The 57,671-nt window shown below is 64.1% G+C and carries 39 protein-coding genes and 4 tRNA genes (2 of these 43 cut by a window edge); 12 read left to right on the top strand and 31 right to left on the bottom strand.

Annotated features, from left to right (window positions below; genetic code table 11):
• Together ACEN9F_RS20555 and ACEN9F_RS20550 are read left to right on the top strand one after the other, a co-directional pair.
• A protein-coding gene (locus ACEN9F_RS20555) for a DUF885 domain-containing protein (protein WP_413422817.1) crosses the window boundary here: on the top strand, window positions 1–847 show its end. 956 nt of this gene lie to the left of the window's left edge; 847 of the gene's 1,803 nt are visible here — the last part of the coding sequence; its start codon lies off the left edge, out of view; its stop codon occupies window positions 845–847.
• Between the two features lie 236 nt (window positions 848–1,083).
• Entirely contained in the window at window positions 1,084–2,499 is a 1,416-nt protein-coding gene (locus ACEN9F_RS20550) for an ATP-binding protein (RefSeq protein ID WP_413422815.1), read from the top strand.
• Here the strand turns inward: ACEN9F_RS20550 and ACEN9F_RS20545 are convergent, their stop codons facing one another.
• Window positions 2,500–3,114 carry an ArsR family transcriptional regulator gene (locus ACEN9F_RS20545; RefSeq protein ID WP_413422813.1) on the bottom strand — a complete coding sequence of 205 codons (615 nt, stop codon included), beginning with the start codon at window positions 3,112–3,114 and terminating at the stop codon, window positions 2,500–2,502.
• A gap of 199 nt (window positions 3,115–3,313) precedes the next feature.
• On the opposite strand from ACEN9F_RS20545, the gene ACEN9F_RS20540 reads away from it, so the two are divergent.
• On the top strand, window positions 3,314–3,745 hold the full coding sequence (locus ACEN9F_RS20540; RefSeq protein ID WP_413422812.1) for a hypothetical protein: 432 nt from the start codon (window positions 3,314–3,316) through the stop codon (window positions 3,743–3,745).
• Between the two features lie 61 nt (window positions 3,746–3,806).
• On the opposite strand, the gene rpoC is transcribed toward ACEN9F_RS20540, so the two are convergent.
• The 13 genes from rpoC to ACEN9F_RS20475 form a co-directional block, all read right to left on the bottom strand.
• Window positions 3,807–8,039, bottom strand: a complete 4,233-nt coding sequence (rpoC, locus tag ACEN9F_RS20535; RefSeq protein WP_413422810.1) for a DNA-directed RNA polymerase subunit beta' — start codon at window positions 8,037–8,039, stop codon at window positions 3,807–3,809.
• Between the two features lie 87 nt (window positions 8,040–8,126).
• The gene (rpoB, locus tag ACEN9F_RS20530) at window positions 8,127–12,233 is read right to left on the bottom strand and encodes a DNA-directed RNA polymerase subunit beta (RefSeq protein ID WP_413422808.1); all 4,107 of its coding nucleotides are present in this window, start codon (window positions 12,231–12,233) and stop codon (window positions 8,127–8,129) included.
• 277 nt (window positions 12,234–12,510) lie between these two features.
• Complete coding sequence (gene rplL / locus ACEN9F_RS20525) at window positions 12,511–12,882, bottom strand: 50S ribosomal protein L7/L12 (protein ID WP_413422806.1); 372 nt, start codon at window positions 12,880–12,882, stop codon at window positions 12,511–12,513.
• Between the two features lie 69 nt (window positions 12,883–12,951).
• Complete coding sequence (rplJ, locus tag ACEN9F_RS20520) at window positions 12,952–13,488, bottom strand: 50S ribosomal protein L10 (protein ID WP_413422804.1); 537 nt, start codon at window positions 13,486–13,488, stop codon at window positions 12,952–12,954.
• Between the two features lie 255 nt (window positions 13,489–13,743).
• The gene (rplA, locus tag ACEN9F_RS20515) at window positions 13,744–14,439 is read right to left on the bottom strand and encodes a 50S ribosomal protein L1 (protein ID WP_413422802.1); all 696 of its coding nucleotides are present in this window, start codon (window positions 14,437–14,439) and stop codon (window positions 13,744–13,746) included.
• Between the two features lie 2 nt (window positions 14,440–14,441).
• Window positions 14,442–14,873 (bottom strand): 50S ribosomal protein L11, encoded by a 432-nt coding sequence (gene rplK, locus ACEN9F_RS20510; RefSeq protein ID WP_413422800.1) that lies wholly within the window; start codon window positions 14,871–14,873, stop codon window positions 14,442–14,444.
• 124 nt (window positions 14,874–14,997) lie between these two features.
• Window positions 14,998–15,612 carry a transcription termination/antitermination protein NusG gene (gene nusG, locus ACEN9F_RS20505; protein ID WP_413422798.1) on the bottom strand — a complete coding sequence of 205 codons (615 nt, stop codon included), beginning with the start codon at window positions 15,610–15,612 and terminating at the stop codon, window positions 14,998–15,000.
• The gene (gene secE / locus ACEN9F_RS20500; RefSeq protein ID WP_413422796.1) at window positions 15,612–15,995 is read right to left on the bottom strand and encodes a preprotein translocase subunit SecE; all 384 of its coding nucleotides are present in this window, start codon (window positions 15,993–15,995) and stop codon (window positions 15,612–15,614) included. Before secE ends, nusG begins: the two co-directional genes overlap by 1 nt.
• A gap of 35 nt (window positions 15,996–16,030) precedes the next feature.
• Window positions 16,031–16,106 (bottom strand) — tRNA-Trp (locus ACEN9F_RS20495).
• 66 nt (window positions 16,107–16,172) lie between these two features.
• Window positions 16,173–17,363, bottom strand: coding sequence for an elongation factor Tu (gene tuf / locus ACEN9F_RS20490; protein WP_413421545.1), 1,191 nt, complete (start codon window positions 17,361–17,363; stop codon window positions 16,173–16,175).
• 108 nt (window positions 17,364–17,471) lie between these two features.
• Window positions 17,472–17,546: transfer RNA gene (locus ACEN9F_RS20485), tRNA-Thr, on the bottom strand.
• A gap of 50 nt (window positions 17,547–17,596) precedes the next feature.
• A tRNA-Gly gene (locus ACEN9F_RS20480) sits at window positions 17,597–17,670 on the bottom strand.
• A gap of 56 nt (window positions 17,671–17,726) precedes the next feature.
• A tRNA-Tyr gene (locus ACEN9F_RS20475) sits at window positions 17,727–17,811 on the bottom strand.
• Window positions 17,812–18,017: 206 nt separating this feature from the next.
• On the opposite strand from ACEN9F_RS20475, the gene ACEN9F_RS20470 reads away from it, so the two are divergent.
• Window positions 18,018–21,275, top strand: a complete 3,258-nt coding sequence (locus tag ACEN9F_RS20470; protein ID WP_413422794.1) for an EAL domain-containing protein — start codon at window positions 18,018–18,020, stop codon at window positions 21,273–21,275.
• Here ACEN9F_RS20470 and ACEN9F_RS20465 read toward each other — a convergent pair.
• From ACEN9F_RS20465 to ACEN9F_RS20450, 4 genes are all read right to left on the bottom strand, one after another.
• Window positions 21,262–22,797: an HDOD domain-containing protein gene (locus tag ACEN9F_RS20465; RefSeq protein WP_413422792.1), complete on the bottom strand. Its 1,536-nt coding sequence runs from the start codon at window positions 22,795–22,797 to the stop codon at window positions 21,262–21,264. The genes ACEN9F_RS20470 and ACEN9F_RS20465 overlap by 14 nt on opposite strands.
• A gap of 26 nt (window positions 22,798–22,823) precedes the next feature.
• Complete coding sequence (locus ACEN9F_RS20460; RefSeq protein ID WP_413422790.1) at window positions 22,824–24,407, bottom strand: DUF3369 domain-containing protein; 1,584 nt, start codon at window positions 24,405–24,407, stop codon at window positions 22,824–22,826.
• A gap of 131 nt (window positions 24,408–24,538) precedes the next feature.
• Window positions 24,539–25,549 carry a J domain-containing protein gene (locus ACEN9F_RS20455; protein ID WP_413422788.1) on the bottom strand — a complete coding sequence of 337 codons (1,011 nt, stop codon included), beginning with the start codon at window positions 25,547–25,549 and terminating at the stop codon, window positions 24,539–24,541.
• Window positions 25,550–25,698: 149 nt separating this feature from the next.
• Window positions 25,699–26,850, bottom strand: coding sequence for a class I SAM-dependent methyltransferase (locus ACEN9F_RS20450; RefSeq protein WP_413422786.1), 1,152 nt, complete (start codon window positions 26,848–26,850; stop codon window positions 25,699–25,701).
• A gap of 35 nt (window positions 26,851–26,885) precedes the next feature.
• On the opposite strand from ACEN9F_RS20450, the gene ACEN9F_RS20445 reads away from it, so the two are divergent.
• Genes ACEN9F_RS20445 through ACEN9F_RS20430 form a run of 4 tightly spaced genes read left to right on the top strand, consistent with a single transcriptional unit; the run spans window position 26,886 to window position 29,429 of the window.
• Window positions 26,886–27,671, top strand: coding sequence for an SDR family oxidoreductase (locus tag ACEN9F_RS20445; protein ID WP_413422784.1), 786 nt, complete (start codon window positions 26,886–26,888; stop codon window positions 27,669–27,671).
• 25 nt (window positions 27,672–27,696) lie between these two features.
• Entirely contained in the window at window positions 27,697–28,095 is a 399-nt protein-coding gene (locus tag ACEN9F_RS20440; RefSeq protein WP_413422782.1) for a dihydroneopterin aldolase, read from the top strand.
• A complete protein-coding gene (gene ttcA / locus ACEN9F_RS20435) occupies window positions 28,092–29,021 on the top strand; it encodes a tRNA 2-thiocytidine(32) synthetase TtcA (protein ID WP_413422780.1) in 930 nt (309 codons plus the stop codon). Before ACEN9F_RS20440 ends, ttcA begins: the two co-directional genes overlap by 4 nt.
• Before the next feature lie 60 nt (window positions 29,022–29,081).
• Window positions 29,082–29,429: a hypothetical protein gene (locus tag ACEN9F_RS20430; RefSeq protein WP_413422778.1), complete on the top strand. Its 348-nt coding sequence runs from the start codon at window positions 29,082–29,084 to the stop codon at window positions 29,427–29,429.
• Between the two features lie 34 nt (window positions 29,430–29,463).
• Here the strand turns inward: ACEN9F_RS20430 and ACEN9F_RS20425 are convergent, their stop codons facing one another.
• The 4 genes from ACEN9F_RS20425 to ACEN9F_RS20410 form a co-directional block, all read right to left on the bottom strand.
• A complete protein-coding gene (locus ACEN9F_RS20425; RefSeq protein ID WP_413422776.1) occupies window positions 29,464–30,789 on the bottom strand; it encodes an amidohydrolase in 1,326 nt (441 codons plus the stop codon).
• Window positions 30,790–30,855: 66 nt separating this feature from the next.
• Complete coding sequence (locus ACEN9F_RS20420) at window positions 30,856–32,625, bottom strand: M14 family metallopeptidase (RefSeq protein ID WP_413422774.1); 1,770 nt, start codon at window positions 32,623–32,625, stop codon at window positions 30,856–30,858.
• Between the two features lie 81 nt (window positions 32,626–32,706).
• Window positions 32,707–34,236 (bottom strand): S41 family peptidase, encoded by a 1,530-nt coding sequence (locus ACEN9F_RS20415; RefSeq protein WP_413422772.1) that lies wholly within the window; start codon window positions 34,234–34,236, stop codon window positions 32,707–32,709.
• Window positions 34,237–34,294: 58 nt separating this feature from the next.
• Complete coding sequence (locus ACEN9F_RS20410) at window positions 34,295–35,206, bottom strand: LysR family transcriptional regulator (RefSeq protein WP_413422770.1); 912 nt, start codon at window positions 35,204–35,206, stop codon at window positions 34,295–34,297.
• Between the two features lie 111 nt (window positions 35,207–35,317).
• On the opposite strand from ACEN9F_RS20410, the gene ACEN9F_RS20405 reads away from it, so the two are divergent.
• Window positions 35,318–36,529: an MFS transporter gene (locus ACEN9F_RS20405; protein ID WP_413422768.1), complete on the top strand. Its 1,212-nt coding sequence runs from the start codon at window positions 35,318–35,320 to the stop codon at window positions 36,527–36,529.
• 18 nt (window positions 36,530–36,547) lie between these two features.
• Here ACEN9F_RS20405 and ACEN9F_RS20400 read toward each other — a convergent pair whose 3' ends face one another.
• The 6 genes from ACEN9F_RS20400 to hppD all read right to left on the bottom strand — a co-directional run bounded on the left by ACEN9F_RS20400 (window position 36,548) and on the right by hppD (window position 49,402).
• Complete coding sequence (locus tag ACEN9F_RS20400) at window positions 36,548–39,250, bottom strand: TonB-dependent receptor domain-containing protein (protein WP_413422766.1); 2,703 nt, start codon at window positions 39,248–39,250, stop codon at window positions 36,548–36,550.
• Between the two features lie 114 nt (window positions 39,251–39,364).
• Entirely contained in the window at window positions 39,365–40,135 is a 771-nt protein-coding gene (locus tag ACEN9F_RS20395; protein WP_413422764.1) for an SDR family oxidoreductase, read from the bottom strand.
• Window positions 40,132–40,518, bottom strand: a complete 387-nt coding sequence (locus tag ACEN9F_RS20390) for a nuclear transport factor 2 family protein (protein WP_413422762.1) — start codon at window positions 40,516–40,518, stop codon at window positions 40,132–40,134. The genes ACEN9F_RS20395 and ACEN9F_RS20390 overlap by 4 nt, the downstream gene beginning before the upstream one ends.
• Before the next feature lie 147 nt (window positions 40,519–40,665).
• A complete protein-coding gene (locus tag ACEN9F_RS20385; RefSeq protein WP_413422760.1) occupies window positions 40,666–44,379 on the bottom strand; it encodes a M48 family metallopeptidase in 3,714 nt (1,237 codons plus the stop codon).
• A 226-nt stretch (window positions 44,380–44,605) separates the two neighbouring features.
• Window positions 44,606–48,166, bottom strand: coding sequence for an indolepyruvate ferredoxin oxidoreductase family protein (locus tag ACEN9F_RS20380; protein ID WP_413422758.1), 3,561 nt, complete (start codon window positions 48,164–48,166; stop codon window positions 44,606–44,608).
• Between the two features lie 117 nt (window positions 48,167–48,283).
• The gene (hppD, locus tag ACEN9F_RS20375) at window positions 48,284–49,402 is read right to left on the bottom strand and encodes a 4-hydroxyphenylpyruvate dioxygenase (protein WP_413422756.1); all 1,119 of its coding nucleotides are present in this window, start codon (window positions 49,400–49,402) and stop codon (window positions 48,284–48,286) included.
• A 125-nt stretch (window positions 49,403–49,527) separates the two neighbouring features.
• Here hppD and ACEN9F_RS20370 point away from each other — a divergent pair, with 125 nt between their 5' ends.
• The 3 genes from ACEN9F_RS20370 to ACEN9F_RS20360 all read left to right on the top strand — a co-directional run bounded on the left by ACEN9F_RS20370 (window position 49,528) and on the right by ACEN9F_RS20360 (window position 54,159).
• Window positions 49,528–50,049, top strand: a complete 522-nt coding sequence (locus ACEN9F_RS20370; protein ID WP_166107716.1) for an Lrp/AsnC family transcriptional regulator — start codon at window positions 49,528–49,530, stop codon at window positions 50,047–50,049.
• Between the two features lie 143 nt (window positions 50,050–50,192).
• Complete coding sequence (locus ACEN9F_RS20365) at window positions 50,193–52,694, top strand: TonB-dependent receptor (RefSeq protein WP_413422754.1); 2,502 nt, start codon at window positions 50,193–50,195, stop codon at window positions 52,692–52,694.
• Between the two features lie 7 nt (window positions 52,695–52,701).
• Window positions 52,702–54,159, top strand: coding sequence for a CehA/McbA family metallohydrolase (locus ACEN9F_RS20360; RefSeq protein ID WP_413422752.1), 1,458 nt, complete (start codon window positions 52,702–52,704; stop codon window positions 54,157–54,159).
• Here the strand turns inward: ACEN9F_RS20360 and dsbD are convergent.
• The 3 genes in view from dsbD to ACEN9F_RS20345 are tightly spaced (at most 1 nt apart) and all read right to left on the bottom strand, a layout consistent with a single transcriptional unit that may run on beyond the window.
• Complete coding sequence (gene dsbD, locus ACEN9F_RS20355; protein WP_413422750.1) at window positions 54,156–56,009, bottom strand: protein-disulfide reductase DsbD; 1,854 nt, start codon at window positions 56,007–56,009, stop codon at window positions 54,156–54,158. The genes ACEN9F_RS20360 and dsbD overlap by 4 nt on opposite strands.
• Before the next feature lies 1 nt (window position 56,010).
• A complete protein-coding gene (locus ACEN9F_RS20350; protein ID WP_413422748.1) occupies window positions 56,011–56,907 on the bottom strand; it encodes an FAD:protein FMN transferase in 897 nt (298 codons plus the stop codon).
• Window positions 56,901–57,671, bottom strand: the 3' portion of a protein-coding gene (locus tag ACEN9F_RS20345) for a DUF3570 domain-containing protein (RefSeq protein ID WP_413422746.1). Its footprint extends 363 nt past the window's final position; the window shows 771 of its 1,134 coding nt (coding positions 364–1,134); its start codon lies off the right edge, out of view; its stop codon occupies window positions 56,901–56,903. The genes ACEN9F_RS20350 and ACEN9F_RS20345 overlap by 7 nt, the downstream gene beginning before the upstream one ends.

Here is a 57,671-nt window from a genome sequence, read left to right as displayed (position 1 = left end):
AGTGCTGGGCCCGAAACTGGGCTACACCGGCCCTGCGGCCGGCCTGCCGGTATGGGTGGCGGCGCAGCCGAAGTTCTACCCGTTCAAGACCGAGGACGAAGTGCAAGCCGTGTATCACAAGCTGAACGACGTGCTGGACACCAAGCTGCCGCTGATGTTCACGCTGCTGCCTAAAGCCAAGCTGGACCTGCGCCTGGAGCCCGAACTGAGCCGAGCCACCGCCTCCGACCACTACACCGCGCCGGCCGGCGACGGTTCGCGTCCGGGCGTGTTCTGGTCGGTGGTCAACGATCCGGCCAAGTACGGCAGCACCGGCATGACCACGCTGTTCCTGCATGAAGGCAAGCCGGGCCACCATTTCCACATCGCCCTGATGCAGGAACTGAACCTGCCTAACTTCCGCAAGTTCGGCGGCAACAACGCCTTCACCGAAGGCTGGGCGCTGTATTCGGAAACGCTGGGCAAGGAAATGGGCTTGTTCGACGATCCGGCGCAGTACTTCGGCCACCTGAACGACGAGCTGCTGCGCGCTACCCGCCTGGTGGTGGACACCGGCATGCACGCCCAGGGCTGGACCCGCGAGCAAAGCATCCAGTACATGCGCGACACGCTGGGCTACGACGCCGTCGCCAAGAGCGAGACCGAGCGCTACATGGCGTGGCCGGGCCAGGCGCTGGGCTACAAGATCGGTTCGCTGAAGATCGTCGAACTGCGCGAGCGCGCGGCCAAGGCGCTGGGCGACAAGTTCAGCCTGCCGAAATTCCACGCGGTGGTGCTGGGCGACGGCACGCTGCCGCTGGCCCTGCTGGAAGAAAAGGTCGATCGCTGGATCGCCTCACAGAAATAATGCAATAAACAGGCGGGTCGGCCCCCCCGGCCCGCCTTTCCCCATCGCCAAGCAGGAACTTTCCCTTTGAAAGTGAGTGGATGCCTGAAAACCGCACACCTTCACCTGAGAGCGGGTTTGATCATGTTTGAATGACATCCATTTGATCTGGCGCAAAGGGTGGCTTGATATACAAGCGAACAGCCTCGACAAGCGCAATACTGCCGCTACCGTCCAAATCCCGTTGGAATCAGCGCATGCACTCCCTACTGCCCGCCGTGGTCTCCCTGCTCTTCCTGTGCTACGGCAGCTACGTGCTGCATTCGCGTGGAGTCACCCGCATCAGCCTGAGCTTTTTCTTGTTGTGCGCGACCACCTTTTCCTGGCAATTCACCTGGGCCGTGCTGTTCCAGATCAACAACGAGCACGAGGCGCAGGCCCTGGCCAAGCTGGGCTATCTGCTGATCCTGTTCCTGCCGACCACGCTGTACCACTTCGTTGCCGAGCTGACGTCCAAGCGCAGCGAATGCCGCTGGGTGCAGCTGTCGTATATCGTCGCCGGCCTGCTGGGCGTGATCCTGCTGAGCAGCGACTGGATGGTCGCCGGCGTGTATCCCTATTTCTTCGGCTTTTATCCCAAGGCCGGACCGCTGCACCCCTTGCACCTGGTGCAGACCGGCGTGGTGGTCGGACGCGCGCTATGGCTGTTGTACCAACGTCAGCGGCAAGCGGTCTCGACCGAGAGGACGCGGCTGCGCTACTGCCTGGCCAGCCTGCTGATTTACTTTTTCGCATCGGTCGATTACCTGTGCAACTACGGCGTGCAGTTCTATCCGCCCGGCGTGCTGTTCGTGGCGACCAGCCTCGGCCTGATCGCCCAGGCGATGGTGCACCACAACCTGCTGGCGGATCCGATGGAGGTGGCCGCGACCATCGCGCATGAAATGCGCACCCCGCTGGCGACGATACGCAACCAGTCGCGGGTGCTGGCCAAGTGCCTGCCCGAGCTGCTGGCCGGCTACCAGAGCGCGGTCGATCATCGCCACATCGAGGCGGCGTTGCCTGCGGCACAACTCGAATACCTGAGCAAGTTGACCCAGCACATCGAGGCCGAGATCAGCCGCTCCAATTTCATCGTCGACATGATGCTGGCGTCGGCGCGCGCCGGCAGCTTGAACCGTAGCGATTTTGCCAACCATTCAATCAAGAAATGCGTGGATGAAGCGCTGGCCAGTTATCCCTTTGAAAGTTCGATGCGCGACAAGGTGGTGGTCCGGGCGGCCGAGGACTTCACCTTCTTCGGCTCGGACATCCTGCTGGTCTATGTTTTGTACAATCTTTTCAAGAATGCACTGCATGCGATCCAGTCCGCCGGACAAGGGGAATTGGAGATCGCGTTCTTCACCAACGGCACGCAGAAGCAGCTGCTGGTGACCGACACCGGCTCCGGCATTCCAGACGATGTGCTGCCGCATGTATTCGAGCCGTTTTACAGCACGCACCACAACGGCGGCGGAACGGGAATGGGATTGGCGTTTTGCTGGCGCGTGGTTACCGCGTTTGGCGGACAGATCCGGTGCGAATCCAAGGCCGGAAGATATACCCGGTTTTCTTTATCGTTCCCGCATAAACCCATGGCGCCGGCATGGGCCGGCGTCCGGGTATTGGAATAATTATTCGATCAGCGGACTGAATTCATCGCCGCTGACTTTTTCCAGGTCCGTTTCATCGCCCAGCACGTATATTTTCTGTTCGCGTAATACCTGGAGAATAAAAGGCTGTTGCTCGCGCAGGCGGCGCTTAAAGTCTGGAATGGAATATAGATTGGGATTGATTTTACGGCGCAATAAACGTTCGGCGACCGGCAGCCGCGATAATAATTCACCGTAGCTGGTGTTATCGCCGATCAGCAGCAATTCAATCGCGGTATCCATGCCCTCCTGTTCCTTGGCGGTTGCGCCATAAACAAAGGCCACGTTTAAAACATGCTGCAATGGCGCCAGGGCGGAATTCAACACGCTGACCAGGCCGAAGGTTTTTTTCACCAGCCCGCTCAATTCGCCGAAGACGATGCAATCCCGGTTCGGCTTGAAGCGGCGCACGTTACCGATGCGCTCGGAAACGATCACTCCGGACTCATGCAGCCGTTTCAGCTCGCGCTGCGCGGACGCGCTGCCCAAACCGGTCAGGCGCATGATCTCATTCAAGTGGAAGCCTTGATTGACACGTACAAACAGCAAGCCCAGCAGTTTCTGCTGGGCAGGGGTGAAGAGGGCTTGAGCGATCATGAGCCAAATCTTAGCATGAACGAACTATTTTCTGGCGTGTAAAAACAGCCAATTTCCAGGTGCGCGACACCGGAATGCAGGTTTCTTCCCCCTCCTCGATTAGGACACGGCCCGTGGCCCTCGGGGCGGCGGCGTCTTGATGCTAATATGTGCGCAGGGCCAGTTGCCTCCAATAATAACTCTTACAGCAACCACCATAATGAATACATTCCACCGCCCTGTCCTGGCCGTCCTCGCTATAGCCTTGTCTATTCAATCCTGGACGGCACGTGCGCAGGACCAGACACCAAAGTCGATTATCGCGCTGGTCGGTGATACCGACAAGTTCAATATAGGCCAAAACGATTTTTGCGGAGATCGCAACGAAGTCGTATCTCCCAGCGGAAAGCAATTCCGTATCCCGTCGAATAAGCTATCCTTCTTTTATATTCGAACGAAATTCCGCGCGCCGGCCGCAAGTTATATCTGCGAAGGCGACTTTTCCTTTACCCCGTCACCTGGCCAGTTATATATTATCCGCTACACCATGACTGATCGGTGCAAGCTGGAAGTATTTCAAAGCGAGCCGGGCGGCGCTCCGATACCCGTGGCGGTGAATTGGGAAGAATCACGCAGCTGCCTGTTTAAATAAACCAGGCATAAAAAAACGGCACCCGAAGGTGCCGTTTTTATTTTGCGTAGTACTAACTCTATTACGCTTCGTCGCCGTGTGGAGCAACCGTTTCAGTGCTTTCCACATCGCCGCCGGACATCGAGGCTTTTTCGGCCAACAGCAGGGCTTGACGCTCTTCCACTTCCCACGCTTCTTTCTCTTTGCGTGCGCGGTGGAATGCCAGACCCGTACCGCCTGGAATCAGACGACCAACGATGACGTTTTCTTTCAGACCGCGCAGACCGTCGCGCTTGCCCATGATCGCGGCTTCCGTCAGAACGCGGGTAGTTTCCTGGAACGATGCGGCCGAGATGAACGAATCGGTCGACAGCGATGCCTTGGTAATACCCAGCAGAACGTTCTCGTAGGTTGCAGGAATCTTGTTCTCTGCAGTCACGCGATCGTTCTCGTCCAGCAGTTCCGAACGCTCAACCTGCTCGCCAACGATGTAGTTGGTGTCGCCGGCATTGACGATCTGAACACGGCGCAGCATCTGGCGTACGATGACTTCGATGTGCTTGTCGTTAATCTTCACGCCCTGCAGACGGTACACGTCTTGCACTTCGTCAACGATGTAACGCGCCAGCGCTTCGATACCCAGCAGACGCAGGATGTCTTGCGGATCGGCAGGACCGTCCACGATCATCTCGCCCTTGTTCACCACCTGGCCGTCGTGCACCAGCACTTGCTTGTCCTTGGTGATCAGGAACTCGTGCTTGTTGCCGTCCATGTCGGTGATTTCCAGACGCTGCTTACCCTTGGTTTCTTTACCAAATGCAACAGTACCCGTCACTTCCGCCAGCATACCCGCATCTTTCGGCGAACGCGCTTCGAACAGCTCGGCAACGCGCGGCAGACCACCGGTAATATCGCGCGTCTTCTGCGATTCGGTCGGGATACGCGCCAGCACTTCACCGACGGACACTGCCTGGCCATCTTTCACCATGATCAGCGCGCCGACCTGGAAGCCGATCGCCACGGCGTGTTCGGTGCCGGCGATCTTCACTTCATGGCCTTCTTCGTTCAGCAGCTTGACCTGTGGACGCAGGGTCTTGGTCAGCGAACCGCGACGCTTCGCATCGATCACCACCAGGGTCGACAGACCGGTGACTTCGTCGACCTGACGGGCAACGGTCACGCCTTCTTCGACGTTCTCGAAACGCACGGTACCGGCGTATTCGGTAATGATCGGACGGGTCAGCGGATCCCAGGTCGCCAGGGCCGTACCGGCCTTGATCACCAGACCGTCTTTGACGATCAGGGTCGCGCCGTACGGCACCTTGTGACGCTCGCGCTCACGGCCGTGGTCGTCGGTAATCAGCACTTCGCCCGAACGGGAAATGACGATTTGCGCGCCCTTGCCGTTGGTGACGTAACGCATGGTCGAGGTGAAGCGGATGGTACCGTTCGACTTCGCTTCCACCGACGAGGCAACCGCCGCACGCGACGCCGCACCACCGATGTGGAAGGTACGCATGGTCAGCTGGGTACCTGGTTCGCCGATCGACTGCGCAGCGACCACACCGACGGCTTCGCCGGCGTTGACCAGCATGCCGCGGCCCAGATCGCGACCGTAGCACTTGGCGCACAGGCCGAAGCGCGTGTCGCAAGTCAGCGGCGTACGCACCTTGACTTCGTCGATCGACAGACGCTCGATCTCTTCGACCATGTCTTCGTCCATCAGCGTGCCGGCTTCGTACAGCGTAGCCTGGGTCTCTGGATTGACGACGTCGTTGACCACCACGCGGCCGAGGATACGGTCGCGCAGCGCTTCGATCACTTCACCACCCTCGACCATCGCCTTCATCAGCGTGCCGTTGGTCGTGCCGCAATCATCTTCGATCACGACCAGATCCTGGGTCACGTCGACCAGACGACGGGTCAGGTAACCCGAGTTCGCGGTTTTCAGTGCCGTATCGGCCAGACCTTTACGAGCGCCGTGGGTCGAGATGAAGTACTGCAACACGTTCAGGCCTTCGCGGAAGTTCGCGGTAATCGGCGTTTCGATAATCGAACCGTCCGGTTTCGCCATCAGACCACGCATACCTGCCAGCTGGCGAATCTGCGCCGCGGAACCGCGGGCGCCCGAGTCGGCCATCATGTAAATCGCATTGAAGGATTCCTGGGTGGACTTGGTGCCGTCACGCTTGATGACGTCTTCCACTTTCAGCTGGTCCATCATGGCCTTGCCGACTTCATCCGAGGTCTTGCCCCAGATGTCGACCACCTTGTTGTAACGCTCGCCGGCGGTCACCAGACCCGAAGCGTACTGCTGCTCGATCTGCTTGACTTCGGACTCCGCGGCCGAAATCAGGGTGACTTTTTGAGGCGGTACCAGCATGTCGTCCACGCAGATCGAAATACCGGCGCGGGTCGCCAGGCGGAAGCCCGACTGCATCAGCTGGTCGGCAAACACCACCGTCGCGCGCAGGCCGCACTTACGGAACGAGGTGTTGATCAGCTTGGAAATCTCTTTCTTCTTCAGCGCGCGGTTCAGCACGGAGAATGGCAGGCCTTTCGGCAGGATTTCCGACAGGATGGCGCGGCCGACCGTGGTTTCGTAACGGGTCACGGTGCGCACGAATTCGCCCGTCGCTGCATCCTTAGGATTCTCAACGATACGTACGGTGATACGGGTGGTCAGTTCCACTTCCTTGTTGTCGTAGGCACGGATGACTTCCGACACGTCAGGGAACAGCATGCCTTCGTTTTTCGCGTTGATCGCTTCGCGGGTCGCGTAGTACAGACCCAGCACGATATCCTGCGAAGGAACGATCGACGGTTCGCCGTTCGACGGGAACAGGATGTTGTTCGAAGCCAGCATCAAGGTGCGGGCTTCCATCTGCGCTTCGATCGACAGTGGAACGTGGACCGCCATCTGGTCACCGTCGAAGTCGGCGTTGAATGCCGCGCAGACGAGTGGGTGCAGCTGGATGGCCTTGCCTTCGATCAGGACCGGCTCGAAAGCCTGGATGCCCAGACGGTGCAGCGTAGGCGCACGGTTCAGCATGATCGGATGTTCGCGGATCACGTCTTCCAGGATGTCCCAGACCACCGGTTCCTGGATCTCGACCAGCTTCTTGGCGGCCTTGATCGTGGTGGCCAGGCCCATCAGTTCCAGCTTGTTGAAGATGAAGGGCTTGAACAGTTCCAGCGCCATCAGCTTCGGCAGACCGCACTGGTGCAGTTTCAGCTGCGGACCCACCACGATGACCGAACGGCCCGAGTAGTCGACGCGCTTGCCCAGCAAGTTCTGACGGAAGCGGCCGCCCTTACCCTTGATCATCTCAGCCAGCGATTTCAGCGGACGCTTGTTGGCGCCGGTCATCGCTTTGCCGCGACGGCCGTTGTCCAGCAGCGAGTCGACCGCTTCTTGCAGCATGCGCTTTTCGTTGCGCGTGATGATCTCTGGAGCGCGCAGCTCCATCAGGCGTTTCAGGCGGTTGTTGCGGTTGATGACGCGGCGATACAGATCGTTCAGATCCGAGGTCGCGAAGCGGCCACCGTCCAGCGGCACCAGCGGACGCAGTTCCGGCGGCAGCACCGGCAGCACTTCCATGATCATCCACTCAGGCTTGATGCCCGAGCGCTGGAACGCTTCCAGCACTTTCAGGCGCTTGGCGTATTTCTTGATCTTGGCTTCGGACTTCGATTCCTTCAGTTCCACGCGCAGGGTCTCGGCATCGCGGTGGATGTCGATCGAGCGCAGCAGTTCGCGGATACCTTCGGCGCCCATGAAGGCGGTGAAGTCGTCGCCGTACTCTTCGTACTTGGCGGCGTAGTCGTCTTCCGACATGATCTGGCACTTCTTCAGCGGGGTCATGCCTGGATCGGTCACAACGTATGCTTCGAAGTACAGCACGCGTTCGATATCGCGCAGCGTCATGTCCAGGACCATGCCCAGGCGCGACGGCAGCGATTTCAGGAACCAGATGTGCGCGGTCGGCGACGCCAGTTCGATGTGGCCCATGCGCTCGCGGCGCACCTTGGCCAGCGTGACTTCAACGCCGCACTTTTCGCAGATGACGCCGCGGTGCTTGAGGCGCTTGTACTTGCCGCACAGGCATTCGTAGTCCTTGATCGGGCCAAAGATCTTGGCGCAGAACAGACCGTCGCGCTCAGGCTTGAAGGTACGGTAGTTGATGGTTTCCGGCTTTTTAACTTCGCCGTAGGACCACGAACGGATTTTTTCAGGCGAAGCGAGACCGATCTTGATCGCGTCAAAGGTCTCGTTCGTCTGTACTTGCTTGAATAGATCGAGCAGTGCTTTCATGTATCACTCCAGGTAGTGATGAATTCTTTAAACTGCCCCGCCGGCGAAGGCCGGCGGGGCGACGTGCGATGAATCGAAGCCTAAGCTTTAGTTGCGTTCCAGGTCGATATCGATACCCAGGGAACGGATCTCTTTCACCAGCACGTTGAACGATTCAGGCATACCGGCGTCGATCACGTGGTCGCCTTTGACCAGGTTTTCGTACACTTTGGTACGGCCGTTCACGTCATCCGACTTAACGGTCAACATTTCTTGCAGCACATACGATGCGCCGTATGCTTCCAGTGCCCACACCTCCATCTCACCGAAGCGCTGGCCGCCGAACTGGGCTTTACCACCCAGCGGCTGCTGCGTCACCAGCGAGTATGGACCGGTCGAACGCGCGTGCATCTTGTCGTCGACCAAGTGGTGCAGCTTCAGCATGTGCATCACGCCGACGGTGACCTTGCGCTCGAACGCTTCGCCGGTGCGGCCGTCGTACATGGTGACCTGATTCTTCGACGGGGTCATGCCCAGTTTCGAGGCGATCTCGTCCGGATACGCCAGGTCCAGCATGCGGCGGATTTCGGATTCGTGCGCGCCGTCGAACACCGGAGTCGCGAATGGAACACCCTTCTTCAGGTTGTTCGCCAGCTTCATGATCTCTTCGTCGTCGAACTGGTCCAGGTCTTCCGGACGGCCGTTTTCGTTGTAGATCACGGTCAGATACTTGCGCATCTCTTCGGCCTTGGTGTGCACCGCCAGCATTTCGCCGATGCGGATGCCCAGGCCCTTGGCTGCCCAACCCAGGTGGGTCTCGAGAATCTGACCCACGTTCATACGGGAAGGCACACCCAGCGGGTTCAGCACCACGTCGGCCGGCGTACCGTCGGCCATGTAGGGCATGTCTTCCACCGGCACGATACGGGAAACCACACCCTTGTTACCGTGGCGACCCGCCATCTTGTCGCCCGACTGCAGGCGGCGCTTGACGGCCAGGTACACTTTGACCATCTTCTGCACGCCAGGTTGCAGCTCGTCGCCCTGGGTCAGTTTCTTGCGCTTCTCTTCGAAGGCCAGGTCGAACTGGTGGCGCTTCTCGTTGATCGATTCCTTGATCGCTTCCAGCGCGGTAGCAGCGGCGTCGTCCGCAGGGCGGATGTCGAACCAGTGGTACTTGTCCAGATCGGCCAGGTATTCCTTGGTGATCTTGGCGCCTTTGGCCAGCTTCTTCGGACCGCCGTTGACGACCTGGTTGATCAGCATTTTTTCCAGACGCTGGAAGGCATCGCCTTCCACAATACGCATCTGGTCGTTCAAGTCCAGGCGGAAACGCTTCAGCTCATCGTCGATGATCTGTTGCGCGCGCTTGTCGCGAACGATGCCTTCGCGGGTGAAGACCTGGACGTCGATCACGGTGCCGATCATGCCCGATGGCACGCGCAGCGAGGTGTCTTTGACGTCCGATGCCTTCTCGCCGAAGATCGCGCGCAGCAGCTTCTCTTCCGGGGTCAGCTGGGTTTCGCCCTTAGGCGTCACTTTACCGACCAGGGTGTCGCCCGCTTGCACTTCCGCGCCGATGTAGACGATACCGGACTCATCCAGACGAGCCAGCTGGTTCTCAGCCAGGTTCGAGATGTCGCGGGTGATTTCTTCCGCGCCCAGCTTGGTATCGCGTGCCACGACGCTCAGCTCTTCGATGTGAATCGAGGTGTAGCGGTCGTCCTTGACGACGTTTTCCGAGATCAGGATCGAATCTTCGAAGTTCAGACCATTCCATGGCATGAAGGCCACGGTCATGTTCTGGCCCAGCGCCAATTCACCCAGGTCGGTCGATGCGCCGTCGGCGATCACGTCGCGCTTGGCCACGCGGTCGCCTACCTTGACGATAGGACGCTGGTTGATGTTGGTGTTCTGGTTCGAACGGGTGTACTTGATCAGGTTGTAGATGTCGACACCGACTTCGCCGGCGGTGGCTTCGTCATCGTTGACGCGGATCACGACACGGCCCGCATCGATGTAGTCGACGATACCGCCGCGCAGCGCCTGCACGGTGGTGCCCGAGTCGACTGCCACGGTGCGTTCGATGCCGGTACCGACCAGTGCTTTTTCAGGGCGCAGGCAAGGAACGGCCTGGCGCTGCATGTTGGCACCCATCAATGCGCGGTTCGCGTCATCGTGTTCGAGGAACGGAATCAGCGACGCCGCCACGGAAACGATCTGGCCCGGCGCCACGTCCATGTACTGGATGCGCTCCGGCGAGACCAGGATGGTTTCGCCGGCTTCGCGGGCCGACACCAGCTCATCGCTCAGCATGCCTGCTTCGCTGATGGTCGCATTCGCCTGGGCGATGATGTAGCGGCCTTCTTCGATGGCGGACAGGTAGTCGATCTGGTCGGTGATCTTGGAGCCCTCGACCTTGCGGTATGGGGTTTCCAGGAAGCCGTATTCGTTCAGGCGGGCGTACAGCGCCAGCGAGTTGATCAGGCCAATGTTCGGGCCTTCAGGCGTTTCGATCGGGCACACGCGGCCGTAGTGGGTCGGGTGCACGTCGCGCACCTCGAAGCCGGCGCGTTCGCGGGTCAGACCGCCAGGTCCCAGGGCGGAAACGCGGCGTTTGTGCGTGATTTCCGACAGCGGGTTGGTCTGGTCCATGAACTGCGACAGCTGGGACGAACCGAAGAACTCGCGGATCGCGGCCGAGATCGGCTTCGAGTTGATCAGGTCGTGCGGCATCAGGTTGTCCGCTTCGGCCTGGCCGAGGCGTTCCTTGACGGCGCGCTCGACGCGCACCAGGCCGGCGCGGAACTGGTTCTCTGCCAGTTCGCCGACGCAACGCACGCGGCGGTTGCCCAGGTGATCGATATCGTCGACTTCGCCGCGGCCATTGCGCAGTTCCACCAGGATCTTGATCACGGCCAGCACGTCTTCATTCGACAAGGTCATGGCGCCGGTCAGTTCGTCGCGGCCGATGCGGCGGTTGAACTTCATGCGGCCGACGGCGGACAGGTCGTAGCGGTCGGCGCTGTAGAACAGGCCGTTGAACAGCGCTTCGACGGAGTCTTCCGTTGGCGGTTCGCCAGGACGCATCATGCGGTAGATCGCGACGCGGGCGGCCATCTGGTCGGCGGTGTCGTCGATGCGCAGGGTTTGCGAAATGTAGGCGCCCTGGTCCAGGTCGTTGGTGTACAGGGTCTGGATTTCGGCGATGCTGGCTTCGCGCAGGCGGCCCAGCACGTCTTCGGTCAGCTCATCGTTGGCGGACGCGACGACTTCGCCGGTCTCTGGATCGACGATGTTCTTGGCCAGCACGCGGCCCAGCAGGTAGTCTTCCGGCACGGAGATGTGCTTGATGCCGTTCGATTCGATGTCGCGCACGTGCTTGGCGTTGATGCGCTTGTCCTTCTGGACCAGCGTCTTGCCTTCCTTGCTGACGATGTCGAAACGCGCGACTTCGCCACGCAGGCGCTCGGCGACGAATTCCATTTCCGCGCCTTCGGAGCGCAGGTTGAAATTGTCGAACACGAAGAAGTTCGCCAGGATTTGCTCGTGCGACATGCCGATCGCCTTCAGCAGGATCGTTACCGGCATCTTGCGGCGGCGGTCGACGCGGAAGAACAGGATGTCTTTCGGGTCGAACTCGAAGTCCAGCCACGAACCGCGGTAAGGAATGATACGCGCGGAGAACAGCAGTTTGCCCGAGGAGTGGGTCTTGCCGCGGTCGTGCTCAAAGAACACGCCCGGGGAGCGATGCAGCTGCGAAACGATAACGCGCTCGGTACCATTGATGACGAACGAACCAGTGGTGGTCATCAGGGGCAGTTCGCCCATGTAGACTTCCTGTTCCTTCATCTCTTTGACGACCGGCTTGGTCGGCGATTCCTTGTCCAGGATCACCAGGCGCACCTTGGCGCGCAGCGGCGACGCGAAGGTCAGGCCGCGCAGTTGGCATTCCTTGACGTCGAAGGCTGGATCGCCGAGGACGTACGACAGGAATTCGAGACGCGCAAAACCATTGTGCGAAACGATAGGGAAAATCGAGGTAAAGGCCGACTGCAGGCCGTCGTTCTTGCGCGTCGACGGTGCTACGTCTTCTTGCAAGAAACTATGGTAGGACTCGAGCTGGGTAGCCAGCAGGAACGGAACGTGGTGAACGTTGGCGCGCTTCGCGAATGATTTGCGAATGCGTTTCTTCTCAGTAAATGAGTAGTGCATGGACACTCCGTGAGTGACAGAAAGGATAAAAAATTCAGGTTTTGCCAGTGCTTGGGTATGCAACCCCGCAGCCACTTCAGCAACAATCTCGGCTGCATGTCACACAGACGAAACCTGAAACTTCTACCATTTCCAGCTGATTCATGAAAACTGCAACGTCGGACTAACGCTACAAATACGACGAGGACGACAAAGGAGCCAAAGCCGGATTTCCTCCCTTTCGAAAGGAAATCCGCAGCTTTGGCTCGAGGCGCTAACTAGCCGCCGTACAACTTGATTACTTCAGTTCAGCCTTGGCGCCAGCTTCTTCCAGCTTTTTCTTAGCGGCTTCAGCGTCAGCTTTAGCCAGGGCTTCTTTAACGGTCTTCGGTGCGCCATCAACCACGTCTTTGGCTTCTTTCAGGCCCAGACCGGTGATTTCGCGAACTGCTTTAATGACGCCAACTTTGTTTGCGCCGACTTCGGTCAGAACAACGTTGAACTCGGTCTGCTCTTCAGCAGCCGCTGCGGTTGCGCCGCCAGCTGCTGGAGCAGCCATTGCAGCGGCCGAAACGCCGAATTTTTCTTCGAATGCTTTGACCAGTTCGTTCAGGTCCATTACGGACATTTCGCTAACTGCGTTCAGGATGTCGTCTTTGCTAATTGCCATTTGAAACTCCAATAATTGTTTGATTCGTTATTACATCAGATTGGTACTTGAGAAAAAAACCGGCTGCTATTAAGCGGCTGGGGCTTCTTCTGCAGCCACTTCGGCCACAACAGGAGCACCTTCGGATTTTTTCGCTGCCAGAGCAGCCAGACCACGTGCAAAGCCCGACACCGGAGCCAGCATAACGCCCAACAACTGCGAAATGAGGACTTCACGGCTAGGAATGCTCGCCAACGCTGCAACAGCTGCTTTATCCAGCTGCTTGCCTGCGTAGTTACCTGCGGTGATGACCAGTTTGTCGTTGGTTTTAGCGAAGTCAGCGATGACTTTAGCTGCTGCAACGGCATCGTCCGAGATCGAATAGATCAGCGGACCGGTCATGCTGTCTGCCAGGCTGGCGAACTGCGTGCCTTCGACGGAGCGACGTGCGAGGGTGTTTTTCAACACTCGCAGGTACACGCCTTGAGCGCGCGCTTTGGCACGAAGTTGCGTCAAGTGAGCAACCTGGATGCCACGATATTCGGCCACGACGATAGTTTGCGCAGTTGCTACTTTTGCGGAAACTTCGGCGACGACGGCCTTTTTGTCATTCAGATTGAGACCCACGGTCAACCTCCTTAAATGATGACGGGCAACTGCCTGCCATCGGTTCGAACAACGGCGTCCGAGGTTTAGGAGTCCAATGGACTACGAAACTTGATCGGGTACACCATCTGCGTTGGGTGAAAAATTCAATTAACCGGTTGCCTGCCTGATGCACCCGGCCCAACGGTCTTTGATTGCCTGGCCGCCCCCCGAAAGAAGCAGCCAGCCCAAAGAACTGCCCCGCGCCTTGCGGCACAGGGACTTAAACTTTAAAACTTAAGCAGCCAGGGTAGCCTGGTCAACACGGACGCCAGCGCCCATGGTCGACGACAGGGAAACCTTACGCAGGTAAACACCCTTGCTGGTGGCCGGCTTGGCTTTGTTCAGCGCGTCGATCAGGGCAACCAGGTTGCTCTTCAGATCGGCGTCGGCGAACGATTTGCGGCCGATGGTAGCGTGGATGATACCGGCTTTGTCGGTACGGTACTGTACTTGACCGGCTTTCGCGTTTTTCACGGCGGTAGCGACGTCAGGGGTAACGGTGCCGACTTTCGGGTTAGGCATCAGGCCGCGTGGGCCCAGGATCTGACCCAGGGTACCAACGATACGCATGGTGTCTGGCGAAGCGATGACGATGTCGAAAGGCATGTCGCCGGCTTTGACGCGCTCGGCCAGGTCTTCCATACCAACGACGTCGGCGCCGGCGGCTTTAGCCTGCTCGGCCTTGTCGCCCGAAGCGAACACGGCAACGCGAACGGTCTTGCCGGTGCCGGCTGGCAGCACGACGGAACCGCGAACGACCTGGTCCGACTTCTTAGGATCCACGCCCAGTTGTACCGACACGTCGATCGATTCATTGAACTTGGCGGTAGCCAGTTCCTTGATCAGAGCGACTGCGTTGTCGAATGCGTAGGACTTGGTGCTATCAACTTTGGCTTTGATAGCTTTAGCGCGTTTGGACAGTTTTGCCATGATTACAGACCTTCCACCGTGATGCCCATCGAACGTGCGGAACCAGCGATGGTGCGTACAGCAGCATCCAGGTCGGCAGCGGTCAGATCAGGGGTTTTCAATTTAGCGATTTCTTCAGCTTGAGCGCGGGTCAGCTTACCGACTTTGTCGGTATGTGGCTTCGGCGAACCTTTGGTGACGCCCGAGTGCTTCTTGATCAGGAAGGTCGCTGGAGGCGTCTTCATCACGAAGGTGAAGGACTTGTCGGCGAACGCGGTGATCACGACTGGAATCGGCATGCCTGGCTCCAGACCTTGGGTCTGCGCGTTGAACGCCTTGCAGAATTCCATGATGTTCAGACCGCGTTGACCCAGAGCTGGACCGATCGGTGGGGATGGGTTTGCTTTACCAGCTGGCACTTGCAGCTTGATAAAACCAATGATTTTCTTTGCCATGATGGCTCCTATCTTGGATATGAGTAGTAGCGCCCCACCATGCGTGTTCTGCAGGGCAGGGCTCCTCTTGCGCCAGATGTGCGTTGGTTTTTACACCGTCGCCCGTTCTGGCGAACGGTGCTGCTTATACTTTTTCGACCTGGCCGAACTCAAGTTCCACCGGCGTCGCGCGGCCGAAGATGGTGACCGAGACGCGCACCTTGGATTTCTCGTAGTTGACTTCTTCGACATTGCCGTTGAAATCGGTGAACGGACCATCCTTGATGCGGACTTGCTCGCCCACTTCGTACAGCACTTTCGGCCGTGGCTTCTCGACACCCTCTTGCATCTGCTGCATGATCTTGTCGATCTCGCGCGCTGGAATCGGGGTCGGCTTGTTCGATTTGCCGCCGATGAAGCCGGTCACCTTATTGGTGTTTTTCACCAGGTGCCAGGTTTCGTCGGTCATTTCCATCTCGACCAGCACGTAGCCGGGGAAGAAACGGCGCTCGGTCACCGATTTCTGGCCGTTCTTGACTTCGACCACTTCTTCGGTCGGCACCAGGATCTGGCCGAACTGTTCCTGCATGCCGGCGCGCTCGACGCGCTCCGTCAGCGCACGCTGGACGCTTTTCTCCATGCCGGAATACGCATGTACAACATACCAACGCTTGTTGCTCACTGGTACGCTGATTGGCGCTGCGCCAGCATCTTGTGCCGGAACTTCGCCCGGCACGTCGTCTTGCACATTTTCGCTCATTATTTTCGTATGCCCAGAATGAGGTCGTATAACAGGAATTCCAACGTCTTATCCGTGCCCCACAGGAACAACGCCATCACCAGCACGAAGGCAAACACGATGCCGGTGATCTGGAGCGCCTCGCGGCGGGTAGGCCAAACGACTTTTTTCGTTTCGCGTACGGCTTCTTTGGCGAAATTCAGGAATTCACGGCCAGTTGTCGAGGTCCACAAGAGCAGAACGGCAAAAGCCAAACCAGCTACAAGTGCGCCTGCGCGTACGAGAGCTGGTTTGTCTGACAGGTAATAAAACCCCACCACGCCTGCGATTGCGACGACTATTGCCAGCGCAACCTTAATCTTGTCATTCGACGTGCTGACGGTCTGCACGGATTGATTTGACATTTAATTTACTTTCGGTGCCCTGCACCTGAAAACGGTGGCAGGGACGGAGGGCATCGAACCCCCAACCTTCGGTTTTGGAGACCGACGCTCTGCCAATTGAGCTACGTCCCTACGTAAAACTACAAAGGATATCGATTATACCACCAGAGACGCCTCTGGTGGTAAGACCGGTATTCCTTAGGCGAGGATCTTCGCCACAACACCTGCACCAACGGTACGGCCGCCTTCGCGGATCGCGAAGCGCAGACCTTCTTCCATCGCGATCGGGTTGATCAGCTTGACGGTGATCGACACGTTGTCGCCTGGCATAACCATTTCTTTGTCCGCTGGCAGTTCGATCGAACCGGTCACGTCAGTCGTACGGAAGTAGAACTGTGGACGATAGTTGTTGAAGAACGGGGTGTGACGGCCGCCTTCGTCTTTCGACAGGACATAGATCTCGCCGGTGAAGTGGTTGTGCGGCTTGATCGAGCCTGGCTTCGCCAGAACCTGACCACGCTGTACGTCTTCACGCTTGGTGCCGCGCAGCAGCAGACCGACGTTGTCGCCTGCCTGACCCTGGTCCAGCAGCTTGCGGAACATTTCCACGCCGGTGCAAGTGGTTTTGACGGTGTCGGTGATGCCGACGATTTCGATCTCTTCGCCGACCTTGACGATACCGCGCTCAACGCGACCGGTAACGACGGTGCCGCGACCCGAGATCGAGAACACGTCTTCCACTGGCATCAGGAAGGCGCCGTCCACTGCGCGCTCTGGCGTAGGGATGTACGAATCCAGTGCGTCGGCCAGGGCCATGATGGCTTGCTCGCCCAGAGGACCGGTGTCGCCGTCCAGCGCCTTACGTGCCGAACCCTTGATGATCGGCAGGTCGTCGCCTGGGAACTCGTATTTCGACAGCAGCTCGCGCACTTCCATTTCAACCAGTTCCAGCAGCTCTTCGTCGTCGACCAGGTCGCACTTGTTCAGGAACACGACGATGTATGGAACGCCAACCTGACGCGCCAGCAGGATGTGCTCGCGGGTCTGTGGCATCGGGCCGTCGGCTGCGGAGCAAACCAGGATCGCGCCGTCCATCTGTGCCGCGCCGGTGATCATGTTTTTGATGTAGTCGGCGTGGCCTGGGCAGTCAACGTGCGCGTAGTGGCGCGCTGCGGTTTCGTACTCGACGTGGGCGGTGTTGATGGTGATGCCGCGTGCTTTTTCTTCTGGTGCCGCATCGATCTGGTCGTATGCTTTAGCTTCGCCGCCGAATTTTTTCGACAGAACAGTTGCGATCGCAGCGGTCAGGGTGGTCTTGCCGTGATCAACGTGACCGATGGTGCCGACGTTGACGTGCGGCTTGGTCCGTTCGAATTTACCTTTTGCCATTTTAGACTCCTAACGATTTGGTGTGATTGCCTGGGCTCGCGCCCGACTGTCTTGATGATGCTGCGTATGTACTTATATATGCTGCGGTGCTGCGGATACTGCGAATTCTGGTGCCCTTTACGTGGATTGAACACGTGGCCTCTCCCTTACCAAGGGAGTGCTCTACCACTGAGCTAAAAGGGCTTATGGGGTACTACTCGATGCCTGCCGGCGCATCTGCATTGCAACAACACTGGAGCGGGTGAAGGGAATCGAACCCTCGTCGTAAGCTTGGAAGGCTTCTGCTCTACCATTGAGCTACACCCGCGAGGATTGTTCAATTCTTCATTTTTTACTGCGCCACTCAGTCTTCTTGCAAAAACTTGGTGGAGGGGGCTGGATTCGAACCAGCGTACTCATAGAGAACAGATTTACAGTCTGTCGCCTTTAACCACTCGGCCACCCCTCCGCGAGGAACCGCAGAGTATGAAGCAATTACCTTGACCTGTCAACCCTTGCACTACGCCGCGCTACTTTATTTGGCGTCGAGAGGATGAACCGTCTGCTTCGGGGCGAGATTTTAACTGCACCAACTGCAAAAGTGCAAGTGTTGTTTTTACGTTGCATGTTTTCCTATACAATCGATTAAACAATGTGACATCTGGAGCCCTGCATTTGAACAATCGTAGCGGTCGCTGGCCTACCCTCCTGCTTGCCAATCTCGGCCTCTGGGCCGCGTATTTCCTTGCCGGCCGGCTCGGCCTGCTCCTGTCGCTGCCGCCCAGCTACGCTTCGCCCATCTTTCTTCCCGCCGGCATCGCGCTGGCCGCCTGCGTGGTCGGCGGCGCCCGGCTGCTGCCGGCCGTCGCGCTCGGCTCGCTCTCGGTCAACCTGGTCTATCCCGCGCTGAGCCCGACCGGCATCACGGCGCTGGCCGCCCTCGGCGCCTGCGCGCCGGCCGTCGGCGCCGCCTTGCAGGCCTGGGCCGGCAGCACCCTGTTCCGCCGCTACATCGATCCGGCCATCGGCTCCGGGCGCGACGTGGTGCGCTTCATTTTGCTGGCGGCCGGCGTCACGCTGATCAGCAGCACGCTGTCGCTGTCGGGCATGGCGCTGCTGGGCATCCTGTCGTGGGACACGCTGGGCCTGGACTGGCTGGCCTGGTGGATGGGCGACACCATCGGCATCCTGCTGGCCGCGCCGCTGAGCTGGATCGTCATCGGCCGCCCGCGCGCGCTGTGGGCGCGCCGCCGCACGCTGGTCGGCCTGCCGCTGCTGCTGTCGGCCGCCGCCTTCATCGCCATCTACCTGCAGGCCGACCGCTGGGAAAGCAGCCAGCAGCTGCAAACCTTCCGCCTCAAGGCGCAGCAGACCGGCGACCTGCTGCAATCGCAGTTCAGCGAACACGAGCGCTTCATCTACGCCATGGCCAAGGCGCTCAACGATCCGCGCCGCTCGCTCAACGCCGAGGACTTCGGCAACCTGGCGCACGGCTACCTGGACCAGCGCCCCGAGCTGCTGTCGATGGCCTGGCTGACGCCGGTGGCCGGCAACGAGCGGCCGGCGTTCGAAGCCTGGGCGCGCGAGCACGTGGCGCCGGACTTCCAGATCCGCCAGCGCCAGGGCGGGGGCGACTTCCTGCCGGCCGGCCAGCGCGAGCGCTACTTCGTCTCCACCTTCATCGAACCGGCCCACGCCCGCCCCTATCTGGGACTGGACTTCCTGCACGATCCGCAGCGCCGCGCCGCGCTCGAGCGCGCGATCCAGTCCGGCCAGCCGACCGCCACCGCGCCGCTGCAGCTGATCTCGGAGCGCGCCAGCGCCGGCCTGCTGCTGCTGCAGACGGTCTACCCCAGCAACAACCGCCACCAGGCCATCGGCTCGCTGCTGATCTCGATGCAGTTCGACGCCAACCTGGAGCAGGCGCTGCGGCGCGCCGACTTCCCCCACTTCCTGGTGCGCTTCGAGGACACCGACGACGACAGCGCGCGCAGCGTGGTGCGCGACACGCTGCGCCGCCCGGTCAACGCCGGCGACTTCCAGCGCCAGCTGCACTTCGGCGGCCGCATCTACGAACTGACGCTGGCGCCGACGCCGGCCTACCTGCAGCAGCAGCGCGGCTGGCAAAGCTGGACCGTGCTGACCTGCGGCCTGCTGCTGACCGGCCTGCTGGGCACGCTGATGATGCTGATCAGCGGCGAGCGCGCCCGCATCCAGGGCCAGGTCAAGGACAGCACGGCGCGCCTGCGCGAGCGCGAGGCGCGGCTGCAGGCGATCTTGAACAAGGCCGCCGACGCCATCCTCACCATCGACGGCGACGGCGTGCTGATGTCGGCCAACGCCGCGGCCGGCCGGCTGTTCGGCTATGCGCCGGAGAAGATGACCGCGCTGCGGCTCGACAAGCTGATCCCGGTCGGCGTCGGCGAGGCGGCCGGCCTCGACGCGGCCGGCCTGCTGCGCATGATCGCCTGCGGCGTCACCCACGAATACGAGCTGCCCGGCTGGCGCAGCGACGGCAGCGAATTCCCGCTGGCGATGTCGGTCAGCGAGGTCGAGCTGCCGGACGAGCACCTGTTCGTCGCCATCCTGCACGACCTGACCGAGCAGCACCTGGCGCAGGAGCGCATCCACCGCCTGGCCCACCACGACACGCTGACCGGCCTGGCCAACCGGCTGTCGCTGAACCTGCGGCTGGACCAGCTGCTGGCGCAGACCCGGCGCGGCGGCGGCGCGGCGGCGCTGCTGTTCATCGACCTCGACCACTTCAAGAAGATCAACGACACCCACGGCCACCAGACCGGCGACCTGCTGCTGGTGGCGGTGGCCCAGCGGCTGCAGGAACTGCTGCGCGAAGTCGACACCATCGCCCGCCTCGGCGGCGACGAGTTCATCGTCGTCACCTCCGGCGCGGTGACGCCGGACGAGGCGTCCAACATCGCCGTGCGCATCGTCGACGCCTTGACCGAGCCCTATCAGCTGCAGGGGAAAACCGTGCACAGCGGCGCCAGCGTCGGCGTCGCCATGTTCCCGTCCGACGGCGACGACGGCAGCACCCTGATGCGCCACGCCGACACCGCGATGTACGCGGCCAAGAGCCAGGGCCGCGGCAATTTCCAGTTCTTCTCGGCGGCGATGAACAGCGCCACCCACGAGCGGCTGATGCTGGAGAACCGCCTGTGGCAGGCGCTGGAGCAAAACGAATTCGAGCTGTACCTGCAGCCGCAGGTCGAGCTGGCGACGCAGCGCATCATCGGCGCCGAGGCGCTGCTGCGCTGGCACCATCCGGAGCTGGGCATGGTGGGGCCGGACCGCTTCATCCCGATCGCCGAGGAGTCCGGCCTGATCCTGCCGCTGGGCGACTGGGTGTTGCAGCGCGCCTGCGGCCTGCTGGCCTCGTGGCGCGCGCCGGGGCTGGAGCACCTGCGGCTGGCGGTCAACCTGTCGGCGCGCCAGTGCCACGGCCCGGGCCTGCTGCCGCAGCTCGACAAGCTGCTGCACGGCCACGGCATCGAGCCGGCGCTGCTGGAGCTGGAGATCACCGAATCGGCGGCGATGCAGGATCCGGAACGCAGCCGCGCGCTGCTCAACGAACTGCGCTCGCGCGGCATCAAGGTGGCGATCGACGATTTCGGCACCGGCTATTCGTCGCTCAGCTACCTGAAGCTGTTCGAGATCGACCGCATCAAGATCGACCGCGGCTTCGTCAAGGATATCGAGAGCGACCCGAACGACGCGGTGATCGTCGCCGCCACCATCGCGCTAGCCCATTCGCTGGGCCTGGGCGTGGTGGCGGAAGGGGTGGAGACCGTGGCGCAGCGGGACTTCCTGCGCGCCAAGCAGTGCGACGAGGCGCAGGGCTATCTGTTCGCGCGGCCGATGCCGGTGGCGCAGTTCGAGGCCATGGTGCGCGCCGCCGCCGTCATGACGGCGTGAGCGCCACCAGCACCTGGCCCTTGAGCGCGCGGATCAGCGAAGTCTCGTCCGGCGGCACGCCTTCCGGCGCCGGCTGCGCGCGGTCGGCGTAGAACAGGCCCAGCTGCACCGAGCCGACCACCAGCGGCAGCACGATGAAGCTGCGCGCATCGGGCAGCAGCGCGCGGTGCCACTCCGGCAGCAGCGCGCGGATCTTGGGCGCGCTGGCGTCGGCGATCATCAGGTCGGCGTTGTTCTGCATCGCCAGGTGGAACAGGTCGTCGCCGCTGGCGGTGGGGAAGACGAAGCCGGCCTGGCGCTGCGCGTGCAGCTCGCCGAAGGCCACGCGGGCGCGGTACTGGCCGCTGCGCACATCCTTCAGGCACACCGTCGCGAAGCGGAAGCCCATGCCACGGTACAGCGTCTCCAGCACCGCTTGGATCACGTCGTTGACCTTGCCGTGCCCGCCTGCGCGCATCTGCGTCACCTCCTGCACCCCGGCCAGCAGCAGCTCGCGCGCGTTGAACGGCTTGCCGCTGGGGTGCACGCCCGGCGCCTCCTGCGCCTGGCCCATCGCGGCCTGGCGCAGCACGCCGGGCAGGCCGGGCCCGAGGTCGTCGGGATCGGACTGCTCGCCCATCTGCAGGCTGTCCAGCAAGCCGTCCATATCGCGGGCGACGGTGGCGAACAGCTGCCGCATGCGGTCCTGGTCCAGGTTCAGCGCGGCGCCGTAGCGCTGCGCCAGCGCCCTGCCCTCGTCGCTGTCGGGATCCTGGCGGCGCGCCAGCAGGCGCGCCGTGTCCATGCTGAAGGACACCACCTGGCGCATCCAGTCGGCGCGGCTGGCGGCCGGCTTGAGCGCGTCCGCGCCCGGCGGCAGCGGCGCCAGCGAGCGCACGATCACGTCCGGGATCTTCCATTCATGCAGGATGGCCGCCGACAGGCTGTCGTAGCTGCAGCCCAGCACCTGCAGCGCCGCCTGCGCCTGGGTCAGCTTGCCGGCCGCGGTGTGCAGCGCGATCTCGCGGAACAGCCCATGCTCGTGCGAGGCGATCACCAGCGCGCCGATGTTCTTGAACAGCGCGCCGATCGCCGCCTCCTCGGCGCCCTGGTAGACGCTCAGCCGCGCCATCTCGCGGCCGACCAGGCTGGCGCACAGCGCGGCCTCCAGCTCGATCCGCACGCTGTGCGCGTGGCGGCTGTTGGCCAGCGTATCGACCAGCAGCATGGCCATCGCCGTGGTCTTGACGTTGTCGAAGCCGAGCAGGGAAATCGCGCGCGAGATGGTGGTAACGGCGGTGCCGCCGGCGGCGCGGTAGGTGGGGGTGTTGGCCAGCCGCAGCACCTTCTGCGTCAGCGCCACGTCCGACAGCACGTAGTAGGCCAGGCTTTGCGCGCCCTCGTCGTCGGAGTCGGCCAGCTGCACCACCCGCGCCACCGACGCGCCCAGCGCAAACATGCCCTCGTCGCCGCTGAGCTTTTTCAGCAGCTGGCTGCGTACCGGACGCAGCTCGCCGTCATGCTGGGCGGTGGGGGTTGGCATCGCACTGTCCTGCCCTTCCTGTGGCCTTATTCCGGCGTGTGGCCGATGCTCGGATCGCGTTCGATCAGGTCCAGCAGCGCGGCCACCACCTCGGGATCGAACTGCTTGCCGGCGCGGTCCTTAATGTAGGTCATGACCTCGGTGTGCGGCCACGGTTCCTTGTACGGACGCTCGTGCAGCAGCGAGTCGAAGACGTCGACCACGGCGACGATGCGGGCCGAGATCGGGATGTCGCGCCCCTTCAGCTGGTTCGGATAGCCGTTGCCGTCGAAGTGCTCGTGATGGCCGCCGGCGATCTCGGCGCCGTAGGTCAGGTAGCTGACGCCGTCGACCATGTTGGCGGCGCGCTCCAGGATCGACTTGCCGACCGCCGCGTGGGTCTGCATCTCGGCCCGTTCCTCCGGCGTATGCGGGCCCGGCTTGAGCAGGATGTGGTCCGGCGTGGCGACCTTGCCGACGTCGTGCAGGATCGACGCCAGGCCGATCATCTCCAGCAGCTGCGGCGTCAGCTCGTCCGGATAGACGCCGCGCTCGGCCAGGCGGTTGGCCAGCGACGACGACAGCAGCTGCACGCGCCGCACATGGCCGCCGGTGCCGCTGTCGCGGAACTCGGCCAGGTCGGCCAGCGCCACCACGGTCGCTTCCTGCGCCTTGCGCAGCTGGCCGAACATATACAGGTTGTCGAACGCGGCCGCGATGCGCTGGCAGAACACCTCCAGCAGGTCGCGCTGGATCTGCGCCAGCGGCCACGGCGGCGTGACGGAAATCGCCACCTCGCGGTTTTCCTGCGTGTGGATGAACAACACATTGGCCGGATGCTCGAACTGGCTTTTCTTTTCGGCGAAGGCCTTGGCGATGGTCGGCCACAGCGGGTGGCCGGACGGCATCAGCTCCGATTCGTTCAGCGTCGCGTAGCCGCCGGTGGCGGCCACCACGGTGGTGACGCCGGTGTCGCCCTGCATCAGGCACAGCACGCCGTCCGAGCCGACGTCGAGGATCGCGCTGACCTGGTTCAGCACGCCCGAGGCGAATTCGCGCAGCGAGTGGATCTGGTACAGGTTGGTGGCGCCGGCCAGGATCTTGCCGAGGCCGACGCGGCTGCGCTCGAGCATGTTCAGGCTTTCATACGCGCGCAGCGCCGAGATCACCGTGGTGAACAGCTTCTGCGTGGTCAGCTCGGTCTTGGCCTTGTAGTCGTTGATGTCGTATTCGATGATGACGCGCTGCTCGGGCGCCTGGCCCGGCTGGCCGGTGCGCAGCACCACGCGCACGATGGCATTGTGGAGCTCTTCGCGGATGCGGCGCGCCAGGATCAGGCCGGCGTCGTCGGTTTCCATCACCACGTCCAGCAGCACCAGCGCGATGTCCGGCGTGTCGCGCAGGATGTCGTAGGCTTCGCGTCCGCTGTAGGCGGAGAACAGCTCCAGCTCGCGGCCCTTGAAGCTGACGTTGCGCAGCGCCAGCCGCGTGACGGCATGCACGTCGACGTCGTCGTCGACGATCAGCACGCGCCACAGGCGCTGGTCCGGCGCCGCCAGGCCACCGGCTGCGACGTCTTCCTCGTCTTCGTCGATCAGCCAGTTGTCGTCTGCGGCGTTGGAATCGGTCATACAATCTCCTAAGGGGCGCTCTGGGGCTGTCGTTACCCTAGCATAATCAGATTCACACCCTGTGACAACCCCCTTCGGAATCGCCCGCAAGCGGCGCCGGCGCGAGCTTGCCTGCCGCGCGGCCGGTTTGCTTAATTGCTGACCGGCGGCGTCGCCGTCTCGGCGCTGGCGGCGGCCGTGCGGCCGGCCGCGCAGGCGCCGGGATTGGCGCCGATGTCCAGGTTCTGGTAGCGGATCTCGTACTTGCCGCTGGAGAGCTTGTCGACCTGCAGCTTGTCGTGCGCCTGCACATAAGCGTAGCGCACATTCGAGCGGCGGTCCATGTCGTACACCTTGATGAACACCGCCGAGGCGTTGCCGGCGTTGTCCAGCGTCAGCGCCATGTCGTCGCCGCGGTTCCCCACCGGGAAGCCTTCCATGTAGCCGGACTTGAGCGGCCACGGTTCGCCGTTGGGCGCCACCAGGGTCTGGGTTTCGGTATCGCACTCGGCGCCGGCGTTCGGCAGCACCACCTGCGACAGCGCCACCACCTTGATCGGCGCCGGCCGGCCGCCGCCCTCGGACGGGTAGGCGCGGCCCGAGGCCCAGGCCTCGCGCATCTCGGCCTTGGGATCGGGACGGACGGGACGCGGCTCCGGCTGGGCGGCGTTGGCGTCGATATTGGCCTTGCTGCCCCAGGCCGTCAGCATCGTCGACGACAGGCGCGGCTCGTTCATCATCGTCACGCCGCCGGCCCAGCCCAGCACCAGGCAGGCGGCCAGGCCGCCCCACCAGCGCCAGTCGCGCCGGCGGCGGTTCGGCCGCGGCGCGTCGTCGACATGCTCGGGACTCCAGGCGCGCTCGGCGCCGTCATGGCGGTGCCGCTCGCCGCGGTGGCCGTCTTCGTGGCGGGTGCTCTCGAGCCACTCGATTTCCCACTCCTCGGCGGCGATCCACTCGTCGTGCTCCTTGCGGCGCTGGGTGTCGGACAGGGTGTCGTAGGCGCTGTTGAGGATGGCCATGATGCGCGCAGCCTTCTCATCCCCCGGATTTTTATCCGGGTGGTATTTTTGGCTGAGCGCCTTGTAGGCGGCACGTATGACCTCCTGCGGCGCCATACGCGACACCTTCAGATTGTCATAGTGAGTGTGTATCTTTCCCATCGTTCCAATTAGTTTCCGACTCGCGCGCTGCGACGGGGGCTGTAGCGCGGAATCGACGCAGAATCAGTCATCATAGCCGATCTTCGGCCGCACAACTCAGCGATAAAGCAAGGAATCGGCTTGTTATTCAGGCCATTGTGCCAAATAGACTACAGGCGGTGGCTGCGGTCCTGCATGGCGATGGCTTCCGGCAAGACGACATGCTTGCCGACCGCCAGCACCTTGAACAATTCGCCCATCTCGGCCGGCGACACCAGCTTTTGCAGCGCGCCGGCCTGGGGCAGGTAGGCTTGGATGTCGGAGGGATCGGTGCGCAACAGCAACTCGCCGATGCCGGCGCCGATCAGGAAGCCTGACTGGTTCAGGTAGCCCAGCACCTCGATGCCGGCGTCCTGCGCCGCCAGCGCCATCGCCGTGAAGTCGACGTGGGCGGTGATGTCCTGCAGGCCGGGATAATAGAACGGGTCGGCGTGCGCATGGTGGCGGTAGTGGCACATCAGCGTGCCGGTGGCGCGCATGCCCAGGTAGTACTCGTGCGCCGGGAAGCCGTAGTCGAACAGGAAGGCGGCGTTGGCGCCGCCGTTGCGCAGCATGCGGCTCAGGGTGGCCATGAAGCCGCAGGCCACGCCGTGCACCTCGGTCACGTAGCCGACCGGCAGTTCCGCGTGGCCGCCGACCTGGCGCTCGATCTGCGCCAGCAGCTCAGGGCCGGCCGGGGTTTCCAGGTAATCGAAGCGGCCCTCGCGCACGGTGACCTGCAATTCCTGCCAGCCTTGCGGGTGCTTGGTGATCAAATGGACCGGCATCGCGTCCAGCACCTCGTTGCCGAACACCACACCGTCGAAGGCGTCCGGGAACTCGTCCAGCCACACCACCTGCGGGAAATCGCGCAGCTTGTCCTGCTGGCGCGCGCGCAGTTCGCCGGACAGTTCGACGATGCAATAGCGCTCGACATCGACGCCCATGGCGGCCATCTCGGTCAGGATGTCGAAGGCCAGCTTGCCGGTGCCGGCGCCGAATTCGAGGATCCGCGGCGCGCTTTGGGCGATAATAGCGGCTGCGACCTGCGCCAGCGCCGCGCCGAACAGCGGCGTGAGTTCCGGGGCGGTTGTAAAATCGCCATCTTTTCCCAGCTTGGCGGAGCCGCCGCTGTAGTAGCCCAGGCCGGGCGCGTACAGCGCCAGCTCCATATAGCGGGCGAAGGAAATGGCGCCTGAATTGCGTTCGATTTCGGCGGCGATCAGGTGCTGTAGGGCGTGGGACGCGGCCAGCGCGTCGCTAGAAGGTACGGGTAGGGACATACCGGCATTATAGCCAACAGCAACCCAAGACAAACATGATGACAGCACAGGACAATCAAGCCAGCGACGCGCGCGTCGCACTGGTCACCGGCGCCGGGCGCCGCATCGGCCGCGCCATCGCGCTCGGGCTGGCGCGCGCCGGCTGGGACGTGGCGGTGCACTACCGCGCCTCCGAAGCGGAAGCGCGGCAGGTGGCGGCGGAGATCGCCGCGCTGGGCCGCCGCGCCGTGGTGCTGCAATGCGAACTGGCCGACGAAGCGGCGGTGCGCGCACTGCTGCCGCGCGCCGCCGCCGCGCTGGGCGCGGTGCGCTGCGTGGTCAACAACGCCTCGCTGTTCGACTACGACAGCGCCGCCGACTTCAGCGGCGCCAGGCTGGACGCCCATATGCGCGCCAACGTCGCCGCGCCGATCCTGCTGGCGCAGGCGCTGCACGCGGCCACGCCGGCCGGGGCGCAGGCCGTGGTGATCAATCTGCTCGACCAAAAACTGTACAATCTCAATCCTGACTTTTTGTCGTACACCCTGTCCAAGGCCGCGCTGCAGACCGCCACCACGATGCTGGCGCAGCAGCTGGCGCCCACGGTACGGGTGGTCGGCATCGCGCCCGGCATCACGATGGTGTCCGGCGACCAGACCGAAGCCGGTTTCGCCAACGCGCACCAGCAAACGCCGCTGGGCCGTTCCAGCACTCCCGAAGACATCGCCGACAGCGTGGTCTACGCCGCCTCGGCGCGCGCCCTGACCGGCACCACGCTGCTGGTCGACGGCGGCCAGCACCTGGTGCCGCTGCCGCGCGACGTGATGTTTCTGGCTCAATGAATACAATCGAAAGAAGGTAATAACTATGCTGTCCGCCCTGATCCACCCGCAACTGAACGACTGCCGCCGCCTGTTCCTGCGCAATTACGAAGTCCTGATCAACATCGGCGTCTACGAATTCGAGAAAAAGGGCGAGCAGCGCCTGCTGATCAACGTCGACCTGTACATTCCGCTGGCGGTGTCCTCGCCGACCCACGACCAGCTGGAAGAAGTGGTGGACTACGACTTCATGCGCGACACCATCGCCAAGCGCATGTCGCTCGGCCACGTACAGCTGCAGGAAACGCTGTGCGACGACATCGTGCGCTCGATGCTGGAACACCCGCGCGTGCGCGCGGCCCGCGTGTCGACCATGAAGCCGGACGTGTATCCGGACTGCGAAGGCGTCGGCGTCGAAGTATTCAAGATCAAGGACAGTGTATGAGCGCCGTGTTGAACACCCCCGTGGAAAAGGCCGGCGGCAAGTCCGCCGAAAAGATCGCGCTGGAGAACAACAAGCTGCACAAGCGCCTGTGCCGCCTGGTCGGCCAGGCCATCGGCGATTTCAACATGATCGAGGACGGCGACAAGGTCATGGTCTGCCTCTCTGGCGGCAAGGACTCTTACGCGCTGCTGGACATCCTGATGACGCTGCGCGAACGCGCGCCGATCAACTTCGAGATCATCGCGGTCAACCTGGACCAGAAGCAGCCCAACTTCCCGGACCACATCCTGCCGGCGTACCTGAAGGAGCTGGGGATCCCGTTCCACATCGAGAACCAGGACACCTACAGCATCGTCAAGCGCCTGATCCCGGAAGGCAAGACCACCTGCTCGCTATGCTCGCGCCTGCGCCGCGGCATCCTGTACCGCGTGGCCGATGAACTGGGCTGCAACAAGATCGCGCTCGGCCACCACCGCGACGACATCCTCGAGACCTTCTTCCTGAATATGTTCTTCGGCGGGAAGCTGAAGGGCATGCCGGCCAAGCTGGTCTCGGACGACGGCAAGCACATGGTGATCCGCCCGATGGCGTACGTGAAGGAAGAAGACAGCGAGCGCTATGCCGAAGTCAAAGGCTTCCCCATCATCCCGTGCGACCTGTGCGGCTCGCAGGAAAACCTGCAGCGCAAGCAGATCAAGGGCCTGATGCGCGAATGGGAAAAGAAATTCCCCGGCCGCGTCGAGAGCATCTTCTCCTCGCTGTCGACGGTGGTGCCGTCGCACCTGATGGACCGCGACCTGTTCGGCTTCAAGGACATCAAGGCCGACGGCCAGGCCAACCCGCTGGGCGACATCGCCTTCGACGAAGAGCCATGCTCCACGCCGTCGACGATTCCGGGTATCATCCCCCTGCAGCGCGATCAGTGATCGTCTTCTCTTGCCCTCCGCTAGGAAGACGGACTACTAACCAAGGGTAAAGGATGACTTATGAGTCTGAAGATTGAATCGAAAGCGCTGAGCGATTCCATGCTGGCCAACTTCTCGCCGGTGAAGAAGAACGGCGGCGGCGACGGGGATTTCGGCGCGCTGCTGAAGCACGCCGAAACCAGGCAGTCGGAGGCGTCGATGGAGCTGGAGAAGTACCTGAAAATGACGCCGGGCGAACGCATGGCCGCGGCGATCATGAAAAGCCTCGGTATCAGCAAGGAAGAATTCGACGCCATGTCGCCGGAGCAGCAGGCCGCCGTCACCGCCAAGATCGCCGAGATCATGAAGCAGCAGATGGACGAGAAGATGGCGGAGAAGCAGGGAAGCCAGGGAACCGTCGCGCTGTAAAACCAAAACGGGCCGAGGCCCGTTTTTTTCATGCCTACTTCGCCGCCTTGCCCACCGGGTTGGCCAGCAGGTCCAGCACCGAGTACGTCAGTGCGCTGACGCCGGCGCGGATGGTGCGCTCGCGGTCCGGCGCAAAGAACGGGCTGTGCGGCGTCGGCAGGATGGTCCCGGACGCCGCCGCCTGCGCGAACACCGCCGGCTCGATCGCCCCCACCCGCAGCTGCAGCGACGGTACGCCCGCCACCCGTCCATACACGCCGAAATCCTCGGACGCCGAACTGGGCGCAATCTGCAGCACGTTGGCCTCGCCCATGGCCCGCTTGAGCGCGGCGCTCAGCTGCGCCGCCATCGCGACATCGTTGTTCACCACTTCCGACGCTTCCTTGGGATCGACGAACACCAGCGGCTCGCGCGGCGCGCCGGCCGCCTCCGCCTCCGCCCTGGCGATGCGCGCGATCGACGCCAGCAGTTTTTTCTGCACTTCGGGCTTGTACGAGCGCACCGTCAGCTCCAGCTTGGCCTCGTCCGAAATGATGTTGCGCTTGGTGCCGCCGTGGAAGGTGCCGACCGTGACCACCGCCGCGTCGAAGGGATTGACTTCGCGCGCGACGATGCTCTGCAAGGTCACCACCGTGCGCGCGGCGATCAGCAGCGGATCGATGGTGGTGTGCGGCGCGGCGCCATGCCCGCCCTTGCCGTAGAAGGTGATGTCGACCGAATTCGAGGCCGCCGACGCCGGGCCGGGCACCACGCCGACCTGGCCGGCCGGCAGCGCATTGGTGTCGTGCAGGCCGAGCACCACGTCGGGCTTGGGGAAGCGCGTCATCAGGCCGTCCTTGACCATCATTTCCGCGCCCTGCAGCACCTCCTCCGCCGGCTGGCCGACGAACACCAGCGTGCCGTGCCACTTGTCCCTGGATTGCGCCAGCAGCGCGGCGGCGCCGGCCCAGGCGGTCATGTGGATGTCATGGCCGCAGGCGTGCATCACCGGCACGGTGCCGCCGGCCGCGTCGCGCACCGTCACCGTGCTGGCGTATGGCAGCCTGGTTTGCTCCTTGACCGGCAGCGCATCCATATCGGTGCGCACCATGACGGTGGGGCCGGCGCCGTTTTTCAGCACGCCGACCACGCCGTGGCCGCCGACACGTTCGCTCACCTCGAAGCCGGCGGCGCGCAACCGCGCCGCCATCTTCGCGGCGGTCTTTTCTTCTTGAAGGGAGAGTTCGGGATTGCGGTGCAGATCGATATACAGCGCATCGAGTCCGGCGTAGATCGCGTCCAGCCCTGCGGGCTGCTGCGCGTGTGCGGAAAATAACAGCGGCGCCAGCAGCGCGCCGCAGACCAGGCTTTTCTGATTCATGTGCCGTCTCCCGTGTGATGGAGCATCCAGTATCACACGGAAAACGGCGCCGAATTATCTTTTAGCTCAGAACTTCTGCGCGGTGCGCATCACCGGATACAGGTTGTAGCGCTCGTCCCACGACGAATGGCGCCTGGCGAAGAACTCCAGGCGCTTGGCCGGCGTCTTGTTGAACTCCGCGTCTCCGTCCAGCTTCTTCTGGAACTCGGCGCGCAGGGCCGGATCGGCTTCCAGCTGCTCGCGCGCGACCTCCTCCGCCACGTAGTCCTCCATGTACTCCTTGCGCTCGAAGGCGTTGTTGAACGCGCCCCAGGCCAGCAGGCCGTCGGCGCCGCGCGGCTCCAGCATCGTCATCACCAGGCGTGCCTTCGGCTGCGCGATCGGCACGAACAGCGCGCCCTTGCCCAGGCTGCGGCGCTCGCGCGCCCAGTCGCCTTCCACCGCCAGCGACTGGTGGCCCTCGAACGACTGCGCGCCGAACTTGGTCTTGGTGGCGCGGAAGGTCTCGACTTCGGCCGACATCTGGTCGGCGCCAATCACCTTGAAAGTGATGCCGTGCTGTTTCAGCTTGGCGCCCACCTGCGCGGCATACGCCACCGGCACCACATAGCCGCCCTGCGGCGCCGCCACTTTGAAGTCCGGCACCACTTCGTCGCGCAGCGGCACGGACCAGACCTGCGGCTTGCTCTCGTCGTAGTGCGTCATCAGGCCGCCCGATACTTCCGAGTAGGCGCGCGTGTATTCATAGCCGGGGAACTCGATGGTCCTGGCGTTGAAGGTGGTGCGGTAGCTGAGCGGGAAATCGGCGCCGCCCAGCGCAACGGCGCGGGCGTCGGCGTCCTGCGCCAGCTTCTGCCATTCCTTGCCGTGCGCGGCGACCTGCGACAGCAGCGAGACGATGGTGTTGTGGGTGATGCGCACGCGGGTCGGATAGTCCTTCCACGAGTGCGTTTCCACCAGCATCGCGAAGCGGTTGCGCATCGGGAAGTAGCCGGTCGAGAAGCGCGGCGTGGCCATGCTGTCGACGAAGCCGGAGGCAGGGTCGTCTTCCTTGTCGAAGGAGATGTAGTACGGCTTCGGATCGGAGCCCTGCGACTTCAGGTCCGCCATCACGGCGGTCTGCAGCGCCAGGCCGGCGCGCTTGAGTTCCTCGTCGCCGCCGTGCACCGGCTCGACCTGAATCGAGACGTCCGGCTGGAACTTGGCGCCGTCGGTCACGTGCAGGTCGATATAGGCCAGCGGATCCCAGGCGTTGACCAGCGCCAGCATGGCCTGCATTTCCGGCGCATCGGCCTTGACGTAGTCGCGATTCAGGTTGTAGTTCTGCGCCGTGGTGCGCCAGCCCATTTCCACCGGGCCGCGCTGGTTCGGACGGTTCCACTTGCCGAAGCGCTCATGGCCGTCGACGTTGAACACCGGGACGAACAGCAACACCTGCTTGTCCAGCGCGCCGGCGGCGGCCTTGTTTTCCAGCGCTTCGCGCAGCGCCAGGAAACCGGCGTCCTTGCCGTCGATCTCGCCGGCGTGGATGCCGCCCTGGATCAGCATGACGGGCACGCCCTTCTTCCTGGCCTGTTCGGCGGTCAGCGCGCCGGTGCGCGAGACGGCCAGCGCCAGCATCGGACGGCCTTCCGGCGTGCGGCCGAATTCAAAGCAGCGCACCTGCTTCGGATAAGCTTTCTGGAAGCGCGCGCACAGGTCGATCACTTCGTCGTAGCGGCCGGTGCTCTGGAATCCGGAACGTTCGGAGATGGTGGACAGTGGCGAGGAGGCGGGGGCGGCGGCGGCCAGCGTGGAGGTGGCGGCAAAGGCAAGCAGTAGGGCGGAACGAATCATGGAGAGGCTTCCAGCGGTGGTTGATCGACCGATGCCAGTACCGGCATCGGATACGCGAGAAATTATAGACGGCTTTGCGCGTCAGCGATTGCGGATCGATATTTCCTTCACCTCCGGCCGCACCAGCCGCATGGCGCCGGCGCCGGCCAGGCTGCGGTTATGCATCGGCGCCGCCGGGCAGGCGCCGTTGGCGCGGTAGCTGAGCGCCGTGGCGAGCAGGCTTTCGGCCGGATCGCCGACGGCGTGCGCCAGGTCGTCCGCGACATCGCAGGTCGGCTGGAAGCCGTCCGCGTAGTCGCCGAAGCCCTTGTCGTTCACGCCCTGGACCTGGATCGAGAAATAGGTGGTGCCGCAATTGGCGGCCGGCACGAAGGCGTAAGGCTTGCCGCAGGTCTCGCCGCCGATCAGGTTCACCTCCACATCCACCCCGCGCAGGCTGTTGATGACCGACTCGCTGGCGGAGCAGGTTCCCGGCGTGGTCAGGACGGTGACGCGCTTGAGCCCCAGATAGGGCAGCGCGGTGCCGGCCTTGATCTGCGACGCCACATAGCCGGTCGCCGTCGACAGGAAGATCTGCGGCGCGGCCGGCTTGGTCTTGTCATTGGCCTGCAGGCGCTCGAACACTTTGCCGCTGGTGGCGCCGGGGCCGGCGATCATGTATGCCAGCTCGCTGGCGATGTTGAGATAGCCGCCGCCGTTGTAGCGCATGTCCAGCACCAGGTCGTTGATGCCGGCCGCCTTGAAGGTCGAGACGGCGTCCGCCAGCGGACGCTCCGACACCGCGTTGTGGTCGTTGAACTGCAGGTAGCCCACCTTGCCGCTGGCGGTGGCCAGCACCTTGACGTTCTGCACCGGCGTCATGGCCAGCTGCACCGCGGCCAGTGTCACCGCGATGGTCTGGTCGCCGCGCACCAGCACCAGCTTGTGCGTCTCGCCCGCCTTGGCCGGGAACAGGCCGGCATTGATCGCGGCCAGGCCGGCGTCGCTGCTGTCGTCGATGCCGGTGCCGTCGACCGATTGCAGGCGGTCGCCGCGCAGCAGGCCGGCGGCCGACGCCGGCGAATTCGGCTCCACCAGCGTCACCGCCCACACGCGCGGGACGCCGGCGTTGGTGCTTCTCACCCAGGTCAGGCCATAGCTCAGTTCCACGCCGCTACCGCTCATGGCGTCCCACACGTCGCTCGGATACGTGAAGTGGAAGCGGTCCTTGGCGCGGCCGGACGCGGTGAGCAGCGGCGTTTTCAGCGCGGCGAAATAATCGACCGGCCGCGTGTAGTCCGCCATGTTCAGGGTCGGTAGTTCGCGATACCACAGGTAGGTCTCTTCGATGTAGAGCTGCAGGAACGTCAGCTCGTCGGTCAGCGTTCCCTGCTGGTCGTAGTACGGCAGGCCGTTGGAGCCCAGTCCGGTGCGCGGATGCACGCAATGGTTGTACACCGCCAGAAAGTCCGTCCCGGCCGGCGGCGTCACCGGCGGGGTCACGGGCGGCGTGACGGGCGGCGCAGGGTCGGTCGGCGGAATGGCGGCCGACCCGCCGCTGCCGCCACCGCCGCAGGCGGACAGCAGGATCAGGAGCACGGAAGCGGCAAGCAAGCGGGGTGTAAGTTTCATTCGAGAATTATATCCGCATGGCTGTCAAGCATGCCAACTATGCAACATTTCTTACAATTCAGGCTTGCAGGTCGGGATCGTCGCGCAGCAGGGCGGCCAGCCAGGCGGCGAACACGCTCAGACGCGGCGACGCCATGCGGCCCTGCGGATACAGCAGCGACATCGGCATCGGCGTCGGCGGCATGGCCGCCAGCACCTCGACCAGCGCGCCGCTGGCCAGGTGATGCCGCACCTGGTAGCGCGCCGCCTGGATCAGGCCCATGTCCTGCAGCGCGCACAGGATGTAGGCGTCCGGCTCGTTGACCGTGATGGCGCTGCGCAGCTCCACCGTGGTCACGCTGCCGCCGGTCATGAAGTCCCAGTCGAAGGGACGGCCGGTGCGGCCGGAAAAGTGCATCACGCCGCGATGCGCCCGCAGGTCGTCCAGCGTGCGCGGCGTGCCGTGCGCGGCCAGGTAGCCGGGCGAGGCGCAGGTCAGGAAGCGCATGCTGCCGAGGCGGCGGCCGATCATCGACGAGTCCTGCAGCTCGCCCACGCGCAGCGAGCAGTCCAGGCCTTCCTGCGTCAGGTCGCGCACTTGCTCGCTCAGGCTGACGACCAGGTCGATGTCCGGATAGTCGCGGCAAAAACCGGCGATGTGCGGCATCACCAGGTGGCGGCCGACCGCGCCGGGCAGCTCCACCCGCAGCCGGCCGCGCGGCTTGCTGGCGGCCCGGCCGCGGAAGGTGCCCTCGGCATCCTCCACCGCCTGCAGGATCTCCAGGCATTTGCGGAAGTAGTCGGCGCCGTCCGGCGTCAGCGACAGGCGGCGCGTGGTCCGCTGCAGCAGCTGCGTGCCGAGGAAGGCTTCCAGCTTATTGATGGTCGCCGTCAGCGCGGCGCGCGGCAGGTCCAGCGTCTCGGCGGCCTTGGTATAGCTGTTGGCCTCGACGATGCGGACGAAGACCTGCATGGCTTTCAGTCTGTCCATTATTTACTCATTGTTCACTTAATGTGAAAAGTATAGGGGCATTATGCCCTGATTATCTTTGCCCGGCTTTTGCCTAGAATTTGCCCATCGAAACCTCCCCCTGGAGCCATCATGAGCAATACCGCAGAAAAAGATATCAGCCCCGGCATGGTGCTGTTGCTGGCCGCGGCGACCGGCCTGATCGTCGCCAACCTGTACTACGCGCAAACGCTGGTCGGTCCGATCAGCGCCGCCACCGGCCTGTCGGCCGGAGCGGCCGGCCTGATCGTCACGCTGACGCAGATTGGCTACACCCTCGGCCTGCTGTTCGTGGTGCCGCTGGGCGACCTGCTGGAAAACCGCCGCCTGATCGTCACCGGCCTGTTGTTCACCTCGGCCATGCTGGTGCTGGCCGCGTTCAGCACCAGCGCCTGGATGTTCCTGGCCGCCGCGCTGGGCATCGGCCTCGGCTCGGTGGCGGCGCAGATCATCGTGCCGTTTGCCGCCCACCTGTCGAAGGAAGCGACGCGCGGCCACACGGTCGGCAAGGTGGTCAGCGGCCTGCTGCTGGGGATCATGCTGGCGCGTCCGGTGGCCAGCCTGGTGGCGGACGCCAGCAACTGGCACGTGGTGTTCGGCGGCGCGGCCGTCATCGTGCTGGCCGTGGCGCTGGTGCTGCGCGCCAAACTGCCGCTGCGGGCGCCGGCGGCGGCCATCACCTACCCTGCGCTGATGGCGTCGCTATGGCATCTGTTCCTGCGCACGCCGCTGCTGCGCCGGCGCGCCGCGTACCACGCCGGCCTGTTCGGCTCCTTCAGTTTGTTCTGGACCGTGACGCCGCTGATGCTGGCCGGTCCGCAGTTCCACCTGTCGCAAACCGGCATCGCGCTCTTCGCGCTGGTCGGCATGGCCGGTGCGGTGGCCTCGCCAGTCGCAGGCCGCCTGGCGGATTCCGGCCACACGCTGATGGCGACCGCCGCCGCGCTGGCGCTGGGCGTGACCGGTTTCGCCCTGCCGCTGCTGGTACCGGGCTCGCGCGATGTGGCGCTGGGCATACTGGTGATTGCGTCCATCGTGCTGGACATGGGCGTGGCCGCCAACCTGGTGTTGGGCCAGCGCGCCATCTTCTCGCTGGGTGCGGAAGTGCGCAGCCGCTTGAACGGCGTCTACTTCGCGCTGTTCTTCGCGGGCGGCGCGCTGGGTTCGGCGCTAGGCGGATGGATGTTCGCCACCCACGGCTGGCACGCCGCGCTGGCGACCGGCATGGCCTTCAACGGCGCCGCCCTGCTCTACTGGCTGACGGAATATGCCGGCGGCACTGCGGAACAGCGCAAGCCGGCATAATTCAGCGATATCTTCGTCTTAGGAACCGAAGTGGTAATTTAGTTCTACCCAGCCCTGGCGGCCGGTCGGGCTGTAGTTCCCTACCGGGTAGTAAGGCCAGCCGGCGCTAGGATCGGTCTTGACCGTGTTGAACAGGTTGTTGACCGCCACCGACACCGTGGTGCGCGCATTCAGGCGATACACCACGCTGGCGTTGACCAGGGTGGTCGGCGTCAGGTAGGCGTCGCCGGCCGCGTTGGGCACCTTGCCGTAGCGCTGCAGGAACAGCGTGTTCGACCAGTCGCGGATATTCCACGTCAGGCTGGCATTGAGCTTGTCGCGCCAGTCGTAGTTGGTCAGGTCCGCCAGGTCGTCGTTCAGCGCGTCGCCGGCAAACTGGCGCGACTTCTTGTCCAGCGTCTTCGAGTAGTTCAGCTTCGTGACGAAGACACCGTACTCCCTGGTGCGCAGCGCATACTTGGCGCTGACGTCGATGCCGTTCACGCTGGTCGATGCGGCGTTGATCGGGTTGACCAGGATCTGCTTGATCTCGCCCGGCTTGTTCAGCGCATCCAGCGGATAGCGCACGATGCGTGCGATGGCATCGGCGCAGGTCGGCGAAGTCAGGTCGCCGGCCACGCGGCAGTTGGCCTCGTCGCGCAGCAGCGTGTCGGCGCTCAGGTTGGTCACCAGGTCGTCGATCTTGATGTTCCAGTAGTCCAGCGAAACGTCGAAATCGGCGCTAGGCGACCAGACGGCGCCCAGTCCCGACGAACGGCCTTTCTCCGAACGCAGGTCCTTGCTGCCGGTCTGCACGTAGTCCGCGCCCGGCGAGTAGTTGGCGAATTCGCAGTCGGCGACCTGCTGGCCGGCCTTGGCGCAGCGGTAGTAGTCGGTGGTCGATGCGTAGTAGCCGGTGCCGCGCGCCTTGTAGATGTAGTTCATGTCCGGTGCGCGGAAGCTGGTCGCGTAATTCCCGCGCAACAGCAGCTGCTTGGCCGGGCGCCATTCCAGCCCGCCGTTGTAGGTGAACTTGCCGTCGTTGCGGCCGGCGAAGCTGTAGCGGTCGTAGCGGCCGGCCAGCGTCGCGGACAGCGTTTCCACCACGGGGATATTCACCTCCGCGCCCAGCGCATAGCGCTTGCGGGTGCCCGCCGTCACATCGGCCGGTCCCAGGACGTTGAAGTAGCCCTCGTTGATGCGGCCGTCGGGCGTATTCGAAAAGCCCTGCTTGCCCACCTCGGCCACCGTCGCCACCCTGACCGGACCGGCCGGCAGCGTGAACACCTCGCCGTTGGCGGTCAGGCTCAGGGTGTTGGTCCAGGACTTGTCGTCGCTGATGGAGGCGCCGGTGATACTGTCGAATTCCGCCGGCGTCAGACGCTTGGTCAGGCGCGCCGGATCGGGCGCATAGATCGCCACGCCATCCGCGTCCACGCCCAGTTGCGGGCCGAGGAAGAAGCTGTCGATATTGGCCAGCGCGCGCGGGCGATGGTCCTGGCTCTTGTACAGCGAGGCGGTGTAGCCGGCTTCGTACTGCCAGCTGGTGCCCGGGATCTGGCCGCGCGCGCCGAACGACAGCGAACTGGCCTGGTCGTCCCAGTAGCGGTTATAGCGGTCGACGCCGCCCATTTCCTCCGGCGAGATGTACTTGTTCCACGCCTCGTACGAGCCGCTGTTCTGGTTCCAGAAATAGCTGTCGGTCAGCGAGCGCGAAGTCCACGACGGGCCGCGCGTGTTGTTGGTGCTGCGATTCTGGCCGAACAACGCTTCCGCGAACAGCGTGGTGGTCGGCGACAGCTCGTAGTTGGCGCTGCCGAACACGTTCTGGCTGCTGTTCTTGGTCTGCGTAGTCCAGTAGGTCGGTCCGACTTTAGGGCTGGCGCAATAGCTGCCCGCCTTGGCCGTGTACTTGACGGTGCTGCCGCCGAACAGGTCGCCCAGGCCCGCACAGGTATCGCCCAGGTCGACGTACTTGCCGGTGCTGACGTTCTTGCGGCCCAGGATGGAGGTCGGCGCGACACCGGTCCGGGTGCTCATGAAATCGCGGTCCGCGCTCCACAGCGGATCGCGCTCGGTCAGCTCGATGCTGAACAGGGTATTGAGCTTGTCGAAACTCTGGCCGCCGGTCAGCTGCAGGCGCTTGTCGCCACCGCCGCCGCGCGAAGTACCGCCGGCCTTGAGGTTGATGTCGTAGCCTTCGTACTGCTTTTTCAGGATGATGTTGACCACGCCCGCCACCGCGTCCGAGCCGTAGACGGCGGACGCGCCGCCGCTCAGGATCTCGATGCGGTCCACCACGCTCGATGGAATGTTGGCCAGGTTGGTGAAGTTGACCGTGCCTTCGTAGGCGATCGGGAAGTCCGCCATGCGGCGACCGTTCAGCAGCACCAGCGTGTGGTTGGGGCCGAGGCCGCGCAGGCTGATGGCGTTGGCCGACGGTGTGAAGGTATTGCCGTAGTCGGCGCCTTGCACGAAGCCGCTGTTCTGCGCCTGGTTGTTCAGCGCGTCGAAGACGTTCTTGTAGCCTTGTTTGGTGATGTCCTCGCCGGTGATGACGGTCACGGCGGAAGGGCCTTCGGTGCCGGCGCGCGGAATGCGCGAACCGGTGACAACGACGGCTGGCGGCGCGGCGGTAACCGCGGCCGCCTCCTGTGCCAGCACCTGGGTAGGGCTGCCTGCGCCGCACAGCAGCGCGATAGCGCCTACCGCCAGCGGGTTCAATTTAAATTTTGTTCGCATTGAAATGATCCGGGAAGGGAAAGGGGTGCCACCTTAACAAGCCCCGGTTCATTACTGAACGAATGATTTCTCAGTAGCTTATGCGGTATTTTCCGATGCGCCCACGAGCCGCATTCAGACTGCGTTTGCCTCTCCGCCATCCATCCGCACGGCGGCGCCGGTCATCCAGCGCGCGGCCGGCGAGACCAGGAATGCGATCAGGTCCGCGATTTCGTCCGGCTGCCCCAGGCGGCTGATGCCGGCCTGCGCGGCGAACTGCCGCATGCCCTCTTCCAGTCCGACACCGCGCGCCTCGGCATACTTGTTCAGCATCGCCAGCCGGCGATCGGTCACCACCGGGCCGGGAAGCACGCTGTTGACCTGCACGCCATCGGTGATGCCGCGCTCGGAGAACGCCTTGGCCAGCGCATTGATCGCCGCGTTGATCGCGCCGATCGCCGCCGACGACGCCTTGGGCGTCACCGCGCTGGCGCCGGAGGTCAGCACCACCGCGCCTTTCGACCGCTTCAGGGCATCCCATGCCTGCACGGTCAGGCGCCGGGCGCCGTGGAATTTCAGCGCGAAACCATCGTCCCATTCCGCATCGCTCATCGCGAACAGGTCGGCCGGCGCCACCGCGCCGGCCACGTTCACCAAGGCGTCGATGCGGCCGGACTTTTCCAGCGTCAGCGCGACGATGCGCGCGGCGGCATCCGGACGCCGCAAATCCTCGGTGATCGCCAGCGGTTCCGAACCCGCTTCGCGGATGCGCGTGGCGGTCTCCTCCAGCGCCGCTGCGGTCCTGGCGACGATCACCACGTGCTTGAAGTCCCACGCCAGACGGATCGCGGCGGCCCGGCCGATACCGCGTCCGGCGCCGGTGACGATGACGGTCGCGGCGCTCATGCGCAAGCCTCCGCCACGGCCAGCGTATCGATGTACTGGCGGAAGCTGGCGATGCGGCCGTCCGCCACCGTCCATGCATGCGCATAGCGCGCCTCCGCGCGCTTGCCGGTCACGCCGTGCACGCCGTTGAACTGGCCGAGCGAGACCACGGTATCGCCCTCGCCGATAAACTCGGACGGCACGAACGCCACGCTGGACCAGTCCTTCATCATCGGCATCAACACGCCTTCCGCCACGTGCTGCGGGCCGCGTCCGCGCGCCTTGTACTGCCACATCGTGGTCCATTCGATGTCGTCGGCCATCAGCGCCAGTGCGCGCGGCGCATCCTCCGCCGCCAGCGCGGTGTAAAAACTGCGAATAAGTTCGATTTGCTGCGTCATCATTTCGGCCTCCGTTGCTTGATCAGGAATAGTAACCATAATAAGTACTAAATACAGGTTACATTCAATCGAAGTAACCTGTCAAGTGCATTTTATTTGGTTACATCCGCGTCGCAACACCGCCAAGACGATTCCGCACCAGCGCATCCGCTAAGCCTTGAAATAAGGGCGCTCCGAGGCAAACAGCACGCGCTGGCTGAACCGGCGCCATTCCTGCGGCGCCTTCGGACCGGCCAGCACGATGCCGGCGCTGTACGCATAGGCGCGCGCCTCCAGCGGCAAGCGGCCCAGCAGCGCCTCGGCGGCGGCCGGACTCTGGCCGCGCTGCAGCGCCGTCAGGAAGGCCATGATCTGCACCTCGTAGACGTCATACACCCTGGCGCTGACTTGTTCGTATGGCTTGGGGTCGATGCCGCTCTTGAGCGCCAGCGCCACGCCGAGCAGCGCGGTGGCCGGATCGATGCCCTTGTCGACCGGCAGCGCCAGTGCGCGCTTGGCGGAATCGGCGCCGGCGCCATCCGACGCCGCCACCAGCCGCAGCATGTGTGCCTGCTGCCAGTCGTTGCCCATGGAGTTGGCCTGCGCCTGCGCCAGCAAACCCTTCTGCAGCCTGGCATATGCCTGCCCCGCCGAATCCGGCGCGCCTTCGCCGCGCTCCATGTCCAGCAGGCTACGCAGGCGCTCGGACGCGCCGGCCAGTCCATCCAGGCTGCCCGCATCGCCGGCCAGCCGGTGCAGGCGCGCCAGGTCGATCACGGCGCGCGGCGCCATCTGCGGCAGGCTGGCGCGCACCAGCTCCAGTTCCGGTATCGCCCTCTCCGGCTGCGTGCCCTGCATGTGGACGTAGGCGGCGCCGTAGTTCAGCCAGGGATTCTTGGGCCACTGATCGCGGGCCGCCAGCATCTGGGCGTCGACATCGGCGCCATCCTTGTAGCATCGCAGCGCGATGTATTTCAGGTCGCCGTTGTCCGGGTTGCGCGCCGCGCGCTCGACGTAGCGGGCGCAGACGGCCGGCGTGTGCTCGCCGGCCAGCGTATCCTGCTCCGCGCGCAGCAGCACGATATCGTCCGGCGCCAGCCGCAGGCGTTCGGCCAGGATATCCGCCCGGCCGTTGCGGGCGGCAAGCTCCAGCCATAGGCTGGCGTACGGCACCTTGGTTTCATCCCAGCGGGCGCGCAGCGCGATGACCCGCAGCCGCTCCTTGTCGTCCGCAATGATGCTGAGCTGATCCGACGGCAGTATCTGGCCAAAGCCATCCAGCACGCTGCGCGTGCCGCCTCCGCTCTTGCTTGAGATGGTGGCCGGCGGCTTGTCGAACAGGATGTCGGCATGGCTCTGCAGCCAGCGCGGCGCATTCAGCTTGCGCTCGGGCGCGCCGGTGGCGGAGCCGTAGGTATTGGTCCATTCCACCAGCGGCGCGGCGGCGGCGACGTTGTAAACGCCGTCGGCGCCTGTATCCAGCTTGTCGCTGTCGAAGGCTTCGATCACCGCCCCGTCCAATGTCGATGCCTCGACGCGCAGATGCTGCAGCGACGGCACGCTGCGCTCCGCATGGCTGAACGGCGCCAGGTGCAAGGCCTCGCCGTCGATGCGGACCAGCACCGGACGTCCCAGGCCGTTATAGATGGTCAGCGTGGCCTTGCCGCTGAACGAACCCACGCCCAGCACCACCGCCACGATGCCGCCGGCCACCGCCAGCCGCGCCAGCCCGGGCAGCATGCCGTCGGCACGCTGGAAGCGCGCCCACCATCCGAGCTTGGTGCGCCGCTCACGCTCGTCGCCTGCCAGCAGCAGCGCGTAGCTGGACGGCGCCCGCGACGCCTCCGGCGCGGGCTGCACCGGCGTCTGCGCGCGCGCGTGCTTCGCCACCAGCGCTTCCGTCACCAGCAACTGCTCCAGCGCGGCCGCGCGCAGCGCCGACAAGGTGCCCGCCAGATGCCGTACCCAGCCCTCCACGGCGCCCATCCAGTCGTTGATGTTCTCGCGCGACGCCAGCGGCAGCGTGAACTCGCCGAGCATGTCGCTCCAGCCGCCGGTCAGCTCCAGTCTTTCCTTCAGCCTTTCGTCGATCAGCAGCACGCTGCGGCTCTGGTAGATTCGGTCCATCAGCGCCTGCAGGTGATTCGCCTCGTTGACCACCTGCGCCACATCTTCCGACTTGGTCTTGCCGGTTGCCGTGACGATGGCGATGGTATTGCGCAGCAGGCCCAGTGCGTCGACCACGTCCGCCTCGCTGTGCTCCGCGAAGTGGATCAGCGACAGCAGGCCGTCCAGGTATTCGCGCCAGCCGCCGCCCAGCTGCGAAGCCGCGCTCTGGTGCCAGCTGCGGCACTGCAGGTCGTGCTTGCGCAATTCGGCATGCACCTCGTCCAGCTCGGCCTTGACGCGCTCCAGCGCCGCCGGCAGCTGCGACAGCTTGTACTCCTCGCCGCGCAGCCGCACCACGCCGTCGCGCGCCGTCATGACGCCCGCGATCAGCGCCTGCAACTGGCCCGATTCGCCTTCCAGCGCGCGGCGGCGCTGCACCAGGTCCTTCAGCGAGGCCGGATACAACTGCGCCAGCTCGTCGACCGGCGCGGCGCGCGACGGATCGCGCAACTGCTCGACCTTGGCCACATGGCGCGTCAGCGGGCGGCCGAAGTAAATGCCGCAATAACGCTGCTTGTAATGCTCGCGGCGATATATCTTGCCCAGCTTGCGCAGCGATTCCTCCAGCGGCGCCGGCTCCTTCTCGCTGCCGTCGAGCAGCGTGGCGGTCGCCTGCTCGCGCAACTTGACCGGATCCTCGAACAGCGACCATGCGCTGGTCTGGTCGATCCGCGCCGCCACATATATGCGCTTGGCGTTGGCTTCGCGTTCGTGGTTCAGCGGATGCGTCATCCACATGCGCGGCGGCTGCGCCAGTTCCGCCTTGAAGATGCGATGCTGCTCCGGCGCCTCGGCGGGCAACGGCGGCACGCTGCCGTAGTTGGCGTCGTCGAGGATGTCGGCCATGCGCTGCAGCACATGCGTCTGTACCGCGAACACGTCGCGGGTCGGCTTGCCGTCGGCTTTTTCGCCGAAGGAGAATTGCACGGCGCGGTCCCAGGCGTCGTCGGCCGACTGCAGGCGGTGCAGCGCGTGGATCAACGCATCGCTGCCGGTCAGCGACACCGCCACCAGGTCGGCCTGCATTTCCATCTCGCGCGACAGCGCGCGCTGCATCACCACCACCACCCGGAACGCCGACTCCACCAGCGAGCGTATCGACCAGACGATCAACTGCAGCACCAGTACCCCCAGCCGCACGCGGATATCGACATTGGCCAGTCCGTTCAGGAAGCTGTCGATCTTGTCGCGCCGGCTAACCAGGTCGCCCGTGATCTGCTGCGCCACATAGACCCAGCGCCCCACCGCCATCGAGCGCTGGGCGAAGTGGCCGAATTCATGCGCCAGCACGGCGCGCAGCTCGCCCAGGTTCAGCACATTGACCAGCGCCAGGCCGATCTCCAGGTTCTTCTTCGACGGGAAGATCAGGTTGAACAGCGAAAGGTCGTAAAACACGGCGGCGTTGACGCGCTCCGACAGGAACACCTTGTGCGGCCTCGGCGCGCCCGCGGCATCGGCCAGCTCATACAGGAAGTCGAACAGGCGTGGTTGCTGCTCGCGCGTCAGCTCCCGCATGCCCTCGATCTTGGCGTTGCGGACCGAGAAGATCCCCTTCAGCATGAAGAAGGCAAAGAACAGCGCGCAGGCGGCCATCACATAACCCCACACCGCCTGCTTGCCGCCGCTGTCGGCCAGGAAGGTCAGCCGGTAGGCGGTAAACAGGAACCAGCCGGCCAGCGCAAAATACAGCAGCATGAAGGCGAGCAGTCCGGCCACGGCGAGCCGCGCGCTGTTCTTGTAGGAGGAAGAGGGCTGCGCCAGCGTGGCAATCAGCTCGGCGGACTGGTTGTGGTTGACGGCGTCGATGATGCGCTCCCTGGGGATTAAAAGAAAAACAAATAATATCCCAAGAGCAATTGTTTTATTCTATTTTTAGCAAATAAAAAAGGCGCCCGGTTCTGCTCGAACCCGGGCGCCCTGTCAGCCTGAGGCTGGCGGCAGCTTATGCCGCGTGGGTGTGGCTGTCGGCCGGTTTGCCGAAAGCGGCCAGCAGCGCCGCCTCCTTCTGCTTGGCGGCCTTGAAGTGACGCTCCTTGACGTGGCCGTAGCCGCGGATATCCTCAGGAACGCTGGCGATGGCCACGGCCTGCGCCAGGTTCTCGGCGGTCAGCTTGGGCAACAGCGACGACACGGTCTGGCGGTACTCGCCGATCAGCGCGCGCTCCATCTTGCGCTCTGCCGTGTAGCCGAAGACATCCAGCGCCGAGCCGCGCAGGCCTTTGAACTTGGCCAGCACGCCGAACGCCTTCATCATCCATGGACCGAATTCCTGCTTGATCAGCTGGCCCTTGGCGTCGTGCTTGGCCATCAGCGGCGGCGCCAGGTGGAATTTCAGCTTGATGTCGCCTTCGAACATGCCGGCGATCTTCTGCTGGAACGCGCCGTCGGTGTACAGGCGGGCGACTTCGTATTCGTCCTTGTACGCCATCAGCTTGTAGTAGTAGCGCGCCACGGCTTCGCTCAGGCGGGTGGTCTTGCCCAGCTTGGCCTCTTCCGCGCGGACCTGGTCGACAAACGATTTATACTGTTTAGCATAATTCGCGTCCTGGTACGCCGTCAGCAGTTCGACGCGCTTGGCGACGATGTCGTCCAGCGTCTGGATGCGCTTGAACTCGATCACCTTGGCCGGCGTGGTCAGCTTGGTGACCGAACCCAGGTCGTGCGCGGCGGTGCGGCCCCAGTTGAAGGCCGATTTGTTGAAGCCCACCGAGACGCCGTTCAATTCGATCGCCTTGACGATCGACGCTTCGCTCAAAGGCACATGGCCTTTCTGGAATGCGTAGCCCAGCATGAACATATTGGTGGCGATCGAGTCGCCCATCAGCGAAGTGGCGATCTGGCCGGCGTCGACGAAGTCGACGTTGTCGTTGCCGCAGGCGCGGACGATCTCACCGCGCGAGCCGGCGTCCGGGAACTGCCAGTCCGGGTTCTTCACAAACGCCGCGGTCGACGAGCCGGTCGAGTTGATCATCGCGTGGGTGCGGTTCTCGCCCATGCGCGACAAGGCGTCGCGCGAGGCGGTGACGATCAGGTCGCAGCCGATCACCAGGTCGGCGCTGCCGGTGCCGACGCGGGTCGAGTGCAAATCGGCCTGGTTGTCGGCCAGGCGCACGTGCGACATCACCGGGCCGCCCTTCTGGGCCAGTCCGCTCATGTCCAGCACGATGGCGCCCTTGCCTTCGACGTGCGCCGCGACAGCCAGGATCTGGCCGACCGTCACCACGCCGGTGCCGCCGATGCCGGTGATCAGGATGCCGTAAGGCGTTCCGGTCGACGGCAGCGTTGGCGTCGGCAGCACGACGGCAGGGCCTTCGCCCACGGCGGCTTTCTTCGGCTTCTTCAGCGCCCCGCCTTCCACCGTCACGAAGCTCGGGCAGAAACCGGTGGTGCAGGAGAAGTCCTTGTTGCAGGACGACTGGTTGATCTGGCGCTTGCGGCCCAGGTCCGTTTCCAGCGGCTCCACCGACAGGCAATTGGACTGCACGGAGCAGTCGCCGCAGCCTTCGCACACGGCTTCGTTGATGACCGCGCGCTTGGCCGGATCCGGGTACTCGTTGCGTTTCCGGCGGCGGCGCTTCTCGGAGGCGCAGGTCTGGTCGTAGATCATGGCGGACACGCCCGGCTTGTCGCGCAGTTCGCGCTGCACGTCCATCAATTCGCTGCGGTGGCGCACGGTGACGCCTTCCGCCCATTTGTAGTCGGACGGGTATTTTTCCGGCTCGTCGGTGACGACGATGATCGGCGTCACGCCTTCGGCCGCGATCTGGCGCGAGATCATGCCCGGATCGAGCGGGCCGTCGAAGGCCTGGCCGCCGGTCATCGCCACCGCGTCGTTGAACAGGATCTTGTAGGTGATGTTGACCTTGGCCGCCACCGCCGCGCGGATCGCCAGGATCCCCGAGTGGAAGTAGGTACCGTCGCCCAGGTTGGTGAACACGTGCTTCTCGTTGGTGAACGGCGCCTGGCCCACCCAGGTCACGCCCTCGGCGCCCATGTGGGTGAAGGTCGAGGTCTCGCGGTCCATCCACAAGACCATGTAGTGGCAGCCGATGCCGGCCAGCGCGCGCGAACCTTCCGGCACCTTGGTCGACGAGTTGTGCGGGCAGCCGGAGCAGAAGTACGGCGTGCGGTCGGTTTCCGGATTGGCCTTGGTCGGCAGCGTCTTCAGCGCCAGCTCTTTCGCCTCCAGGAAGGCGACGCGCTCCTGCACGCGCTTGGCCACGGGATGGCCGGCGCAGTAGTGGGCGATGCGCGAGGCGATGGCGCGCGCGATCTGCGCCGGGTTCAGCTCATAGGTGGCCGGCAGCAGCCAGTCGCCGTGGCCGGTCTTGCCCTTGTTGCTCCATTCGCCGGTGTCGTCGAACTTGCCGACCACGCGCGGACGCTGGCCGTCCGGCAGGTTGTACAGCTCTTCCTTCAGCGCGTATTCGAGGATCTGGCGCTTCTCTTCGACCACCAGGATCTCGTCCAGGCCCTTGGCGAATTCGTGCACGCCGTCCGCTTCCAGCGGCCAGGTCATGCCGATCTTGTACAGGCGGATGCCGATGTCGGCGGCGGCCTGCTCGTCGATGCCCAGGTCGGCCAGCGCCTGGCGCGTATCGAGATAGGATTTGCCGGCGGTGATGATGCCGATCTTCGGCTTCGGGCTGTCCCAGATGATCTTGTTCAGCTTATTCGCGCGGCAGTAGGCCAGCGCGGCGTACCACTTGTAGCTGTTCATCCGCACTTCCATATCGAGCACGGTGTCCGGCCAGCGGATATTCAGGCCGCCCGCGGGCAGCTCGAAGTCGGTCGGCAGGTTGATCTGCACGCGGTCCGGATCGAAATCCACCACGGCGCCGGATTCGATGATGTCGGTGACGCACTTCATCGACACCCACAGGCCGGTGTAGCGGCTCATGGCCCAGGCGTGCAGGCCGTAGTCGATGTACTCCTGCACCGAGGCAGGGTACAGCACCGGGATGCCGCAGGCGTTGAGGATGTGGTCCGACTGGTGCGCGGTCGACGAGGACTTGGCGGCGTGGTCGTCGCCGGCCAGCACCAGCACGCCGCCATGCTTGGCGGAGCCCGCGTTGTTGGCGTGCTTGAAGACGTCGCCGCAGCGGTCGACGCCGGGGCCTTTGCCGTACCACATGGAGAACACGCCGTCGTACTTGGCGTCCTTGAACAGGTTGGTCTGCTGCGTGCCCCAGACCGCCGTGGCGGCCAGGTCTTCGTTCATCCCGGGATGGAATTTGACGTGGTGCGCGTCGAGGTACTTCTTGGCCTTCATGGCCGTCATGTCGACGCTGGTGACCGGCGAGCCGCGATAGCCGGTGATGTAGCCGGCGGTGTTCAGGCCCGCCTTGAGATCGCGCTCGCGCTGCATCATCGGCAGGCGGATCAGCGCCTGGGTGCCGGTCATGAAGGCGCGGCCGCGTTCCAGCGTCCACTTGTCGTCTAGCGAAATTTCGTCCGAGTGCGTACCCGGTTCCAGCTGCGTACCTTTATGGGGTGCGTTCATTGTGTCTCCAATATTCTCTTAGATACTGTACGCGGCAATGCCTTGTGGGCCCCGCCGCGCGCCTGCCGGTGCCCCGTTCTATGCGGAGCTGCCGGCGGTTTTTAAATACTATATGCCTTATGCGGGCGCTTTGCTTGGGTCCTGCAAAACGCCGCGCTTGATCTGGTCCAGCTCGATCGATTCGAACAGCGCGCGGAAGTTGCCTTCGCCGAAGCCCTGGTCGCCCTTGCGCTGGATGATCTCGAAGAAGATCGGGCCGATCACGTTCTGGGTGAAGATCTGCAGCAGCAGTTCGCGTTCCGTGTCGTTGCTATGGCCGTCGATCAGGATGCGCAGGCGGCGCAGGTCTTCCAGGCGCTCGCCGTGGTTCGGCAGGCGGCGGTTCACCAGTTCGTAGTAGGTCTCGATGGTGTCCTGGAAGGCGATGCCGGTTTTCTTCATGGCCTCGATCGAGGTGTAGATGTCGTCGGTGCCCAGCGCGATGTGCTGGATGCCTTCGCCGTGGTACTCGTCCAGGTATTCCGCGATCTGCGACTTGTCGTCCGACGATTCATTGATCGGGATGCGCACCTTGCCGCATGGCGAAGTCATGGCCTTCGACTTCAGGCCGGTCAGCTTGCCTTCGATGTCGAAGTAGCGTACTTCGCGGAAGTTGAACATCTTCTCGTAGAAGTCCGCCCATTCCTTCATGCGGCCGCGGTGGACGTTGTTGGTCAGGTGGTCGATATAGGTCAGGCCGTGGCCGACCGGATTGGCTTCCGCGCCCGGGATGGCGACGAAGTCGACGTCGTAGATGCTGATGTCGCCGATCGCGCCCTGGGTGTCGCCGTTCTTGCCGCGCCAGCGGTCGACCAGGTAGATCAGCGAATCGCCCACGCCCTTGATGGCGGGGATGTTCAGCTCCATCGGGCCGGTCTTGTTGTCGAAGCCCCAGGCGCCCAGTTCCAGCGCGCGCTTGTAGGCAAACGCGGAGTCCTGCACGCGGATGCCGATCGCGCACACGGACGGGCCGTGGTGGCGGGCGAAGCGCTGGGCGAAGGAGTCCTGCTCGGCGTTGATGATGAAATTGATGTCGCCCTGGCGGTACAGGGTCACATCCTTATGGCGGTGACGGGCGATCGCGGTAAAGCCCATGCTCTCGAACAGCGCACCCAGTGCTTTTGGATCCGGTGCTGCATATTCGACGAACTCAAAACCATCGGTACCCATCGGGTTATCCCAAGGCGTAAATTTCATGCGGGTCTCCTGTAAGAATAGCGCACAGTATAGTCCCGCTGCTGCGGCATTAAATTGCAAACAATTCCCACGTCCGGCCATTTTGAGCAATAATATTGCCTGAACTCCGAATTATTGAGGTATTTATGACCAAGATTGCGCTAGATAAAACCGACCGTAAGATTCTGTCAATATTGCAGGCCGACGGGCGCCTGTCCAACCAGGACGTGGCCGAGCTGGTCGCGCTGTCGCCGTCGCCCTGCCTGCGCCGCATCAAGCGGCTGGAGGAAGCCGGCGTGATCCGCCAGTACGTGGCGCTGCTGGACCCGGACAAGATCGGCCTGGGCCTGCTGGCCTACGTCAACGTGCGGCTGGAAAAGCACAGCGAGGCGGCGGCGCACAGCAACGCCCGCGCGCTGGGCGCGCAGAACGCGCCGGTGTCGCCGCGCGCCGATTTCGCGGTGTCGGTCGAGCAGTGGCCGGAGGTGGTGGCCTGCTACGCGATGACGGGCGAGATGGACTACCTGCTGCGCGTGCACGTGGAAGACATGGACCACTTCTCGCGCTTCATGATGGCGACCTTGCTGCGCCACCCGGCGGTGCTGGACGTGAAATCCTCGTTCGCCCTGCAGCGCATCAAGGACACCACGGCGCTGCCGCTGGTGTAAGCGACGGTATGCACTCCATGTGCCAGTATTAGTTGAGGTTATGGATGCACGCATTTTCGTGATGCGTGTGTCATTGGGGTTTCACAATTTCTCCCTAGAGTACCGGGCAGCCAACAACCGGCACCATCCATCAAGGGGAAATTGTGAGCCACACCATCATCGCCCGCGCGGTACGCGCTGCATTCCAGGGCAGCGCCGCCGCGCTGTTCACCATCGCGGCACTGCCGCTGCACGCACAGCAAGCCAGCAGTACCGATAGCGCCGCCGACGCGGTCGCGCCGGGCGATGTCGTCATCGTCACCGGCAGCAGCGGCACCGGCAAGCGCACCAAGGCCAAGGCCAGCTATTCGATCAGCACCATCGGCGAGGACGCGCTGCGCATGCAGGCGCCGACCTCGGTGACCGAGGCGATGAAATCGGTGCCCGGCTTCTGGGTCGAGTCGTCCGGCGGCGAGGCGTCCGGCAATATCCGCGCGCGCGGCATCCCGGTCGACGGCCTCGGCTCGGTCACGCTGCTGGAAGACGGCATCCCGGTCCAGCATGATCCTTCGCTGGGCTACCTGAACGCCGACCAAGCCTTCCGCCTCGACGAAACCATCGACCGCATCGAAGTGGTGCGCGGCGGACCGTCGTCTGTGTTCTACACCAATGCGCCGGCGGGCGCGATCAACTTCCGCTCGCGCGAAATCGGCGACACGCCAAATGGCCTGGTCAAGTTCAGCGTCGGCAACACCGGCCAGCGCCGCACCGACTTCTGGTACGCCACGCCGCTGGCGGACGGCTGGGGCATCGGCATCGGCGGCTTCTACCGCATCGACAATACCGCCCGCGATCCGGGCTTCCGCGGCAACGACGGCGGCCAGATCCGCCTCAAGCTGACCAAGGATCTCGACCACGGCCGCCTGACCTTCGACGTCAAGCACCTGGACGACAAGGTCGCGCTGTTCCTCGGCATCCCGATGCGCACCTACGCCGACGGCGAGATCCGCGCCATCCCGGGCTTCGACGGCAACCACGGCACCATCGCCGGCCCGCAGACCGAGCATGTGCAGATGAAGATGGGCGACGGCAGCATCTACAACTTCGACAATGGCGAAGGCACGCACGTGCGCCGCACCCAGTTCAGCGCCGGCCTGGAAAAAGACCTGTGGAACGACTGGAAGCTGACCGAGTCGCTGCGCTATTCCAAGACCGACACCCAGCGCAACGGCGTGTTCCCCAACCAGCTGCTGAGCGTCGACGCCTTCATCAAGCAATCGCAATCGCTGCTCAGCTATGTGCCGGGCGCCACCAAGCTGTCGCTGCAATACGTCAACGCGCCCGGCCAGACCTATGTCGATCCGAACGCGCTGGTGATCATCGGCGGCCTGCGCGGCGTGACCATGCCGCTGGAAGAAGCGATCAACGATACCCGCGTGGCGCGCAAGTTCACTTTTGGCGAGCAAAGCCACGACGTCACGCTGGGCTACTATTTCGCCCGCTTCAACCAGGACTTCAGCCGCTACTCGTCCAGCGTGCTGCTGGGCGCGCAGAGCCACGCGCCGCTGCTGGACCTGGTGGCCAGCAACGCCGCCGGCCAGGCCCTGGGCACGATCACCGACCACGGCATCTACAACTACGGCTACGAATGGGAGAACGCCAGCGGCACTTCGACCACCAATGCGCTGTACCTGGCCGACGAATGGCAGATCGATCCGCAGTGGCGCCTGGACGGCGGCGTGCGCTGGGAACAGGTCAACACCAAGGGCAGCACCGAGCGTCCGACCTTCGTCAACCTCGGCACCTTCGCCACCTCCAAGGTGCGCACCGGCACCGGCGTGTTCGACTACTACGACCATACCTTCAACCAGACCGGATGGACGCTGGGCGCCAACTACCAGCTGGCGAAGAACGCCGGCGTGTTCGGCCGCTGGACGCGCGCCTTCCGCCTGCCTAACCTGAGCTCCTACATCACCAGCCCGACCGCGACGCCGGTGATCCAGACCATGGACCTGGGCGAAGTCGGCTACAAGTACAACGGCGGCATGCTGGAACTGTATCCGACGCTGTTCTACTCCAAGTACAACAACGTCAGCTACACCAACACCATCTTCACGCTCGATAACATGAGCTCCACGCCGCAGACCGGCTACGCCACCACCCGCACCGTCGGCCTGGAACTGGAGGGCACGCTGCGCCCGGCGCCGTGGGGCGACCTCGGCTTCAACCTCACGCTGCAGAAACCCGAGTACCGCGACCTGCGCTACACCGACAAGGTGAACAACCTGCCGGTGCCGCGCGACTACAGCGGCAACCAGCTGGTGCGCGTGCCGAAGGTCAGTGCCCGCCTGGCGCCCGGCGTCAACCTGATGGGCGACAAGCTGCGCCTGCAGCTGTCGTATGAATACGAAGGCGCGCGCTTCGTCGACTCGGCCAACTCGGTGCGCCTGCCGTCGTACACGGTGCTGAACTTCTCGACGCGCTACCAGATCTCGCCGGCGCTGTCGGTGTTCGGCTATGTCGACAACGTCAACAACTCGCAAGGCCTGACCGAGGGCAATCCACGCGCCGGCGAACTGCAAAGCGCCGACGCGGGAGCCAACACCTTCCTCGCCCGTCCTGTCATCGGCCGTACCGTGCGCGCCGCCATCAAATACGATTTCTGAGGACGCCATGCGGAATCTGATCTCTGTACTGGGCGTGCTGCTGCTGGCCTGTGCCGGCGGCAGCAGCGCGGCCGAGGCGCCCGACCTGGTATTGCGCGGCACGCTGACCGGCGCCGACCACCAGACCTACCGCCGCGTGCCGTTCACGGTGCCGGCCGGCGTCGAGCGCATCACCATCGCTTTCGACTACACCGGCAAGGAGCAGCGCAGCGTCATCGACCTGGGCATGCTCGGTCCGGACGGCGTGCTGCTCGGCTGGAGCGGCGGTAACAAGCGCCTGTTCACCATCAGCAGCGTGGACGCCACGCCGTCCTACCTGCCGGTGCCGATGGTGCCGGGCCAGTGGGCGCTGCTGCTGGGCGTGCCCAATATGCGCAAGGAAGGCCGCGCCGACTACACCGCGCAGGTCTACTTCTCGCGCGGGCTGGGCGCGGCCGACGAGCCGGAACTGCTGCGCGTCCCGCTGCGCAGCGGCGCGGCGTGGTATCGCGGCGACCTGCACAGCCACACCGCGCACAGCGACGGCAGCTGCGACAGCCATCACGGCGTGTCCGTGCCCTGCCCGCTGTTCCTGACGGTGCAGGCGGCAGCGGCGCGCAAGCTGGACTTCCTCGCCATCACCGAGCATAACGGCGTGGCCCACGCGCACGCCATGCGCGAGCAGCAGCCGTACTTCGACCAGCTGCTGCTGATGCCGGCGCGCGAGCTGACCACCTTCACCGGCCACGCCAACTTCTTCGGCAGCCTGGCGCCGCTGGACTTCCGCATCGGCCCGGGCGACCAGGCCGACTGGAACGCGGTGCTGAACGGCGCCGCGCGGCTGCATGGCCTGGTGTCGATCAACCATCCGGTGCGGCCGTCCGGCGAATTGTGCATGGGCTGCGGCTGGGAGAACAATGGCGACATGGCGCTGGTGCAGGCCATCGAAGCGGTCAACGGCCCGGATGCCGACAGCGCCTGGTCCGGCATCCCGTTCTGGGAAAAGCAGCTGCGGCAAGGCCTGCATCCGACCGCCATCGGCGGCAGCGACGATCATCACAGCGGCGCCCGCATCGGCAACCCGACCACCGTGGTGCACGCGGCCGAGTTGTCGCAGACGGCGATCCTTGACGGCATTCGCGCCGGCCATGTGTTTGTCGATGTCGCCGGTTCGCCGGACCGCGTGCTGGAACTGGAAGCCGACAGCGGCGGCGCGCATGCGATGATGGGCGATACGCTGGCCGCACCGGCCGGCGCGGCGGTGCGCCTCAGCGTGCATGTGGCGCAGGCCAACGGCACGTCGATCAAGCTGCTGCTGGACGGCGAACCGGTCGACTGGCTCAAGGAAGCGAAGGTCGACGGCGCCGACGTGCGGCGCAGCGCCGACTGGACCAGCGACGGCAAGCGCCATTGGCTGCGCGCCGAAGTACGCGATGCGAACGGCCGCCTGCTGCTGCTCGGGAATCCGGTCTACCTGAACCGCTAGGACGAGATGTGGCGCGTCAGGTGCTGGACGAAGGGCTCGGCCGCCAGGAAGCCGATCACGCGGCTGTTGGGAATCTCCTTGCCGCCGTTGAAGAGGATGATGCCGGGGGGGCCGAACAGTCCGAAGCGCTTCATCAGCGCCTTGTCGTCGGCGTTGTTGGCGGTGACGTCGACCTGGATCAGCTTCACCTGCTTCAGCTTGCCGCTGACGGCAGGCTGGGAAAAGGTGAAGCGCTCCATCTCCTTGCATGAGACGCACCAGTCGGCGTAGAAGTCCAGCATCACCGGCGTGGTGCTCGACGCCAGCACCTGATCCAGTTCCGCCACGGTCTTGATGCGGCTGAACTGGATTTCCCCGGCGTGCGCCGCCGCGCCGCCCTCGGCGCGCGCGATACCCAGGTGGCCCAGCGGCTGCAGCACGTCGCGGCCGGCGCTGGCGGCGCCGGTCAGCTCAAACAGGCCGCCGATCAGGAAAGCCAGGCCCAGCGTCTTGCCGACATAGTTGCGCAACTGCGCGCCGGGCTTGAGCGGCTCGAAGACATGCAGGAACACCGCGCACAGCAGGGCAAACACGCCCCACATCGCCATCATCACCGTCACCGGGAACACCGGCGACACCATCCAGATGGCCACCGCGATCAGCAGCAGGCCGAAGATCTTCTTCACGCCGTTCATCCAGGCGCCGGCGCGCGGCAGCAGGCTGCCGGCCGAAATCCCCGTCAGCAGCAGCGGCACGCTCATGCCGACCGCCATCGAGAACAAGGCCCAGCCGCCGGTCCAGACGTTGCGCGTCTGGCTGATGTAGAGCAGCGCGCCGGCCAGCGGACCCGCTACGCAAGGGCCGACGATCAGCGCCGACAAGGCGCCCATGATGAACACGCCGGCGAAACGGCCGCCGCCCATGTTACCGCTGGTCGCGCTCAAGCGGCTTTGCAGGGCGCTCGGCAGCTGCAATTGATAGACGTCGAACATCGACAATGCCAGGCCGACCAGCAAGGCGCCGAAGGTCAGCAGCACCCACGGTTTTTGCAGCGCGCCGGCCAGGCCTTCGCCGGCCAGGCCCGCGCCCACGCCGAGCGAGGTGTAGACCAGCGCCATGCCGAGGCAGTAAGCCAGGGCCAGCGAGAAGCCGCGGCCGCGCGAGACCGTGCCTTCGCCGACGATGATCGAGGACAGGATGGGCACCATCGGCAATACGCATGGCGTGAAGGAGAGCAGCAGGCCGAAGACCAGGAAGGCCAGGCCGATGCGCCACGCGCTGCCGCTTTGCAGCGTGCGCTGCGCCAGCGAGCTGTCGTCTTCAGGCGCGGGTGCCGCGGCGGCCGCCGCTGCCGCTGCGGAAGGCGCCGCTGCCGGAGACGCGGCTGGCGCCGCCGGAGCCTGGTCCGCCCCGGCATCCACCGCCGCCAGCACACCCGCCGTTGCGGGATCGACGCGATAGCTCTGCATGGCCGGCGAATAGCACAGGCCCGCATCCGCGCAACCCTGGTAGCCGACTTGCAGCGTGAACGGCGCCGTAGCGGTCACCGGCAAGTCGACCACCAGCCGGTCCTGATACGTCTCCATCTCCTTGTTGAAGTTGGTGTCGAACTTGCGCAAGCCGGCCGGCAGCGCCGGCGCGCCGACCTGCTTGCCGGCGGCGTTGAAGCTCAGTCGGTCGCGATACAGGTGGTAGCCGGACGCGATGGTCCACGACAGCCGCACGGTATGCGCGTCCACCGTCTCCGCCTTCAGTTGGAAGGCCTGGTCCGGCTCCAGGAAATCACCCGCCCTCGCCTCGGCGCCGAATATCAGCGCCATCGTCGCCACGGCCAGCGCGGCGAATATCTTGATCCATTTTTGCACGTTCATGTCAGAGATCCCTATACAACAGCTGCCCCTCGTCGTCCACGGCCAGATAGCCCATGTCGGAGGCGTTTAAAAAATTCAGTCCGTCCTGCTGCTTCAGCATCGCGATCGTCGAACAGCTGCCCGCCGCGACCGCCAGCGGCGCCAGCACGCTCACCGAGCGCCAGTAGCGCACCGGCATGCCGCTGCGCGGATCGAGGATGTGGCAGTAGCGCTGCCCGTCCAGTTCGAAATACCGTTCATAGTCGCCGCTGGTGGCCAACGCGCCCTGCGTGACAGGGATGGTCGCCACCACCGCATCGGCATCGCGCGGATCCTGGATGCCGATGTTCCACGGCCGCCCATCCATCTGCGGGCCGAGAAAACGCATGTCGCCGCCCAGGTTCACGTAACCGTGCCGCACGCCGGCATCGGCCAGCAGCGCCGCCGCGCGGTCCGCCGCGTATTCCTTGCCGAAGCCGCCGAAGTCAATCTCCATGCCGGCCCGCCGCAGCAACACTTCCTCCGCGCCGCATTCCACCTTGTGCCAGCCGACCAGCGCCAGCAAGGGCTCCAGATCGGCGGCACGCGGTACCTTCGGCTGGCGAAAATCCCAGGCGCGCCGCAGCACGCCCGAGGTGATGTCGAACAGGCCGCCACTGGCGCCGAACAACGCGCCGGCATAGCCGATCAGGTCCATCGTCTCGCGGTCGCAGGCCACCGCTTTCCTGCCCGCCGCCGCGTTGATGCGCGAGACGATGCTGTCGGGCCGGTAGCGCGAATACTTGGTTTCGATCCGCCGCACTTCGTCGATGGCTTGCCGCATCAGGCGCTGCGCCGTCTGCGCGTCCGGCGCGGACACGCGGACTTCGCAGCGGCTCGCCATGGCATCGAACATCGTGCGGTGGATCGCGTCTACCATTGCCGGTTGATTGCTATCTGCAGCGTCTGCGCGCGGAAGGCGTCCAGTCCCGGACTGCCGTCGTGGAACAGGCGCCAGCTGCCGCGCTGCTGGTAGGCCGACGCTTTCACATCGACGGACCACAGCTTGTCGAGCTGCTTGCTGACCTTGAGCGCCAGCGTGACCGCGCCGAATCCCGACAGGCGCTGGTCGGCCGACATATAGCCGCTGCCGTTGTAACCCGGCGGGAACGGCGCGCCGAGCTGCGCGTCGTACACCGGATCGTAGTAGAAGCTGGCCGCGCTCTGCGTGTACAACCGCACTTCCGGCGTCACGGTCCAGCCGCCGGACAGCGGCTGCACGTATTCGCCGCCCAGCGTATGGCCACGCACGCCGAAGCTGTCGCGGTAGTAGCGGTAGGAGAGCCGGCTGGTGCCGCCGGTGGACGGCAGGTAGTGGTTCCAGCGCGCCAGCAACGTGCTCTCCGAACGGCTGCGGGGCCGGTTGTCGAACGCCTTGTACGGATCGGAGAAATAGCCCTCGCCTTCGTCATGCGTTAGTGTCAGCTGCGCGACATCGTTCATCGTCAGCACCTGCGTCACGCCCAGCAGGAAGTTGGTGGTGCGCTTGCGTTCATTGCTGACGATGTGGTTGACCGGATCGATGCGGTCGTCCGCGTGGCCGATGCCGGCGCTCCAGGTGGTGTTGCGGCTTTCGCTTTCCAGGCTGCCCTGTAGCGACAGCGCGCGCGAGACGTAGTCATGCTCGGTCGAATAGGCCGCGCC

It is taken from the genome of Duganella sp. CT11-25 (genome assembly GCF_047302815.1).
Classification (GTDB): Bacteria; Pseudomonadota; Gammaproteobacteria; order Burkholderiales; family Burkholderiaceae_D; genus Rugamonas.
This window is presented reverse-complemented; position numbering and strand designations above follow the sequence as displayed.

Coding starts and splice junctions, on each gene's coding strand:
- ACEN9F_RS20425 (WP_413422776.1), bottom strand. CDS start 30,789: ATGAATCAGAAAAGCCTGGTCTGCGGCGCGCTGCTGGCGCCGCTGTTA.
- rplA (WP_413422802.1), bottom strand. CDS start 14,439: ATGGCAAAACTGTCCAAACGCGCTAAAGCTATCAAAGCCAAAGTTGAT.
- ACEN9F_RS20440 (WP_413422782.1), top strand. CDS start 27,697: ATGCTGTCCGCCCTGATCCACCCGCAACTGAACGACTGCCGCCGCCTG.
- secE (WP_413422796.1), bottom strand. CDS start 15,995: ATGTCAAATCAATCCGTGCAGACCGTCAGCACGTCGAATGACAAGATT.
- ACEN9F_RS20450 (WP_413422786.1), bottom strand. CDS start 26,850: ATGTCCCTACCCGTACCTTCTAGCGACGCGCTGGCCGCGTCCCACGCC.
- ACEN9F_RS20430 (WP_413422778.1), top strand. CDS start 29,082: ATGAGTCTGAAGATTGAATCGAAAGCGCTGAGCGATTCCATGCTGGCC.
- ACEN9F_RS20380 (WP_413422758.1), bottom strand. CDS start 48,166: ATGAACGCACCCCATAAAGGTACGCAGCTGGAACCGGGTACGCACTCG.
- ACEN9F_RS20410 (WP_413422770.1), bottom strand. CDS start 35,206: ATGGACAGACTGAAAGCCATGCAGGTCTTCGTCCGCATCGTCGAGGCC.
- ACEN9F_RS20370 (WP_166107716.1), top strand. CDS start 49,528: ATGACCAAGATTGCGCTAGATAAAACCGACCGTAAGATTCTGTCAATA.
- tuf (WP_413421545.1), bottom strand. CDS start 17,363: ATGGCAAAAGGTAAATTCGAACGGACCAAGCCGCACGTCAACGTCGGC.
- ACEN9F_RS20545 (WP_413422813.1), bottom strand. CDS start 3,114: ATGATCGCTCAAGCCCTCTTCACCCCTGCCCAGCAGAAACTGCTGGGC.
- ACEN9F_RS20420 (WP_413422774.1), bottom strand. CDS start 32,625: ATGATTCGTTCCGCCCTACTGCTTGCCTTTGCCGCCACCTCCACGCTG.
- ACEN9F_RS20390 (WP_413422762.1), bottom strand. CDS start 40,518: ATGATGACGCAGCAAATCGAACTTATTCGCAGTTTTTACACCGCGCTG.
- ttcA (WP_413422780.1), top strand. CDS start 28,092: ATGAGCGCCGTGTTGAACACCCCCGTGGAAAAGGCCGGCGGCAAGTCC.
- ACEN9F_RS20465 (WP_413422792.1), bottom strand. CDS start 22,797: ATGCCAACCCCCACCGCCCAGCATGACGGCGAGCTGCGTCCGGTACGC.
- ACEN9F_RS20395 (WP_413422764.1), bottom strand. CDS start 40,135: ATGAGCGCCGCGACCGTCATCGTCACCGGCGCCGGACGCGGTATCGGC.
- ACEN9F_RS20360 (WP_413422752.1), top strand. CDS start 52,702: ATGCGGAATCTGATCTCTGTACTGGGCGTGCTGCTGCTGGCCTGTGCC.
- ACEN9F_RS20445 (WP_413422784.1), top strand. CDS start 26,886: ATGATGACAGCACAGGACAATCAAGCCAGCGACGCGCGCGTCGCACTG.
- ACEN9F_RS20455 (WP_413422788.1), bottom strand. CDS start 25,549: ATGGGAAAGATACACACTCACTATGACAATCTGAAGGTGTCGCGTATG.
- ACEN9F_RS20405 (WP_413422768.1), top strand. CDS start 35,318: ATGAGCAATACCGCAGAAAAAGATATCAGCCCCGGCATGGTGCTGTTG.
- ACEN9F_RS20460 (WP_413422790.1), bottom strand. CDS start 24,407: ATGACCGATTCCAACGCCGCAGACGACAACTGGCTGATCGACGAAGAC.
- ACEN9F_RS20540 (WP_413422812.1), top strand. CDS start 3,314: ATGAATACATTCCACCGCCCTGTCCTGGCCGTCCTCGCTATAGCCTTG.
- ACEN9F_RS20400 (WP_413422766.1), bottom strand. CDS start 39,250: ATGCGAACAAAATTTAAATTGAACCCGCTGGCGGTAGGCGCTATCGCG.
- dsbD (WP_413422750.1), bottom strand. CDS start 56,009: ATGAACGTGCAAAAATGGATCAAGATATTCGCCGCGCTGGCCGTGGCG.
- hppD (WP_413422756.1), bottom strand. CDS start 49,402: ATGAAATTTACGCCTTGGGATAACCCGATGGGTACCGATGGTTTTGAG.
- ACEN9F_RS20415 (WP_413422772.1), bottom strand. CDS start 34,236: ATGAAACTTACACCCCGCTTGCTTGCCGCTTCCGTGCTCCTGATCCTG.
- rpoC (WP_413422810.1), bottom strand. CDS start 8,039: ATGAAAGCACTGCTCGATCTATTCAAGCAAGTACAGACGAACGAGACC.
- rpoB (WP_413422808.1), bottom strand. CDS start 12,233: ATGCACTACTCATTTACTGAGAAGAAACGCATTCGCAAATCATTCGCG.
- nusG (WP_413422798.1), bottom strand. CDS start 15,612: ATGAGCGAAAATGTGCAAGACGACGTGCCGGGCGAAGTTCCGGCACAA.
- rplL (WP_413422806.1), bottom strand. CDS start 12,882: ATGGCAATTAGCAAAGACGACATCCTGAACGCAGTTAGCGAAATGTCC.
- ACEN9F_RS20350 (WP_413422748.1), bottom strand. CDS start 56,907: ATGGTAGACGCGATCCACCGCACGATGTTCGATGCCATGGCGAGCCGC.
- ACEN9F_RS20550 (WP_413422815.1), top strand. CDS start 1,084: ATGCACTCCCTACTGCCCGCCGTGGTCTCCCTGCTCTTCCTGTGCTAC.
- rplK (WP_413422800.1), bottom strand. CDS start 14,873: ATGGCAAAGAAAATCATTGGTTTTATCAAGCTGCAAGTGCCAGCTGGT.